We start from the raw sequence: 55,463 nt of genomic DNA, 5'->3' as shown, positions 1-55,463 counted from the left end.
TGGCCTGGGTTTCCCGGTACAGGCGCTGGATGAGTTGCTGGCAAGCCTGGGCGCGCACGCTGTCGCCAAGGATTTCAAATTGGTTGCCACGGTTGCGGATCTGCAGCGCCATGCGCTGTTCGATCAGCCGCAGATGCTCATCCAGCTGGCCGCAGAGGTTGGCGAAGCGCTGGGCTTCGAAGGGTTCCAGGGTAAAGCGCAGAGGTTCGGTCGAGGCGTTCAAGGTCTTCGGCTGGCCGCCAGTCGGCAGGAAAGGTGGCATGCAGGATAACCGCGCCAGCCGGTGGACGAAAGCACCGGCTGGCACAGGATAGGTTTCAGGCGGTTAGCAGGGTGCCACGCAGCGAGTGGGGCAGGGCGTCGTCGATGCGTACCTCGACGAACTGGCCAATCAGTGCCGGGTTGTTGCAGGGGAAGTTAACGATGCGGTTGTTTTCCGTACGCCCCTGCAGCTTGCCCGGGTCTTTCTTCGAGTAGTCGCTGACCAGGATGCGTTGCACACTGCCGACCATGCGCCGGCTGTTCTCGAAGCCCAGCTGGGCAATGCGCGTCTGCAGAATCGACAGGCGCTGCTTCTTCACGTCTTCCGGAGTGTCGTCGGCCAGGTCGGCGGCCGGGGTGCCGGGGCGCGCGCTGTAGATGAAGGAGTAGGAGAAGTCGAAGCCGACGTCCTCGATCAGCTTCATGGTCTGCTCGAAGTCCTTGTCGGTCTCGCCGGGGAAACCGACGATGAAGTCGGTGCTGAGCAGGATGTCCGGCACCGCGGCCTTGAGCTTGCGGATGCGCGACTTGTATTCCAGCGCGGTGTGGTTGCGCTTCATGGCCGCGAGGATGCGGTCCGAGCCGGACTGCACCGGCAGGTGCAGGTACTTCACCAGCTTGGGGATGTCGGCATGCGCCTGGATGATCGCGTCGGAGAACTCCAGCGGGTGGCTGGTGGTGTAGCGGATGCGCTCTATGCCGTCGATCTCGGCCACCGCGTAGAGCAGCTCGGCGAAGTCGGCGATATGGCCGTCCGGAGTCGGGCCGCGGTAGCCGTTGACGTTCTGCCCGAGCAGGGTGACTTCCTTGACGCCCTTATCGGCCAGCTGGCTGATTTCCAGCAGCACGTCGGCCAGCGGCCGGCTGACTTCCTCGCCGCGGGTGTAGGGCACCACGCAGAAGGTGCAGTACTTGCTGCAGCCTTCCATGACCGAGACGAAGGCGCTGGGGCCGTCCACGCGGGCTTCGGGCAGGTGATCGAATTTCTCGATCTCGGGGAAGCTGATATCGACCTGTGCGGTTTTCGTGGTGCGCGCCGCGTCGATCATTTCCGGCAGGCGGTGCAAGGTCTGCGGGCCGAACACCACGTCGACATAGGGCGCGCGGTCGCGGATCGCCGCGCCTTCCTGGCTGGCCACGCAGCCACCGACACCGATCACCAGGTCGGGGTTTTCCAGTTTCAGCTCACGCCAGCGGCCCAGCTGAGAAAACACCTTGTCCTGAGCCTTTTCGCGGATCGAGCAGGTGTTGAGCAGGATAACGTCAGCCTCGGCGGGGTTTTCGGTGACCTCCATGGCCTGCTGATCGCCCAGCAGGTCGACCATGCGCGAGCTGTCGTACTCGTTCATCTGGCAGCCGTGGGTTTCGATGTAAAGCTTCTTGGCCATGGGACTACAGCACCGGGAAATGACGGGGCGCGCATTATAGAAGAGCCGGCCGGCAGGGGGTAGGGCACGGCTGTCGCATGGGCGCAGGCAGGCGGCGGGGCTGTGCTATTCTGCGCGCCCTTCGAAACCTGCGTATTCCAGTCTGACCATGAGCAAGCGTGAGAACCCCATCTTCAAAGTGATCTTCCTCAATCAGGGCCAGGTCTACGAGATGTATGCCAAGCAGATCTATCAGAGCGATCTGTGGGGCTTCCTGGAAGTGGAGGAGTTTGTCTTCGGCGAGCGGACCCAGGTGGTCGTCGACCCCAGCGAGGAGAAACTCAAGGCCCAGTTCGACGGCGTGGTGCGCAGCTTCATCCCCATGCACGCGATCATCCGCATCGATGAAGTGGAACGTCTGGGCACGCCAAAGATCAGCGAGGCGCGTGGTGGCGGCAATGTCATGCCGTTCCCCATGCCGATGCCGGACAAGTGATTGCTTATCTATTTTTAAGATAATTTATAAGCATATAATCAAATTTAACTGATAAAGCTTGCGCATTACCCTGTGCTCCTGAGGTTTCAGGAGTGCGGCACATGTCTTGGCGAGTTTCTCTGCGTGGTTATGCCCCCGGCTTGGCGCTCTGTGCCGTGCTGGCGAGCTTGGCGCACTGGCTGGCGGGGCAACCCTGGGCCCGCGAGGCGGGATTGGGGCTGCTGGCACTGGCCATGCTGCTGGGGCTGTTGCTGGGCAATACCCTCTACCCGCGCTGTGCTGCCCGCGCTGATCCGGGTGTGGCACTGGCCCGCCAGTCGCTGCTGCGCCTGGGCATCGTCCTTTATGGTGTACGCCTGAGCTTGAGCCAGTTACTCGACCTGGGTCCGGCGGTCTGGCTGATCGACCTGTTGGTGGTGCTGTCGACCTTCACCCTGGCCTTGTGGCTGGGCCGGCGCTGGCTGGGCCTGGATCGCCAGACCTGCTTGTTGATCGGTGCCGGTAGCAGCATTTGCGGTGCCGCGGCGATTGTCGCCAGCGAGTCCCTGGTGCGCGGCGGGCAGCAGCGCGTAGCGGTGGCCGTGGCCACGGTGGTGGCGTTTGGCAGCCTGGCCATGCTGCTCTATCCACAGTTGTTCGCCTGGCTGGGCGGCGATAGCCAGGCCTTCGGCATCTATATTGGCTCGACCCTGCACGAGGTGGCCCAGGTGGTGGCGGCGGGCAGTGCCATCGATGCGCCGGCGGCGCAACTGGCGGTGCTCAGCAAGATGCTCCGGGTGTTACTGCTGGTGCCCTTCCTGCTGCTGCTGGCCGCCTGGTTGCGGCGTGAGCAGTGCCCTGGCGAAGGCACGGCACGCCTGCCGATTCCCTGGTTTGCCCTGGGTTTTCTGCTGGTGCTGCTGATCCAGGCGCAGTGGCCGTTGGCCCGTGACTGGCAGGCACACCTGGTGGCCCTCGATGACGCCTTGCTGGCCCTGGCCATGGCCGGACTGGGCCTGGCCACACCACTGCGCGCGGTGCTGCAGGCCGGCTGGCGCCCGCTGTGGCTGGGCGGCCTGCTGTTCGTCTGGCTGGTGCTGGGTGGTGCCGCGATCAATGCCTTGCTCCTGCCCTTGTGGCGCTGAGCAGGTATTTACAGGGCCGGGGGGCAGGCGCAGAATCGCCCGCCTTCCCGGTCCCAGGGCATGTTGTCCATGGCAACCTCGACCTTGCGTCTCATTGTGTATTTGCTTGGGCTTTTCTTGCTGGCATTGGCGGCCAGCATGTTGGTGCCGATTCTGGCCATGCTCGGCGAGAGCCAACGGTTGTCGGGGGATCGCCTGGGAGACTATCTCTGGCCCGCGGTGATTACCCTGGTGGCAGGGTTGCTGATGAGTTTGCCCGGGCGTCCGCAACATGTGCAGCTGCGGCCTCGCGACATGTACTTGCTGACCGCCTCCAGCTGGCTGGTCGTGTGTCTGTTTGCCGCGTTGCCGATGGTGTTCATTCAGCATATCAGCTACACGGATGCCTTCTTCGAAACCATGTCCGGGATCACCACTACCGGCGCCACGGTGCTGTCCGGCCTGGATGGCGCTTCGCCGGCGCTGCTGATTTGGCGTTCCATGCTGCACTGGCTGGGTGGCATTGGCTTCATCGGTATGGCGGTGGCGATCCTGCCCTTGTTGCGGGTCGGGGGTATGAAGCTGTTCCGTACCGAGTCGTCCGACTGGTCGGAAAAGGTCATGCCACGCTCACATATGGTTGCCAAGTACATCCTCGCGGTTTACCTGGCCTTTACCTTGCTGGGGTTCCTGGCGTTCTGGTGGGCTGGTATGACGCCCTTCGAGGCGATCAACCACGCCATGGCAGCGATTTCCACGGGCGGTTTCTCTACCTCGGACAGCTCGCTGGCACACTGGCCGCAACCGGCTGTGCACTGGGTAGCTGTGGTGTTGATGTTGCTCGGTAGCCTGCCGTTTACCCTGTATGTGGCGTTCCTGCGTGGTAATCGTCGGGCGCTTTGGCGTGACCAGCAGGTACGCGGCCTGCTCGGCTTTCTGTTGTTTACCTGCCTGTTGTTTAGCCTCTGGCTGTGGCAGAACAGCGAGCATGCCTGGTTGGATGCTTTGCGTATCGTCACGGTCAATGTGGTTTCGGTGGTGACTACCACGGGGTTTGCCCTGGGTGACTACACCCTGTGGGGCGACTTTGCCGTACTGATGTTCTTCTACTTGACCTTTGTCGGCGGCTGTTCCGGCTCTACTACCGGTGGCTTGAAAATTTTCCGTTTCCAGGTGGCCTATGTGATGCTCAAGGCCAACCTGCGGCAGATCATTCATCCGCGCGCGGTATTACGTCAGCAGTACAACGGCCACCCGATCGATGAAGAGATCGTCCGTGCGCTGATTACCCTGTCGTTCTTCTTTACCATCACCATTGGGCTGCTGGCTGTGGGACTGACCCTGACGGGCCTGGACTGGGTGACTGCTCTGACTGGCGCTGCCACGGCAGTATGCAACGTGGGGCCCGGGCTGGGGCCGGTGATCGGACCTGCCGGCAACTTTGCCAGCTTGCCGGATAGTGCAAAGTGGATGTTGTCAGCCGGCATGCTATTGGGGCGTTTGGAAATCATCACCATCCTGGTGGTGCTGACTCCGGGATTCTGGCGCGACTGACTGCCGTCATGACAGCGCCATGCGTCTCGCGCAAGATAGGCGCGTTGCTATCGCTGAGGAGTGCGGCATGAGCGGGGATATGGCGCGTGAGTTTTTGCGCATGGAAGATGCCGAGGCGGCCGTCGAGCGCCTGGCGCAGTTGCATGAGCGGGCCTGCACGGCGCTGCGCCAGGCGTTGAGTGGTTACCTGCAGGAGCGCCGGCTGCCCAGCGCCGCGCAGCGCGCCTGGTTTTACTACCCGGAGCTGCGCCTGACCTATCAGTGCCAGGGCGAGGTACCGAGCACCACGCGGGCCTATGCCAAGGTGCAGGTGCCGGGGATCTACCGGGCCAGCGTGACCCAGCCGCTGGCCATGCGTAACTACCTGCTGGCGCAGTTGCGCCCGCTGCTGGCGGATTTTGCTGTGCAGTTGGAGGTGGGGCTGAGCGACCAGGCCATTCCCTATCCCTATGTCATCGAACAGGGCGATGAGTTGGCCGGCAGCGGGGTGACCGCCGCCGAGCTGGCACGGGTATTCCCCAGTACCGACCTGTCGGCGGCTTCGGATTCGGTGGCCGATGGCCTGTATGACTGGCAGAGCGCCGAGCACCTGCCGCTGATGCTGTTCGATGCGGCGCGTACCGACTTTTCCCTCAAGCGCATCCAGCACTACACCGGCAGCGACTGGCGGCATGTGCAGCCGTGGATTCTGCTGACCAACTACCACCGCTACGTCGATCAGTTCATTCGCCATGGCCTGGCGCAATTGCGTGACGATCCGCGCTTTGTACGCATGGTGCTGCCGGGCAATGTGATCATCGAGCGCGGCACTTCGCAGGAAGATGCCCAGGCGGTGGCTGACGCGGTGGTCTGGCACCGCTACCAGATGCCGGCCTACCACCTGATTGCCAGCGATGGGCATGGCATCACCCTGGTCAACATCGGCGTGGGGCCGTCCAACGCCAAGAACATCACCGACCACCTGGCCGTGCTGCGTCCGCATTGCTGGCTGATGATCGGCCACTGCGGCGGCCTGCGTCAGTCGCAGACCATTGGCGACTATGTGTTGGCGCACGCCTATATGCGCCGCGACGGTATCCTCGACCGCGTGCTGCCGCCGCACATTCCCCTGCCGGCGCTGGCCGAAGTGCAACAGGCCTTGCAGGAGGCGGCGGCGGCAGTCACCGGCGAACAGGGCGACGCCCTCAAGCGCCGTCTGCGTACCGGCACCGTGCTGACCTACGATGACCGCAACTGGGAGCTGCACTGGGCTCATGAGCGGGCGCTGATCAATCTGTCGCGCGCCGTGGCGGTGGATATGGAGAGCGGCACCATTGCCGCCCAGGGGTATCGCCTGCGGGTGCCCTACGGCACCCTGCTGTGCGTATCGGACAAACCGCTGCACAGCGAATTGAAGCTGCCCGGGGCTGCCGGTGCGTTCTACGAGCGTGCGGTCAGCCAGCACCTGCATATCGCCATTGCCGCGCTGGAGCGCTTGCGTGGCCAGCTGCCGGCACTGCATTCACGCAAGCTGCGCAGTTTCGACGAGCCGCCGTTCCGCTGACTACCAGCCCCAGAACTGCAGGTACCAGCCGTAGCCGACCAGCGCCACGCCGGCGGCCAGCGCGCCGAACAGGGGCAGGCGCTGTGCCGCTGCACGGGCCTGGCAAACGCGCCAGCCCAACCACAGGCACCAGGCCATGGCGGCGCCGAGCAGGGCCATGCGCGTCGGATTGACCCAGAGCAGGGTCAGTCCTTCGTAGCGCAGCAGCTTGACGGTGGTAGCCGACAGGCCGAGGAACAGCCCGGCGCCGCCCAGTGGCAGCAGGCACAGCGCCAGTTGCCGGAAAACCGCCTGGCCGGCGCCGCTGAGCCGGCAGGTAATCTGCAGTAGCAGGTACAGGCCGCCACCGAGCAGGGCGCTGGCGGCGAGGATGTACAGGCTGATGGCCAGACCGTCGAGCCAGGTGAACGCATCGTTGAGCTGTGGGTAGTGAGTGAGCAGCCACCAGGGGGCATTGGCCTCCAGAGGCCAGAAGATATCCCGCTCGACCAGCCATTCGGCCATGCCCTGCTTGAGGCTGATGAACCAGGGGCTTACCGTCCACTGGAAGGCGCCCATGGCCAGGCCGATCACGCCGAACAGCAACAGACGGACGCTCCAGGCATTGTCCGCCTCGCCGCCATAGTGGATGACTTCGTCGTTGCACGAGCGGGCAATCAGCCGTACCGCATCGCGCTGGCCGCTGCAGCGTCCGCAGGCATGGCAATCGGAGGCACTGTGCAGGCGACGGATGTCCAGCAGCGGTGCGCAGTTTGGTGGCGGCAGATGGGGCGGCGGGTTATCCAGCCAGCGTGCTTCGTTGGTGCGGAACTGCACGGGGGCGAGTTTGGCAAGCAGGGCAAACACGCCACTGACCGGACACAGGTAGCGACACCAGACGCGCTTGCCGCGCCCGTACAGAAAGCCCACCAGCATGGCCGCCACGGTGGAGCCGCCGAGGATCAGCAGCGCCGCCTGGGCATAGTCGTAGACGCTGATCAGCTGACCGTAGAGGGTGGTCAGGGCAAACCCCACGCTGGGCCAGCCGCCCCAGCGTAGCCAGCGCGGTGTGCCGCGTCCCAGGCCGCGTTCGCTGGCCCACTCGCTGAGCGAGCCTTCCGGGCACAGAGTGCCGCACCACAGACGGCCGAACAGCACCATCGACAGCAATACGAACGGCCACCAGATACCCCAGAACACGAACTGGGCGAATACAGTCAGATTGTCCAGCAGGCGTGCCTGGCCATCCGGCAGCGGCAGCAGGGCGGGGATGACCAGTAATACGGCGTAGAACAGCACGACCAGCCATTGCAGGCGGCGGATCAGCCGGGCGTGCTGGCGCATGGCATCGCCGAGGGCCGCCAGGCGGTCTTGCAGTAGGGCGTTCATCCGCGTGCTTCCTGGTACAGCGGGTGCGGCTTGGGGCGCCGCAGCAAGCGCACGGCCAGCGCCCAGTAGGCGGCCAGGCCGAGCACGGCGAACAGCGACGGCATGGCCCGGTAGCCGGTCAGGCTGGCGATCAGCATGCCGCCCCGCGAGCCGTCGTCGAGCAGCGCCGAGCTATCCCATAGCGCATCACCCAGCAGCCCATAGGCATACTCGGGGAGCTCCATGCCCATCAGCTGGCCGCTGATGCGATCAAGGCTGGCCATCAGCATGGCGCAGCCGAGTAGCAGCAACAGCACTTCACTGACCCGGAAGAACACCTGCCAGCCAATCACCTTGCTGCTTTGTTGCAGCAGGTAGAAGCACAGCAGGCCGAGCAGCAGGCCGAGCAGGCCACCCGTGATGAAACCGGCCAGTTCGGTGCCCGGCTGGCTGCCGACCCCGTAGAGGAATATCACCGTTTCGCTGCCTTCCCGGGCAATGGCCAGCATGACCAGTAGCATCAGGCTCAGGTAGCGGCCCTCCTGCAGAGCGCTGCCGGCCTGGCTTTCCAGCTCGCGGCGGAGTTGTCGGCCGTGCCGCGCCATCCAGGCCAGCATATGCAGGATCAGCAGGCTGGCGCACAAGGTCATGCCGGCCTGGAACCATTCGCCGGCACTGTCGTTGAGCCAGCTGCCGGCCAGCATCATGGTCGCGCCTAGCAGGCTGGCCAGGCCCAGGCCAAGGGCTACGCCACCCCACAGGTGACGTATGGCCAGGCGGTTATCCGGTTGTCGCTGCAACCAGGCATACAGAATACCGACGACCAGCAGTGCTTCGATGCTTTCACGCCAGACGATGAACAGGGCTTGGCCCATGGTTGGTCTCCTCGACTGCGGCGCACCGCGCGCCTCTGAGCAGGGGGTGAATCACTGGGCGATGATCTCGCCTTCGGGCAGGTCCATGCGGAACTCGTCGAAAAACGGGTAGCGCCCGGGTTTCAACGGGTGAATCACCACGAACGACTGGGCACCGGGAGACAGCACCTTTTCCACGCGCAGCGGGGTGCTTTCGAACTCGATGGGGCCTGTGCCGACGTTCTTGACGATGATCTTGAAGCGCTGGCCGGCAGGTACTTGCAGGCGCGGCGGGGTGAACTGGCCATCCCTGACGTGCAGTTCGTAGGTGGGCAGGCCGGCGGCCTGGCTGGTGCTGGCCAGGCCCAGGGTGGCCAGCAGGAAAATCACATGACGCATGTTCAGGCTCCACAAACGACAGCGGGCGCGACCTCTGCGGACGCGCCCCGGGGAAAGCAAGCAGCGGCAGGCAGCGCATGGCGTACCTGCCGGCGGCGATCAGTAGCCGCCTTTCTTGCCGATGCCGGCATAGGTGAACTCGTACTTCAGTTCGCACCGCTCGAACCAGGGCTGCACGCCGGTTTCCTTGTCGGTATGCCGGCCAAAGTCATGCCCGCCATGTGCATTCGCCTGGGCGCCGGGTGGGGTGATGATGTAGGTCAGCTGGTACTTGCCCGGCCCTTGCAGCTTGATGTTGTCGCCGTAGTGCGGGCCGTCATTGGCCACCATGGCGTGGAAGTCACCCTGCTGGGTCTGCCCGCCGACCTTGCTGAGGATGTAGCTGACATTCAGGTAGGGCACGAAACTGCCTTCCTGGAAGCCTTGCGGGTTGTTTTCCAGCGCGCTGATATCGGCTTCCATGTGCACGTCGGATTCCGCAGCGGCGCGCATGACGCCGGGTGGGTCCATTTCGATAGGCTGCAGGTACACCGCGCCGATTTCCAGGCCGCCACATTGCTGCGGCTCACCAATCGGGTATTCCTTGGCGTGCAGGCTGCCGGCTGCCAGCAGGGCAGCCAGGGGAAGCAGGGCAAGACGAGACATGGAGCAACTCCGTTAGCGTGGTAATGAACAGGTGTCCATGCTAATGCGCTGCGCTTGCTGCTGATAATGATTCTCGTCAATTTTTACTGGATTTTTACAAAGTATTTCCGTGTGCCAGGCTGTGCAGGGCCTTTTCCAGGCAGCCCAGGGCCAGTTCCACTTCATGGGCCGTGACATTCAGGGCTGGGGAAAAACGCAGCACGTCCGGCTGTGCCGCATTGACCAGCAAGCCATGCTGCTGGGCCTGGTGGGCCAGCTCGGCGGCGTTGCCGGCGGGCAAGGGCAGCGCCTGCAACAGGCCCAGGCCGCGCGGCTGGCCCAGGGCAAAACGCTCGGCCAGCTGAGCCAGGCCTTCCTGCAGTTGCGCGGCGCGCTCGCGCACCTGGGCGAGGAAACCATCACTCAGCAGCTGCTCCAGTACCGCCAGACCGACGGCACACATCAGCGGGTTGCCATGGTAGGTGCCTCCCTGCTCGCCGGGGGCGAAGCAGCAGGCGGCGTTGCGCGCCAGCAGTGCGGCCAGTGGCACGCCGCCACCCAGGCCTTTGCCAAGGGTGAGGATGTCGGCCTGTATCCCGTAGTGCTGGGCGGCGAGCAGTGCGCCGCAGCGTCCCATGCCGGTTTGTACCTCGTCGAGAATCAACAGGGCCTGGCGTTCACGGCACAGGCGTGCCACGCCTTGCAGATAGTGCGGGTCGGCTAGCCGTACGCCGGCTTCACCCTGCACGGGTTCGAGCAGCACCGCCACGTGCTCGTGGCCCAGGCAGGCGGCCAGGGCGGGCAGGTCGTTTAGCGGCACCTTGTCGAAGCCGTCCGGCTTGGGCTCGAACAGCGTGGCGAAGGCCGGCTTGCCGGAGGCGGCCATGGTGGCCAGGGTGCGTCCGTGGAAACTGTGCTGCAGGGTGACAATCCGCCAGGCGCCTGGCTTGTGCAGCTGCCCCCACTTGCGCGCCAGCTTGATCGCCCCTTCGTTGGCTTCGGCGCCGCTGTTGAGGAAATACGCCTGGTCGAACCCCGTGGCCTGGCAGAGTCGCGCGGCGAGGGCCAGCGCCGGGGCGTTGTACAGGCCGGGGCCGGGGTTGATCAGTTGGGCGGCCTGCGTGCAGAGCGCCTGGACCACTGCCTGCGGGCTGTGCCCCAGGCTGTTGACTGCCCAGCCCTGGGTGAAGTCGAGCAGGCGGCGCCCCTGCTGATCTTCCAGCCAGGAGCCCTGGCCGGCGACGAAGCACTGTGGCGGGCGCTGGCAGGTCTGCATCAGGTAGTGGTGTGGCTCAGGGCTGTTCATCGGTAACTGTCTCCAGGTGATAGTCCACGCCGAGCAGGCGAATGCCAGCCGGCCCCTGCTCGATCAGTCGGCGTACTTCGTGGCGGCGCTGTACCTGCAGGGTAAAGCCCTGCTGTTCGCTAAAGCGCTGGCGCAGCAGGGCCAGCAGCGTCGGGTAGTGGCGGGCGCTGACCGGCATGCAGGTCAGCAGCACGTCCTGGGCATACAGGCTGATCTGGTAGTCGCTCATTGCCTCGCCTCGCTGGCTACGCCGGTGAGGCGCCGCTGCCAGTCTTCGACGCAGCCGCTGCGCAGGCGCTCGGCGGCGGTCTGGCGCCAGCGCGGGGTCAGTGTTGCGCAGTCGGCCAGGCGCTGCAGGCCGTCGCGCTGCAACGGAGCCTGCAAGTAGTGATGCAGGGCTTCGGCCACGCTCAGGCGCTGGCCATCGCCCTGCAGCCGCTGCCAGCGCGCCGTGGCACTGACCCGTCCCGGCTGCAGCACGCGGTACAGCCAGCCGCACCGGCCGTTGTCCTGCATGAGCTGGGGCAGCTCGGCGAGGTTCCAGCGCCGCCACAGGCGGTAGCAGGGCGAGCGGGGCTGGCTGACCTGCAGCACGGCTTCGCCCCAGCTGAAAATGTCGCCGATACACACCTGGCTTTCCACAAGGCCCAGGCTGGAAAGGTTTTCCCCAAAGGCCGGCGCCTGCCAGGCCTGTGCGGGGAAGTGCTGCTGCCAATACGCGTAGTGCTCGGCCGGGTAGTGATGCAGTGCACGCTCGCTGCCGCCATGCACGCGACTGTCGGCCTGCTCGTCGCCACGCAGGCCGAGGTTGTCCAGCCAGAGCTCGCCGAGAGCCGGCTGCTTGTCGATGGCGCTGAGCAGGTCTGGGTAAATTTCTTTGGTTTTTCCTAAGTAAACGCCGCAAATCTGCATGATGACCCCGCGTGTGGTTCGCTGGATGGCTACTGGATAGCTGGTTTTTAAGGCAGTCTAAAAGTCGGCTCGCTCAGCTACTATTTGGAAATAGCAGTTTTTTTCATAAGGAATGCTTATGGATTTGCGCCAGTTGCGCTATTTCGTCGCGCTCTACGAGGAAGCCCATGTCGGGCGCGCCGCCGAACGGTTGTGTTTGTCGCAACCGGCGCTCTCGCAGCAGATGCGGCATCTGCAGGAGGACCTGCAGGTGGAGCTGTTTCAGCGCCAGGGGCGTGGGCTCAGCCCCACGCTGGCGGCGCACAGCCTGTATGGCCATGCCCGGGAACTGCTGCGCGCTGCCGAACGTACCCGCGAGGCGCTGCAGGTGTTTCGCGGGCAGGCCAGCCAGACCCTGGCCCTGGGGGTTTTGCAAACGGTCAATGCCAGCCTGGTGCCAGCTTTGCTGGAACGTTTACAGCAGCGTCAGCCGCATTGGCTGGTGCAGATCCATGAGCTGTCGGCGGCGGAGATCGAACGACGCCTGCTGGCCGGCAGCCTGGACATCGGCATCAGCTACCTGCCGCCGCGCCAGTCCGCCCTGCATGGGCAGCTGCTCTACGAGGACGAGCTGCAGCTGGTGGTGGCGCCCGGGCATGCGCTGCAGGCATTTCGCAAGGTGTCGCTGGCGCAGGCCGCCGAGCAGCCGATGCTGTTGCTGGGCGAGGAGTTCCGGGTGCGCCAGGTCTGGCAGGAACAGCTGGCCCGCGAAGGGCGGCGGCCGCGGCTGCGTGCCGAGCTCAACCATATTGCCGGGATTCTCGACAGCCTGGCGCACACCGGCCTGGCCAGCGTACTGCCGGCCCGTGCCCAGCGCCTGCATGCCAATCAGCAGCTGTTGTGGAAGCCGATCAGCGAGCCGCCGATCGCCTTGCAGGTAGGCCTGCTCTACCGCGACAGCCAGCGCCAGCAGGCCAGTCTGGCGCTGTTGCGGGCCTTACTGGAGGATTGAGCCTGGCTGCCAGGCCGTTGCCCAGCGCCGCTGTCCAGGTAATGGCCGGCTAAGGCTTGCAGGGCAGCTGGAAGTCGATGTGGTAGTGCTCGTCATGGCGCACCCAGGGCTTGTTGGGTGAGAAGTACATGACCTTGTCCAGGCCGCGGCCTTCCTTGCTGGCCAGTAGTTGGGCGAGCAGCACTGGGTCGAAGATCACTCGCTGGATGGCGATACCCTGCTGGCGCGCGGCGGCGTGCAGGGCCCAGAGGTGCCGGGCCATGGCCGGGTAGTCGATGTGCAGGGCGGCATAACGGCCCTGCTGGTCGAACTCGATGTCGTAGCCCAGGCGATTGTCCAGGCCGATGGGCAGCAGCGCGCTGTCGCCCTGGGCATTGCGCACGGGGACAAAAAAGTCGACGGACAGGCCGTTCTGGTGGGTTTTGTGCGGGGCAAAGGGACCGCCTTGCCGCCAACCCGTCTCGCCGTAGACGTAGCGTACCTCGGGCGCGCTCTGCTGCAGGCGGGCGTAGGCATCGACCACCACGGCATGCACCTGGCTGTGTACGTAGGTGCGTCCGGCGAGTGCCGCCAACTGGCTATAGGCCTGGAAATTGGGTCCTTCGCCGGGCAATGCCCAGCCGTTCTCCAGGCGCCCGACGGCGGTGCTGCCGAAGCACTGGCTAGCCGGTTCGCCGGCGTGGCTCAGAGCGCTGCCCAGCAGGAGCAGGGCGGCCAGTAGCGAAGCGGCGGGGAAGACAGGGTGCATGGATCATCCTTGATGGGGCGCGCTGCGCCGGGGGCGATTTTATACCCCGCGGCGCGGCGCCGGTCGAGCCGCTTGCCGTGGCGGAGGGCTACAGACCGAGCAGATTGGCGACGTAGTCGGCATCCTTGTCGCCACGCCCGGACAGGTTGACCAGGATGTGCTGGTCGGCTGGCAGGCTGGGCGCTACGCGCATGGCCCAGGCCACGGCATGCGCACTTTCCAGGGCGGGGATGATGCCTTCCACGCGCGACAGAGTCATGAAGGCCTCCAGGCATTCCTGGTCGGTGGCGGTCTGGTAGCTGACCCGGCCAATATCCTTCAGGTAGCTGTGCTGCGGGCCGACCCCGGGGTAATCCAGCCCGGAGGCGATCGAGTGCACGGCGGCCGGCTGGCCCTGGGCATCTTCCAGCACGTAGCAGGCCATGCCATGCAGCTGGCCTGGCTTACCTTTGCTCAGCGTGGCCGAATGTCGGCCTTCGCGCTCCAGCCCTTCGCCGGCAGGTTCCACGCCGACCAGGTTGACAGCCTCATCGGCGAGGAACGCGGTGAACATGCCCATGGCGTTGGAGCCACCGCCCACACAGGCGCTCACATAGTCAGGCAGGCGGCCATGCCGGCTGAGAAACTGCTCGCGTGCCTCATTGCCGATGATGGCCTGGAAATCGCGGACCATCTTCGGGAACGGATGCGGGCCGACCACCGAGCCGATGGCGTAGATGTAGTTGTGCGGGTCCTTGAGGTATTCCTCGAAGGCACTGTCCACCGCTTCCTTGAGGGTTGCCGCACCGCGAGTCACTGGCACCAGCTTGCAGCCGAGGATCTTCATCTTGGTGACGTTGGGGTGTTCCTTCTCGATATCCACCTGGCCCATGTGGATCTCGCAGGGAATGCCGACTAATGCGCAAGCGGTGGCCAGCGCCACGCCATGCTGTCCGGCGCCAGTTTCGGCGATGACTTTCTGCTTGCCCATGAACTTGGCCAGCAGGGCCTCGCCCAGGCAGTGATTGATCTTGTGGGCGCCGGTGTGATTGAGGTCTTCGCGCTTCAGATGGATCTGCGCACCACCTAGCTGACTGGACAGACGGCGGGCGTGGAAGATCGGGCTGGGGCGGCCGACATAGTCGGCGAACAGGCTGGCCAGTTCTTCCTGGAAATCGGCGCGCTGGCGGATTTCCTCATAGGCGCGGTTGATGTCGTCCATGGCCTGTTTTAGTTCGGGCGGAACGTACTGGCCACCATAGGGGCCGAAGAAGCCCTGGGCATCCGGCATGGCGGCAAATTCGCGGGTATTGCTCATGGTGTCGATTCCATTGGGTCGGCGAACGATGGCGCATCTTACCGATTGGCGCCTCGGTCAGGAATCGTGCGACCGTCGGTCGCAGGGCTAGAAGCGCTCGCGTTCGCCCAGGTAGCGCCATTGCCCGGCCGGCAGTTTGCCCATGCTGACGCCGCCGACGCGGATGCGTTTCAGCGTGGCGACATGCAGGCCTACGCTCGCGCACAGTTGCTGCAGGCAATGCTCGCCGGGCTGCTTGAGGACTAGACGCAGATGGCTTTCGTTCTGCCAGCTGGCCTTGCAGCGTGGCAGCGGGCGGCCTTGCCACGAGATACCCTGGCGCAGGCGCTCCAGTCCGCCGGGAGCCAGCTCGCCACGCACCGCGATAATGAACTCTTGCTCCAGGCGGGCAGCGTCTTCGCGCAGCTTGCGCAGGGTACGCCAGTCCTGACTGAACAGCACCAGGCCGGAGGCCCCGGCGGGCAGCGGCAGGGCCTGCTGCTGACGCTTGAGATGTGCCTTGAGGGGCCGCAGCGGGCTGGGATCATCCGCCCAGTGCTGGTCATCGCGCAGCTCGCTCTGGCTGTCAGGTAGGGCGGGCTGGTGCCACAACAGGCTCACTTCCGGCAGGGCTTCGGCGCGTGCTCCCGGCAGCAGGCTGACCTGCTGGTTGCCGACGGCAAATTGCGGCTGGTCGACCACGATGCCGTCGACCGTGACCCAGCCACCCTCGATGTACAACTCGGCTTCGCGGCGCGAACAGCCGATCAGGGCGATCAGGCGCTTGGACAGGCGTTGGGTCTCAGACATGCAGGGTCTCGGTGCCGGGGAGAGTCACCCGGCTGGCAATGGAACAGGGCCGACACGGCCGGCCCTCAGGTTCAGCGGTGAGGCTTCAGACCAGCTCGGCCCACAGGTCGTATTCGTCGGCATCGACGATGCGCACGCGTACCTTGTCACCTGGTTGCAGCTGGGGCGCGTCGATGAACACGCTACCGTCGATTTCCGGCGCATCCGCCCAGGAGCGCGCCACGGCGCCTTCCTCGTCCACTTCATCGACCAGCACTTCGATCTCGCGGCCAATCTTGGCTTGCAGGCGCTGTGCGCTGATGGCCTGCTGATGGGCCATGAAGCGCTCCCAACGGGCCTGCTTGATCTCGTCGGCTACCGGCTCCAGGCCCAGCTCGTTGGCCGGGGCACCGTCTACCGGGCTGTACTGGAAACAGCCGACACGATCCAGCTGCGCTTCGCTCAGCCAGTCGAGCAGGTACTGGAAGTCTTCCTCGGTTTCGCCGGGGAAGCCAACGATGAAGGTGGAGCGGATGGTCAACTCGGGGCAAATCTCTCGCCAGCGCTTGATACGCTGCAGAGTCTGATCCTCGAAGGCCGGGCGCTTCATAGCCTTGAGCACCTTGGGACTGGCGTGCTGGAAGGGGATGTCCAGGTAAGGAAGGATCTTCCCGGCGGCCATCAGCGGAATCAGGTCGTCGACATTCGGGTAGGGGTAGACATAGTGCAGGCGTACCCACACACCCATCTTGCCAAGGGCTTCGCAGAGTTCGAGCAGGCGGCTCTTGATCGGCTGGCCGTCCCAGAAGTCCATCTTGTACTTGAGGTCGACGCCATAGGCGCTGGTGTCCTGGCTGATCACCAGGATTTCCTTGACGCCGGCCTTGACCAGGCGTTCGGCTTCGGAGAGCACCTCGCCGACCGGGCGGCTGACCAGCTTGCCGCGCATCGAGGGGATGATGCAGAAGCTGCAGCTGTGGTTGCAGCCTTCGGAAATCTTCAGATAGGCATAGTGGCGCGGGGTCAGCTTGATGCCCTGCGGTGGAACCAGGTCGACAAACGGATCGTGGTCGATCTTCGGCGGTACCACTTCATGCACCGCCTGTACCACCTGCTCGTACTGCTGCGGGCCGGTAACCGCGAGTACGCTGGGATGCACATTGCGGATGGCGTCCTCGGCCACGCCCATGCAGCCGGTGACGATGACCTTGCCATTCTCGGCGATGGCCTCGCCGATGGTGTCCAGTGACTCGGCCTTGGCGCTGTCGATGAAGCCACAGGTGTTGACCACCACCACATCGGCGTCCTCGTAGGTGGGCACGATCTGGTAACCCTCCTGGCGCAGCTGGGTGAGGATGCGCTCGGAGTCGACCGTGGCCTTGGGGCAGCCAAGGGAAACAAAGCCGACTTTCGGCGAGGAGGTGCTGGTCATGGATACCTCTGGCGGACGTGGCAGGCGCCAACGGCGCCGCTGATCAAAAAACGCGCAATTCTAGCGGCGTCGGCCGCGCTTGGCCAGCGTCGTCTGCCGACGCGCTTCAGTGGCTGCGGCGGGTGGGGAGCATGCGGGTCAAGGTGTTGTCGCGCTGCAGGTAGTGATGCACCAGCGCGGCTAGGGCATGTCCGCCAATCAGCAGGTAGCCGAACTGGCCAAACAGCTCGTGGGCTTCCTTGATCTGCCCGGCCAGTTGTTGGTCGGGGGCGATCAGGGCGGGCAGTTGCAGGCCGTAGAAGGGGATCGGTTTGTCGGCGGCGCTGAGGATCATCCAGCCGGCTAGCGGCGCGCCGATCATCAGGCCATACAACGCCAGGTGCATCAGGTTGGCGACACGGGCCTGCCAGCGCGGCAGTGGTGGGACGATGGCCGGCGTCGGCGCAATCAGGCGCGCCGTCAGGCGCAGCCAGACCAGGGCAAAAATGCTCAGTCCCAGCATGAAGTGCCACTGTTTGAGCAATTCGCGGGGTTCGCTGCCCTTGGGAAAGTTGCCTTTCAATTCGATGCAGGCGTAGACGCCGATGAATAACAGTAGCATCAGCCAGTGCAGGGCAATGGACAGGTGACCGTAGCGTGCGGGGGTATTTTTCCAGCTCATGGGACAATCCTCGGGAGGGGTGTTCCCAGCTTAGTCGAGCTGGCTTAACTGAGGCTTAACGGATGCTCAGGCGCGCAGCGACTGGCGGGTCCGTTCAATCACTGCCTGCAGACGTTGCTGGTCGGCAAAGTGCTCGGGGTAGAGGCGCTCGCTGCGGCGGGCCACGCCCTGGGCGTCGAGCAGTGTGAAGCTGAAGCTGCCCTTGCGGCTTTGTGCGGCGATCAGGCACTGCATGGGGGCGAAGGCCTGGTGCAGGGTATGGATGGCACGTTGTGCTTGTTGTTGGATAGACATGCGGTATTCCTTTAAGAGTGCAAGGCGACTTGTGGTCGCGATTGTTCCGTCCGAACCGGCGAGGTGAGCCGGATAGTCCTTGTCGGAGCGGTGGGTGGCGGAAAAGTTCCCGGATGGAGCCTTTCCGGCGGGTCCCTGTGTGGCACGTCGGGCCTGGGCCTGTGTTGTGCGTGAGAGGAACGCTAGCAGCGCGATGCGTCAGTTGCGTGACAGGCTGGCCGCGACCAGGCAAGGTCCTGGCTGGCGGCTGCGGATTCGTCCAGCGCTGTGCAAGCAACTGGCTGGGCGAAGATCGCGCATCGGCGAAGTGAGATGAACCAGGCGGGCAGTGCACGCTTTTCAAGGTTCAATAAAAAACCAGGCCCTGACTGGGTTGCAGTCAGGGCCTGGCACTAAACTGGTTGCGGGAGCAGGATTTGAACCTACGACCTTCGGGTTATGAGCCCGACGAGCTACCAGACTGCTCCATCCCGCGGCGGCCATTCTATCGATTGCTTGTACTTTGTCAATCGATATTTGCGAATTGATAAATTGATTGAATCAAGAGCGCGAAAACGAAAAAGCCACTCCGAAGAGTGGCTTTCCGAGAAAACTGGTTGCGGGAGCAGGATTTGAACCTACGACCTTCGGGTTATGAGCCCGACGAGCTACCAGACTGCTCCATCCCGCGCCGGCCATTCTACGTACAAGCGGCGCTCTGTCAACCTATTCCTGTGGAAAAAGCTATTTTGTTCAGAGGCTTAGCTGCTGCCAGTGATACACTGAGCTTCCGCCAGGCCGCGCCATGCCTGGCCTGTGGCGTTTTGCCGGAGGCGCTGTGCGCAAGATCATTCACGTTGACTGCGACTGTTTTTACGCTGCCATCGAGATGCGCGACGATCCTGTCTTGCGTGGTCGGCCGCTGGCCGTAGGTGGTCCTGCGGAGCGTCGTGGGGTGATTGCTACCTGCAATTACGAGGCGCGCGCCTGGGGGGTGCGCTCGGCCATGTCCAGCGCGCAGGCACTCAAGCTGTGCCCGGACCTGCGGATCGTCAAGCCGCGTATGGACGTCTACAAGGCTGTGTCGCAGGAAATACACACCATCCTGCGTGATTACAGCGAACTGATCGAGCCGCTGTCGCTGGATGAGGCCTATCTGGACGTTAGTGACAGTCCGCATTGTGCCGGCAGTGCCACGCGCATGGCCGAGGAGATGCGTCAGCGCATTCGCAGCCAGTTGCAGATCACCGTGTCGGCGGGCGTGGCGCCGAACAAGTTCCTGGCCAAGATTGCCAGCGACTGGCGCAAGCCCGACGGACTGTTCGTGATTACTCCAGAGCAGGTGGCCGACTTTGTCGCGACCTTGCCGGTGGCCAAACTGCATGGCGTGGGCAAGGTCACCGCGGAGCGTATGGCGCGCCTTGGCTTGCAAACTTGTGCCGACCTGCAGGAGTGGTCGCGTTTGGATTTGCTGCGCGAGTTCGGGCGTTTTGGCGAGCGTCTCTACCAATTGGCGCGTGGCCGCGACGAGCGACCGGTGCAGGCGGACAGCGCGCGTCAGTCGGTGAGTGTCGAACATACCTTTGACAAGGATCTGCCCGACCTTAGCAGTTGCCTGGCGCAGCTGCCGGCACTGCTGGAAAGCTTGCAGCGACGCATGGCCCGGCTGGACAGCCGCTATCTGGCCGGCAAGCCGTTCGTCAAAGTGAAGTTTCACGACTTTACCCTGACTACTCTGGAGCAGGCCGGGGCCGGACACGATGCGCAGAGCTATGCGCTGCTCCTCAACGCGGCCTTTGCCCGGGGCAACAAGCCGGTGCGGCTGCTGGGCCTGGGTGTGCGCCTGGTTGACCGGAGCACACGTTTGCAGCAGCTGGAGCTGTTCTAGGCGGGTTGTGCTTTCAGGGGCGTTCGGGCCATAGGCGGATCGGCTTGCCGTTGGCCGGCCACAGGCGGATTTGCTCGATCGGCGAGATATCCCAGCGTTCGACTTGGCTCAGGGCTTCCAGAAAGCGCTGTTCCTGTTCCATCAATGCCGGCGCGCAGAGCTTGCGCGTGCTTCCGGGCTGCGCAAAACGCAGGTGCTGACCGTGCAGCTGGTAGCTGGCGAACCAGTGGTTGCAGCCTGCGGTGCCATAGGCGCGGCCATCGGCACCCAGGGTAATGGTCAGATGGCTGCGATCAATCAGTGGTCGCTCGCCGATCCATTCCACGCGCAGGGCGCGCTCTTCGGGCAGGCCATCGGGTTGACTGGCGCAACCGCCGAGCAGGGCGACGGCCAGTAGGCAGGCGAAATGACGGCTCATGCGTGGTTCTCCGTGTGGCAGGCAGGGCACAGGTGCTGTTGTTGCTGGCTGTGCCAGCCCAGTTCGGCCAGGCGTGCGTTGGCGGCGGTGGGGCGGACCGCTTCGCCAAGGCTGGCATCCACGGCAAATTCGAAATCGAGGACGCGCTGGCAGCTGTCGCAATGCACCTGCCAGTTGAGGATAGCCAACTCGCGGAAGGACGGCCCGCGGGTTACCGCCAGCCACTGTCCGGGCGGGTTGATCAGGTGGCGTACTTTTTCCACCTGCAGGCGCATGAACAGCTCACGACTGCCCTTGAGCGTGACCAACAGGGTATCGCCGGCCTGGATCGAGCCGCCGTTGCCGGTGACCTGGTAGTGCCCAGGGGACAGGGCACGGCACTCGGTCAGGGTGTGCTGGGGAGAAAGCAGGCTGTAGCGAAAATCGTGTTCGGCCATGGCGCAGGTGGGTCCGGGCGGCGGGAAAGACACAGATGCTAGTGGCCTGTCCGCGCCCTGCCAAGCGACAAATAGGCTTTCAGGCCTGCACCTGGTTGCGCGGCTGGCCGGCCTGCCAGTGGCGGATGTTGTCCAGCGTGGTACGGGCAATGGCTGCCAAGGCTTCGTGGGTGAGAAAAGCCTGGTGTGCCGTGATGATCACGTTGGGGAACGTCAGCAGGCGTGCCAGCACGTCGTCCTGCAGTGGCAGATCGGAGCGGTCGGCGAAGAACAGCTGGGCTTCCTCCTCGTAGACATCCAGGCCCAGATAGCCGAGTTGGCCACTTTTCAGGGCGCCGATCAGGGCCGGGGTATCGATCAGCGCGCCGCGTCCGGTGTTGATCAGCATGGCGCCGCGCTTCATGCGCGCCAGGCGTGCAGCGTCGACCAGGTGATGGCTGTGCGTGTTGAGCGGGCAGTGCAGGCTGATAATGTCGCTGTCGGCAAATAGCTCATCAAGTGCCACATAGCGCCCGCCCAGCACGGTGAAGGCTGGGTCGGGCTGGGGGTCGAAAGCCAGCAGCTGGCAGCCGAAGCCCTGCATCAAACGGGCAAATACCAGACCGATCTGTCCGCAGCCGACGATGCCCACAGTCTTGCCGGCGATGTCGAAGCCAATCAGCCCATGCAGGCTGAAGTCGCCCTCGCGGGTGCGGTTGTAGGCGCGGTGGACATGCCGGTTGAGTGCCAGGATCAGGGCCAGGGCATGCTCGGCCACGGCGTGTGGCGAATAGGCCGGCACGCGCACCACGCAGAGCCCCAGGCGCTGCGCTGCGGCCAGGTCGACATGGTTGTAGCCTGCCGAGCGCAGGGCGATCAGTCGTGTGCCCCCGGCGTGCAGCTGGGTAAGCACCGTGGCGTCGAGCTGGTCGTTGATGAATGGGCAGACCACCTCGTAGCCTTGGGCCAGGGCCGCGGTGCTGGCATCCAGGCGGCTGCTGTGAAAGTGCAGTTGCAGTCCACTGTCCGCTTCGGCGGCGGTAAAGCTGGCCTGGTCGTAAGCCTGGCTGCTGAACAGAATGACGCGCATGGTGGTTGCCTCATGCAGGGTGTGGTGAGCTCAGTTGGCCGGCGTTGTCCAGCAGGGCCGCAATGGCCTGGTCGAGGGTATCCAGGGCGGCGCCGCTTTCCGGGGCATTCTGCTTGAGCAGGGTTTCGCAGTGCTGGCAGGCTTGGCGTAACTGCGGCACGCCACAATAGCGGGTTGCGCCGTGCAGGCGATGCACGCGCTCCAGCAGCAGCTCGCGGGCATTGTCCTCACGCGCCTGGCGGATCGCTGTGCGATCGTCGGCCAGGCCGCCGAGCAGCATGTCGAGCATGTCAGCGGCCAGCATGGTCTTGCCGGCGGCCAGGAGCAGGCCTTCCTCGGCATCGAACAGGGGCAACGCGCTGAGGTCCGGCAGTGGCTGGTCGGTGGGTACCACGCTGTGCGTAAGGTGTTGGCTGCTCCACTTGAGCAGGGTCTGGCTAAGTTGTCGGGTACTGATGGGTTTGCTCAGGTAATCGTCCATGCCGCTTTGCAGCAGCTGACGCTTTTCATCATGCAGGGCGTGCGCGGTCAGCGCGACGATGGGGGTCGTGCTGCGTCCGCTGTGCTGTTCCTGCTGGCGAATCAGTTGCGTGGCCTGCCGACCATCCATGCCGGGCATCTGCACGTCCATGAAGATCAGGTCGAAGTGTTGCTGGGCGCAGGCGTCCACGGCCTGCTGGCCGCCCTCTACCGCGCAGACGCGTACGCCGAGATCTTCCAGCAGGGTTTTCACCAGGCGCAGGTTGGCTGGATTGTCATCGACACACAGTACATCGAGGGTGATGCCGGGTAGCAGCGGGCCGTGCTGGGGGCCCGGGGTATGTCCGGTAAGCAGCGCGGTCAGGGTTTTCTGTAATTTGCTGGTGCACAGTGGTTTGCCCAGCACCGGCAGTTGCTCATCCACCTGCTGCTGGTAGCTGGCCTGTTCGTTGGTAGGGCACAGGACCAGTGTCTGGCAGTTGAGCTGGCGCAGTTGCTGGACATGCCGGGCCAACTGGTTGGCCGGCAGTTCGGCCAGGCGGGCGGCGATGACGGCGCAGGCGATGGGCTCGGCGCTGCTGGCGGCGCGGCCGACCTGTTCGAGCAGGTCCGCCAGGCTGCTGGCCAGCTGTACCTGCAGGCCACAATCTTCCAGTTGGTGTTGCAGCGCCTGGGCGGCCAATGGATGGGCTTCCAGCATGATGCTGCGGCGTCCAGCCAGTTGTCCGGCAAGGTCTTCGGCGTCGGCACGGGCCAGCGGCAGGCTGAGGCTGATCCAGAACTCCGCACCTTGGCCAGGAACACTTTCCAGGCCAATTTCACCGCCCATCAGCTCGATCAGTTGCTTGGAAATGGCCAGGCCCAGACCGCTGCCGCCAGCCTGGCGAGTCAGCGAGTTGTCGGCCTGGCTGAAGGCGCGGAACAACTGCTGTTGGTCCTGTTCAGTCACCCCGATACCGCTGTCCTGCACGCTGATGCGCAATTGCGCACGGTCGTCATGCAGGTCTTCGAGCATGGCGCGAACCACGATGTCACCGTGCTCGGTGAACTTGATGGCATTGCTGATCAGGTTGCTGAGTACCTGGCGCAGGCGCAGCGAGTCGCCGAGCAAGTGCAGCGGAGTGTCGCGGTAGACCAGGCAGATCAGTTCCAGATGCTTGGCATGCGCGTTGGGGGCAAATACGGTGAGACAGTCCTGGATCAGATCGCGCAGGTTGAACGGGCTGTTATCGAGGATCAGCCGTCCGGCTTCGATCTTCGAGATGTCGAGGATGCCGTTGATGATCGCTAGCAGGTTGTTGGTCGACTCCTCGATGGTATCCAGGTAGTCGCGCTGTCGTGCCGTCAGGCTGCTCTTTTGCAGGAGCTGGGTGAAGCCGAGCATGGCGTTGAGCGGAGTGCGTATCTCATGGCTCATGTTGGCGAGGAATTCGGATTTGATGCGACTGGTTTCCAGGGCTTCCTTGCGCGCCAGGTCCAGTTCGATGTTCTGGATCTCGATGGTTTCCAGATTCTGCCGGACGTCCTCGGTGGCCTGCTCGATGCTGTTGTACAGCTCTTCCTGGGCGTCCTGCAGGCTTTCCGCCATACGGTTGATGCCGCTGGCCAAGGCATCCAGGTCATGGCTGCCCAGGTGGGGCAGGCGGGTATCCAGATGGCCCTCGCTAAGGCGTGCCACGCCTTGCTGGATATGTTGCAGCGGCTGCTCGATGGCGCGGCCCAGGCGCAAGGCCAGCAGGGTGCCGCCGAGCAGGGCGGCGAGGCTGAACAGCAAGGCACCGAGCAGATGGCGATAGCCAAGCAGCAGGGCGTGCTCCTGGGACAGTTCCAGTTCCAGCCAGCCCAGCAACTGCTCCTCACCCCGTGTCGGAGTAGTGCTCAGGTGCTGATCGAGGATCGGTAGTAACAGACGCCAGGCTTCGCCGTTACCGGTGGCAACCCTGTGCCAGCCCTGGGTCGGCGCCTGGCTGGGCAGCAGGCGTGGGCCAGCTTGCAGCAAGGGTATGCGCTGCGGGTCGCTGAGGCGCAAGGCGCGGACATCGTCCTGTTGCAAGGCCTGCTGGATGATTTCCTGCAGGCGTGGCAAATCCTGGCGCTGCAGGGGGCGCGCAGTGTCGCGGGCGATCTGCTCGGCGAGCAGGTTGCCGCGTTGCTGCAGTTGCGCATGCAGCTGCTGGAAGTGCAGCCAGGAGAAATATCCCCCCAGCAGCAATGCCAGCAGACAACTGGGCAGCAGGGTCAGCATGACTACCCGGCCCTTGATGCCAAGATCCTTGAACACGTTAGCTACTCCCTGAGGTCTGGGTGCAGTTTAGCCAGTCCGTGCATAGGAATCTGCAGCGGTTTTTGGCATAGTAAATAATTTGAAAGTATTTGCATTTAGGTTTGCATATGAATCTGTCTCCTACTGCGCGCATTCTGGCGGTTGAGGATGACCCGCTGTTGGCTGGTCCGTTGTGTGATGACCTGCGTCGTCGGGGATTTACCGTCGAGCATTGCGCGGACACCCAGAGTGCGCGCCAGCGTCTTGCCGCACAGCCGTTCGACCTGCTGCTGCTGGATATCCTGCTGCCGGGGCAGGACGGCCTGGCATTCCTTGCCAGCCTGCGGCAGAGCAGTGCGGTGCCGGTGATCATGATGTCGGCGCTGGGCGCTGAGCAGCAGCGTATTGCTGGCTTCAGCCAGGGCGCCGACGACTACCTGGCCAAGCCATTCAGCCTCGAGGAAATGGCCGTGCGCATTGCCGCGGTGTTGCGGCGGGTCGCCTACGAGCGCCAGACCCGGCAAGTACGCAGCGAGTACGCCGGCCTGTGTCTCGACGAACAGCGTGGCGATGTGCGCTACCAGGGGCAGTGGGCGGGTTTGACGGCCAGTGAGTACCGTGTGCTGGAGGTGTTGCTGGCACATGCCGACGAGGTCCTGAGCAAGGCCTTCCTCTACCAACAGGTCTTGCAGCGCAGCTATTCGCAGCATGACCGCAGCCTGGACATGCATGTCAGTCATGTGCGTCGCAAGCTGGCACGCCTTGACTACCCCGTCGAGCGCTTGCAAACGGTATGGGGACGCGGCTACCTGTTCAGCAGCCAGGTGCATTGAGGTGCTTCCCGGTCGACATTCATTGTTCTGGCGACTGGCCCTGCTACTGGCCAGCTTCTGTCTGCTGGTGGTGTGGCTGAGCTGGATCTGGGGTGGGCGCCTGGCGCAGCAGTCCTTTCACCTAAGCGAGGAGGCACAGGCGCAGCTGCGCCAGTACGCCGTTGAGGCCGAACAGGCCTGGCAACAGTCTGGCCCGGCCGGTGTGGATGCCTGGCTGGCTCGGCTGGCCGAGCGGGAGGCCGGCTGGGCCAGTGTGCTGGGCGCGAATCTACAGCCATTGGGCAGCCAGGCGTTGAGCCCACTGCAGTACCAGCAGCTGACCTTCCTGCGTGGCGTCGACTGGCCGATGAGTCCGCGTCAACGCGGCTTGCCCTATCTCAGCCTGCCCTTTGCCGAGCAGCCTGAGCAGGGAAGGTTGGTCATGCAGTTGCCGCTACGCTTTTTGCCCGAAGGGTTCAACCCCTGGTTGCAGTGGCTGATCCATGGCTTGTTACCCCTGTTGCTCAGCCTGCTGCTGTGCGTGGCGCTGTATCGTCTGCTGCTGGCGCCGCTGCGCCAGTTGCAGGCCCAGGCCAATGCCCTGCGCGGTGACCGTCTGGATTGGCGGGGAACGCGGGCGTTGAGTCGTCGCCAGGACGAGCTGGGCGAGTTGGCGCGCGCCTTCGATCATATGACGGCACGCCTGCAGGGCAGCCTGAACTTCCAGCGCCAGTTGCTGCGTGATCTGTCTCACGAGCTGCGTACGCCGCTCAGCCGCCTGCGTGTGGCCGGCGAGGCTGCCGGCGAGCTGGATGCGTTGCGCCAGCGGCTGGAACGCGAAGTACAGGGCATGCAGCAGTTGGTGGATGCCACCCTGGAGCTGGTCTGGCTGGACAGCGAGCGCCCGCAGTTGCCGCTGCAGACCGTGTCGCTCCGTGAGTTGTGGCAAGTGCTGGTCGAGGATGCCTGTTTTGAAAGTGGTTGGCAGGCCGCACGCCTGCCTTGTCGGTTGCCCGAGGGCTGCCAGGTGCTGGGGCATCTCAACAGCCTGGCCCAGGCGCTGGAGAACATCCTGCGCAACGCCATCCGCCATTCCCCGGATAACGGGCAGGTTACCCTGAGTGGTGAGCGGCAGGCTGACGACTGGCTGCTGTGTATCGAGGATCAGGGCGGTGGCGTGGCGGTGGATGCCCTGGAAAGCATCTTCCGACCTTTCACCCGGCTCCAGGCCGAGCGCCCGGGAGGCGAGGGCTATGGCCTGGGCCTGGCGATTGCCCGACGCAATATCGAGTTGCAGGGTGGTGCGCTGTGGGCGGAAAACGGCTGCGCGGGCCTGCGCCTGATGCTGCGCCTGCCGGCGGCCGACTAGCACTGAATTGGCGGGCAGTCATATGGCCGGCTCACGTTTGCCGCTATCATGTGCGCCTTTCTCCGCCGGATTGCGAAGCTGTCATGACCCTGCATTTCCCCACCATTGCCGACTGCATCGGCAATACGCCGCTGGTGCGCCTGCAGCGCCTCGGTGGCCATCCGAGCAATACCCTGCTGGTCAAGCTGGAGGGCAACAACCCGGCCGGTTCGGTCAAGGATCGTCCGGCCCTGTCGATGATCAGCCGTGCCGAACTGCGTGGCGACATTCGCCCCGGTGACACGCTGATCGAGGCTACGTCCGGCAATACCGGGATCGCCCTGGCCATGGCAGCGGCGATCAAGGGCTATCGGATGATTCTGATCATGCCCAGCAACTCCACCGCCGAGCGCAAGGCGGCGATGAGCGCCTACGGGGCCGAGCTGATTCTGGTCGATGGCATGGAAACCGCGCGTGACCTGGCGTTGGCCATGCAGGCCGAGGGTAAGGGCAAGGTGCTCGACCAGTTCGCCAATGGCGACAATCCCGAGGCGCACTACCTGACCACCGGCCCGGAAATCTGGCGGCAGAGCCACGGCGAAATCACCCATTTCATCAGTTCGATGGGCACCACCGGAACCATCATGGGCGTTTCGCGCTTCCTCAAGGAGCAGAATCCGGCGGTACAGATCATCGGCCTGCAACCGCAGGAAGGCGCGGCCATTCCCGGTATCCGTCGTTGGCCGGAGGCTTATCTGCCGAGCATCTTCGAGGCCAGCCGGGTCGACCGGGTCATCGACATGGGCCAGGCGGAAGCCGAGCAGGTCATGCGTCGTCTGGCACGCGAGGAAGGCATCTTCTGTGGCGTCTCTTCGGGCGGTGCGGTGGCAGCCATGTTGCGTCTGGCCCAGGAAGTGCGCGATGCGGTAATGGTCGCGATCATTTGCGACCGGGGTGATCGTTACCTGTCCAGTGGCATTTATGACGCGCCTTGACGTAGCGGCGGGTGCCGCGGGGAGCCTGCATGGCCAAGCGTAGTTCCGGGCTGCGCCTGCAACCGGCGGGTGGCTCGCGGGGCAGCAGCCTGCCGGTGGGCAAGAAGCAGATACTCAGCATTGAACGACTGGCCCATGATGGCCGGGGCATTGCCCATGCCGAGGGACGCACCTGGTTCGTCAGTGGCGCGCTGCCCGGCGAGCAGGTACAGGCGCGCGTGCTGGCGGCACGCAGTCAGCAGGTGGAAGCACGCGTGGAGCAAGTGCTGCAGGCCAGCGACCTGCGCCGCCCGGCACCCTGTGCGTTGGCCGGGCAGTGTGGTGGTTGCACCCTGCAACATCTGCCGCATGCCCAACAGGTAGCCCTCAAGCAACGCACCCTGGCCGAGCAGTTGCAGCGCCAGGCGGGCCTGCAGCCTGAACAGTGGGCGGCACCGCTGGTCGGCGAGGAATTCGCCTACCGTCGGCGCGCGCGCCTGGCCGTGCGCTGGGACCCGGCGCAGCGTCACCTGGCCGTGGGCTTCCGGGCTGCGGCCAGTCAGGCGATTGTCGATGTCGAACAGTGCCCGGTGCTGGTGCCGGCCCTGCAACGCCTGCTGGATGGCCTGCCGGCGTTGCTGCGTAGCCTGGACAAGCCGCGCGCGCTGGGACATGTCGAGCTGTTTCATGGCAGTCAGACGGCCCTGTTGCTGCGCCATACGGCAGCGCTCAGCGAAGCCGACCTGCAGCGTTTGCGCCAGTTTTGTGCAGCGCAGCAGGCGCAGCTGTGGCTGCACGGCGAGGGGCAGCCCGTGGCCGACCAACCGGCACCGCTCGGCTACCGGGTGCAGCCGGGTGATCTAGAGTTGCGTTATCAGCCCGGTGATTTCGTGCAGGTCAATGCGCCACTCAACCAGGCAATGATCGAACAGGCGCTGGACTGGCTGGCGCCCCAGCCTGATGAGCGGGTACTGGATCTGTTCTGTGGCCTGGGCAACTTCGCTTTGCCGCTGGCCCGCCGGGCGGCGAGTGTCGTGGCGGTTGAAGGGGTGGCCAGCATGGTCGAGCGGGCGCGACAAAATGCCTGTGACAACCAACTGAACAACCTGGCGTTTTACCAGTCTGATCTGGCCGCTAAGCTGGCCAGCCAGCCCTGGGCGGCGCACGGTTTTGCCGCCGTGCTGCTCGACCCACCGCGCGATGGCGCGTTGGCCTGTGTGCAGCACATGGCGGCCCTGCGGGCGCAGCGCGTGCTGTATGTATCGTGCAATCCGGCCACCTTGGCACGCGATGCGCAAGTATTGGCCGGGCAGGGCTATCGACTGCAGCGTGCCGGGATGATCGACATGTTTCCGCAGACCGCGCATGTCGAAGCCATGGCCCTGTTTGTCAGACAGCCCTAGCGCACGTCACACCCTATTGGTTTTTGGCAGAAGCCTGCCTGCTGTAGAGAAGGAACACCCATGGTACAGGTCAGGGCACAGCAGCCGGTCAATCAGGACGGCAGCATCAATCTGGAGGCATGGCTCGACTACGTGCAGAGCCTCGATCCGGCACTGCAGCGCGAGGGCTTGCGCCAGGCCTGCGAGTTTGCCCGTGACACCGAGGCGGCGGCCCGGGCGGCGCAGAATATCTGGAAGGATGGTGTGTCCAGTTACCGCACCGGGTTGCAGATCGCCGAGATTCTCGCCGACCTCAAGCTCGATCAGGACAGCCTGGTGGCGGCGATCATCTACCGTGCGGTGCGCGAGGGCAAAACCAGCCTGGTCGAGGTGGAGAAACGCTTCGGTGCGGTGGTCAGCAAGCTGATCGATGGCGTGCAGCGCATGGCGGCGATCAGTGCCAGCCTCAATCCGCGCCAGTCGCTGGTGCTGGGCACCCAGACGCAGGTCGATAACCTGCGCAAGATGCTGGTGGCCATGGTCGATGACGTGCGCGTGGCGCTGATCAAGCTGGCCGAACGTACCTGTGCCATCCGCGAGGTCAAGGACGCCGACGAGGACAAGCGTTACCGCGTGGCCCGCGAAGTGTTCGACATTTACGCGCCGCTGGCGCACCGGCTGGGCATCGGGCATATCAAGTGGGAGCTGGAAGACCTCTCGTTCCGCTACCTGGAGCCGCAGCAGTACAAGCAGATCGCCGCGCTGCTGCATGAGCGCCGTCTCGACCGCGAGCAATACATCAACGATGTCATGAGCCAGTTGCGTGGCGAGCTGGACAGTGCCGGTATCCAGGCCGACATCAGTGGGCGGGCCAAGCACATTTATTCGATCTGGCGGAAGATGCAGAAGAAGGGCCTGCAGTTCAGTCAGATCTACGACGTGCGTGCGGTGCGCGTGCTGGTTCCGGAGGTGCGTGATTGCTACACCACCCTGGGTATCGTGCACAGCCTGTGGCGGCATATTCCCAAGGAGTTCGATGACTACATCGCCAACCCCAAGGAAAACGGCTACCGCTCCCTGCATACCGCGGTAATCGGTCCGGAAGGCAAGGTGCTGGAAGTCCAGATTCGGACCCACGCGATGCACGAGGAAGCCGAGCTGGGGGTCTGCGCGCATTGGCGCTACAAGGGCACCGATGTCAAATCTGGCTCCGATCATTACGAAGAAAAGATCGCCTGGCTGCGCCAGGTGCTCGAGTGGCACGAGGAGCTGGGCGACATCGGCGGCCTGGCCGAGCAGTTGCGCGTGGATATTGAACCCGACCGGGTCTATGTGTTCACCCCTGACGGGCATGCCATTGACCTGCCCAAGGGCGCGACACCGCTGGACTTCGCCTATCGGGTACACACGCAGATTGGCCACAACTGCCGGGGTGCCAAGGTCAACGGGCGCATCGTGCCGCTCAACTACAGCCTGCAGACCGGCGAGCAGGTGGAGATCATCACCAGCAAGAACGGCGCACCGAGCCGTGACTGGTTGAACGCCAACCTCGGCTATGTCACCACCAGCCGGGCACGGGCGAAAATTGTCCACTGGTTCAAGCTGCAGGCGCGCGACCAGAACATCATTGCCGGCAAGGCCCTGCTGGAGCGCGAGATCGCGCGTCTCGACCTGCCGCCGGTGGACATGGAGAAGCTCGCCGAGAAGTGCAACCTGAAGACCAGCGAGGACCTGTTCGCCGCGCTGGGCGCCACCGACTTGCGCCTGGCGCAGGTGATGAACCATGCCCAGCAACTGGCCGAGCCCGAGCGGGGCAGCCCGCAGCTGGAGCTGATTCCGCGGCGTCCCAGCGTGCCCAGCCGGCATGCCAAGCGCGACGAGGTGCAGATCCAGGGTGTCGGCAACCTGCTCACGCAGATGGCCGGTTGTTGCCAGCCGCTGCCGGGGGACGCCATCGTCGGCTACATTACCGTTGGTCGTGGGGTGACCATCCATCGCCAGGACTGCCCGACCGCTTTGCAGCAGGCGGCCCGCGAGCCAGAGCGAATGATCCAGGTCAGCTGGGGGCCGGTGCCGGTGCAGACCTATCCGGTCGATGTAGTGATCCGTGCCTTCGACCGTTCAGGGCTGCTGCGCGATGTGTCCCAGGTACTGCTCAACGAGCGCATCAACGTGCTGGCGGTGAACACCCGCAGCAACAAGGAAGACAATACCGCATCCATGCTGCTGACCATCGAGATCCCCGATCTCGACGCCCTGGGCCGTTTGCTCGGGCGCATCAGCCAGCTGCCCAACATCATCGAGGCGCGGCGCAATCGCAGTAGCTGATGCGCCCGCCGCTGCATCGAGGAATTGTCATGTACCAGCTGGATGACCTGTTGCACCTCATGGCCCGCCTGCGTGATCCGCAGCATGGCTGCCCATGGGATCTGCAGCAGGACTTCGCGAGCATCGTCCCGCATACCCTGGAAGAAGCCTATGAGGTGGCCGATGCCATCGAACAGGGTGATTTTGCCCACCTGCCCGGTGAGTTGGGTGACCTGCTGTTCCAGGTGGTCTATTACAGCCAGCTGGGCCGCGAGCAGGCGTTGTTCGACTTTGCCCAGGTCGTGCATGGCATTACCGCCAAGCTGATTCGCCGGCATCCGCATGTCTTCCCGGATGGCGATTTGTATGGCTCGCCGGATGTGCCGCGCCTCGGCGAAGCGGCCATCAAGAAGCGCTGGGAGCAGATCAAGGCCGAGGAGCGCGCCGAGCGGGCGGCTGAACCGCAGCAGTTGTCGTTGCTCGATGATGTGCCGCAGGCCTTGCCGGCGCTGAACCGTGCCGGCAAGCTGCAGAAGCGCGCGGCCCAGGTCGGCTTCGACTGGCCCGATGCGCTGCCGGTGGTGGACAAGGTGCGTGAAGAGCTCGACGAAGTGCTCGAAGCCATGGCCAGTGGTGACGCGGCTGCACAGGGCGAGGAACTCGGCGACCTGCTGTTTGCCGTGTGCAACCTGGCGCGGCATCTCAAGGTTGACCCGGAGCAGGCGCTACGGGCGGCCAATCACAAGTTCGAACGGCGTTTCCGTCATATCGAACAGGCGCTGCGTGACGCCCAGCAAGATTTTGCGGCATGCAGCCTGGAACAACTGGATGCCCTGTGGGGCGAAGCCAAACAGCGCGAGAAGCAGTCGGCCGGCTGCTGAACAGATAAGCGAGTACCCATGAGTCTTTCCCTACGCGATCAGCTGCTCAAGGCAGGCCTGGTCAATGAAAAGCAGGCCAAGCAGGCCGGCAAACAGAAGCAAAAGGAACAGCGTCTGGCCCACAAGGGCCAGGCGGAACTGGATGACAGCGCCCGTCGGGCCGCGTTGGCGGCCCAGGCGGAAAAGGCCGCGCGCGACCAGGAGCTCAATCGCCAGCAGCAGGAGAAGGCCGAGCAGAAGGCCCGCGCCGCACAGATCAAGCAGTTGATCGAGCGTTCACGTCTGCCCAAGCTGAACAGCGATGACTACTACAACTTCGTCGATGACAAGAAGGTCAAGCGCCTGGCGGTCAATGCGCTGATGCGCGACAAGCTCAGCCGTGGCTCGCTGGCCATCGTGCGGCATGCCGGTGGCTACGAGGTGATTCCGCGTGAAGCGGCGCTGCGTATCCAGGAACGCGATCCGTCGCGCATCGTGCTGTTGAATGTCCAGGTGGACAAACCGGATGACGATGATCCCTACGCGGCCTACCAGATTCCCGACGACCTGATGTGGTAGGGGCGTGCTGGCAGGTGGTTGTTCAACCGCCTGCTAGTCCAGAACGGTGCTCAGTCTCGTGCGGCTGGCCTGGCGCTGGGCCAGGTAATCACGCAGTGCGGCCTGTTCGCTGGCGCTGAGCAGCAGGCCGAGCTTGCTGCGCCGCCAGAGGATGTCCTCGGCCTGCTGGGCCCATTCCTCGTCGCACAGGTAATCCACCTCGCGTTGGTACAGGCCGGCGCCAAAGTGCCGGCCCAGTGCCTGGCTGTCGTGGATGCCCTGCAGCAGGCGCCAGACCCGCACGCCATAGCTGTCGGTCCAGCGTTGGGCGAGGCTGGCCGGCAGCCAGACAAAACGTCGACGTAACTGCTCGACCAGTGTTGCGTGACCCGGCCATTGCTCGCCGCCCGGTAGCGCGGCGTTGGCCGTCCATGCCGGCCCCATGTGCGGCAGGCTGGGTGCCAGCAGCTGCAGGGCCGCCTCGGCAAGGCGCCGGTAGGTGGTCAGCTTGCCGCCAAACACGCTGAGCAAGGGTGCTTCGCCAGGATTCCCGGCCAGTGCCAGGGTGTAGTCGCGGCTCACTGCCGAAGGACTGGCGCTGTGGTCGTCGTACAGCGGGCGCACCCCGGAGAAACTGTGCACGATCTGCGCGCGGCTGACCGGCTGGCGAAAGTGCCGGTTGAGTACGGCCAGCAGGTAGTCGATCTCTACGTCGCTGATGCGTACCTGTGCAGGGTCGCCCTGGTACTCACGATCCGTGGTGCCAACCAGGCTGAAATGTTCCTGGAAAGGCAGTACGAAGACGACACGCCCGTCCTCGTTCTGCAGGATGTAGGCGTGCTCGCTCGGGTACAGGCGCGGCAGCACGATATGGCTGCCCTGCACCAGACGCAGCGCGCGGCCATCCGGTTGCTTGAACAGTTGCAGCAGCTGCGCCGCCCAGGGGCCGGCGGCATTCACCAGTGTGCGCGCGCGCAACGACAGGCGACTGCCATCGCGCCGCTCCAGTTGCAGGTGCCACAGGCCTTTGCTGCGCCGCGCGCCGATGCAGCGGGTGCGGCAGTGCACGTGGGCACCGCGTTCCCGCGCGGCCTGGGCATTGGCCACCACCAGGCGTGCGTCATCGACCCAGCAGTCGGCATACTCGAAGGCCTGGCGAATATCCGCCTGCAGTGGACTGTCTGCGGCCAGACGCAGGTAACGCGAAGCCGCCAGGTGCTGGCGCGGGCCGAGGTGATCGTAGAGGAACAGGCCGGCGCGGATCAGCCAGGCAGGCCTCAGGTGGGCACGGTGCGGCAGGATAAAACGCAGCGGGCGGACCAGGTGGGGGGCCTTGCCCAGCAACACCTCGCGCTCGCCCAGCGCTTCACGGACCAGGCGGAACTGGTAGTGCTCCAGGTAGCGCAAGCCGCCATGGATCAGCTTGCTGCTGGCCGAGGAGGTGTGTGCGGCCAGGTCATCCTGCTCGCAGAGCAACACGCTGAGGCCGCGTCCTGCCGCATCGGCGGCAATGCCGACACCATTGATGCCGCCGCCGATCACGGCCAGATCATAGACTTCGCCAAGCGGGGGATGGACTGGCTGCATGCACGACTCCCGGGCAGGCGTGTCGTACGCCCGCTATCTTGCGTTAAGGTAAGCACATTCTGTGTCAGTTCAGGGACGCGCCACGTTTTCCTGACTGGTTTATCCCGCCTACAGGTCGCTGCCGTGACGCCCGCTATCGATGTGCTGAAAAAAGCTGCTGTCGCCCACCAGGTGCTCAGCTACAAACATGACCCGAAGAGTGCTTCCTACGGCCTGGAAGCGGCCGATAAGCTGGGACTTGACCCTGCCCAGGTGTTCAAGACCCTGCTGGCGAGCAGTGAGCGCGACGAACTGCTGGTGGCTGTGGTGCCGGTGGCCGGCAGCCTGGACCTCAAGGCGCTGGCCCTGGCCGCTGGCGTCAAGCGCGTGGAGATGGCCGATCCGCAAGCCGCGCAGCGGGCTACCGGCTACCTGTTGGGGGGGATCAGTCCGCTGGGGCAGAAGAAGCGCCTGCGTACCTTCATTGACCAGAGTGCGCGCCAGTATGCGCAGATCCATGTCAGCGCCGGGCGACGTGGCCTGGAAGTCGCGCTGACAGCCGACAGCCTGGCGGCACTGACCCAGGCGGTATTTGCCGATATCGGCCGCTGAACGGAGTTCGCCCATGCGTCTGCCTCCCCCCCTCTTGATGGTACTGGTCGGCCTGTTGATGGCGCTGCTGGCAGCGTTTTCGCCGAGCTTGGCCTGGCCGTTGACCCTGCGTGTCGCGTTGGGCGTGCTGTTGGCGTTACTTGGCCTGGCTCTGGCACTGGCGGGGCTGCTGCATTTTCGCCGCGCGCGTACCACCTTCGATCCGCTGCACCCGGAGCGCGCCTCGCGCCTGGTCAGCTGGGGCATCTACCGGTTTACGCGCAACCCCATGTACCTGGGCATGCTCTGCCTGTTGTTTGGCTGGGCGCTGTACCTGGCAGCGCCTCTGGCCTGGCCAGGGCCGCTGGTATTTGTCTGGCTGATGAACCGCTGGCAGATCGCTGCCGAGGAGCGTGCCCTGCAGCAGCTGTTCGGCGAGGATTTTCTGCGCTACCAGGCCCGCGTGCGGCGCTGGCTGTAACCCCATCGTCGAGGAACGCACATGTCCCAGTATCTATTGGCTATCGATCAGGGTACGACGAGCAGCCGGGCCATCCTGTTCAGCGCCCAGGGGTTGCCTGTGGCCAGTGCGCAGCAGGAGTTCAAACAGTATTTTCCCTGCGATGGCTGGGTCGAGCATGACGGCGAGGAGCTCTGGCTGAGCACCCTCAAGGTCTGTCGCCAGGCGTTGGCCGACAGTGGACTGTGCGCCAGCCAGGTGGCAGCCATCGGTATCACCAATCAGCGCGAAACGACCCTGGTGTGGGATGCGCAGACAGGGGTGCCGATCCACCCGGCGATCGTCTGGCAGGACCGGCGTACCGCCGACTATTGCGCGCAGCTCAAGGCCGACGGACACGAGGCCTGGGTCAGTGAGCGTACCGGCTTGCTGATCGATCCTTATTTCTCCGCGAGCAAACTGCGCTGGCTGCTCGATCAGGTGCCCGGTGCCCGCCAGCGTGCGGCGCGTGGCGAGTTGCGCTTCGGTACCGTGGACAGCTTCCTGTTGTGGCGCCTGACCGGTGGCCAGGTTCACCGTACCGATGCCAGTAATGCTTCGCGCACCCTGTTGTTCAACATCCATAGCCAGCAATGGGATGAGCAACTGCTCGAATTGTTCGACATCCCGCGCAGCCTGTTGCCGGAGGTCTGCGATTGCGCCAGTCACTTCGGGGTCAGTGAAGCTCACTGGCTGGGTGCGGCCATACCGGTCATGGGTATGGCTGGCGACCAGCAGGCCGCGCTGATCGGTCAGGCCTGCTTCCAGCCTGGCATGGTCAAAAGCACCTATGGCACCGGCTGCTTCATGGTGCAGAACACCGGGACGCAGGCCGTGCGCTCGCACAACCGCCTGCTGACCACGGTGGCCTACCGTCTGAATGGCCAGGTCACCTACGCGGTGGAGGGCAGCATCTTTGTTGCCGGTGCGGCGCTGCAGTGGCTGCGTGATGGCATCAAGCTGATCAGCCATGCCCGTGACAGCGAGGCGTTGGCCGAACAGACCGGCGATGCCTGCGGGGTCTATCTGGTACCGGCCTTTACCGGCCTGGGCGCCCCATACTGGGACCCGCGGGCGCGGGGAGCGATCTTCGGCCTGACCCGCGACACCGGCATCAAGGAAATCGTCACTGCCGGTTTGCAGTCGGTGTGCTACCAGACCCGCGACCTGCTTGAAGCCATGCAGCAGGACGGCGCCAGTGCTCCCCAGGCGCTGCGTGTGGACGGCGGCATGGTGGAAAACAACTGGCTGATGCAGTTCCTTGCCGACCTGTTGGGTGTGTCGGTGGAGCGCCCCGAGGTGACCGAGACCACGGCCCTTGGCGTGGCCTACCTGGCGGGCCTGCAGCTCGGCTGGTATCCCAGCTTGCAGGCGATTGCCAGCCACTGGCACGTGCAGCGACGTTTTCAGCCACGTATGCAGGAGGCGCATCGTCAGCGTCTGTATGCCGGTTGGCTGGATGCCGTGCAGCGCGTGCGCAGCGAGGGCTGAACCTGTGCTGCCTGGGCAAGGGCAGGCGGCCGGCTATACTGCGCCTGATCCGTTGCACGCGTGCTACGGCAGGCGCGCTGCGCTGTGCCTGCTCGATGTCAGGTGGTCTGCCTTGACCTGTTGGCTAGCGCGCTCGCCTTGACTGTTCAATAACCCGCTCACCGTCATATAACGAGGTGCCGATGCAGCCCTCCCGTCACCAACGCCTGCGCTTGCGGCGCATCCTGCTGGCGAGCATTGCCTCGCTGCTGCACCTGCTGTTGTGCTGGCTGGCCTATGCCAGCGGGCATATGCGTCTGGATCTGCTGGGCATGCTGGCGCTCAACCTGCTGGTGATAGGCAGCTTTGCCGGTTTCCTGCTATTCACCTGGTTCAACCTCAACCTGCACTTTCGTGACCCCAGCCTGACCCTGCCGCAGATGGCCTGGGCGATCGTGCTGATCTTCATCTCCGCCTACTATGCCGAGGGCCTGCGCAGCCTGTTCCTGATGATGGTTCTGGTGGTGCTGATGTTCGGCGCGTTCCGCCTGCAACTGGGCGGCTTTGTGCGCGTCGGCGTATTTACCCTGCTCTGTTATGCGGTACTGCTCTGGCTGATGCTGCGCAGTGGCCAGACGATCAACTGGCAGGATGAGCTGATGCATGGCCTGGAGTTCTTCGTGCTGCTGTTTGGCGTGAGCCTGCTGGGGCTGGAGATGAGTGGCCTGCGCCAGGTATTGCAGACGCGCAATCATGACCTGCGTCTGGCCATGGAGCGCATCCAGCAGTTGGCGATTACCGATGAGTTGACCGGGCTGTACAACCGCCGCTTCGTCAAGGAACTGGTGGCCCAGCAGAAAGCCCTGGCTGACCGAGGCAACTACCAGTTCGTGCTGTGCCTGGTCGATCTGGATTACTTCAAGGCGGTCAACGACCAATACGGCCATGCCGGTGGCGATGCGGTGCTGCGCCAGCTGGGCGCCCTGCTCAAGAGCCTGGTGCGTGATGTCGACTTTGCCGCACGGATGGGCGGCGAGGAGTTCCTGCTGGTGCTGTCGCGTACCGATACCGCCGGTGCCAGACAGATGTTGCAACGTTTGCGCCTGGCCATGGCGCAGCAGGAGTGGGCGCAGTGCCCGGGCCTGCGTTTGACCCTGTCACTGGGCATGAGTGCTTATCGTCCCGAAGAGGACTGGCAGGATTGCCTGCAGCGTGCCGATGACGCGTTGTACCGCGCCAAGCACGCCGGGCGTGATCAACTGGTCGAGCTGTAGCGGCGTACGCCGGAGTCGCTCAGCGGTGCCTGGGCCGCCACGCTGCCAGGTACGGCAAAGGCTACCAGGTGGTCGGCGGCAACACTGATGCCGACGGTCTGCCCGGGCAGGTGGTCGACATGGCTGGGAAAAATCGCCTCCAGATGGCTGCCGGTGGGCAATTGCAGGCGGTACAGGGTGGCGGCGCCAAGGAAGGTCTTGCCGATGATGCGCGCCTGCAAGGGGCTGTCAGGGGCGTAGACGATATCGTCAGGGCGCAGTAGCACATCCACCGAACTGCCGTTTGGCCACTGGTAGGCGCGGTTGCCGCGGATGACCCCCAGCTCGGTGTGTACGCTGTCCGGGGTAAGCATCTGTCCGCGGATGAAGTAGCCCTGGCCGATGAAGCTGGCGACGAAAGGCGTCAGCGGTTCATGGTAGAGGTTGAACGGGGTATCCCACTGTTCCAGACCGCCCTTGTTGAACACGCCGATATGGTCGCTGACGGCGAAGGCTTCTTCCTGGTCGTGGGTAACCAGAATGGCGCTGGTGCCGCGCAGCTTGAGGATTTCGCGGACCTCCTGGCTGAGGCGCCGGCGCAGCTCGCCATCCAGGTTGGAGAAGGGCTCGTCGAGCAGCAGCAACTGTGGTTCGGGAGCCAGCGCGCGAGCCAGCGCCACGCGTTGCTGCTGACCGCCGGACAGTTCATGCGGGTAGCGCTGGCCGAGCCCGGAGAGCTTGACTAGCTCTAGGAGTTCGGCGCAGATGCGTGCGCAGTCGGGGTGCTGGCGAATACCAAAGGCCACGTTCTGCGCCACACTCAGGTGCGGGAACAGCGCGTAGTCCTGGAACACCATGCCGATGCGGCGCTTTTCCGGGGCCAGGGTAAACCCCTTGCGCGAGATGAGCTGGTCGGCCAGGCGGATTTCCCCGCTGGCCAGCGGCTCGAAACCGGCGATCGCGCGCAATGTGGTGGTCTTGCCGCAGCCGGAGGGGCCGAGCAGACAGCCGATGTCGCCGGCATTCAGATGCAGGTTGAGGTTCTCGACCACCGTCTGACCCGCGTAGGCGCAGGCCATTTGGCTGAGCGACAGGAGCAGCTGGCTCATGCCTGCTGGGCATGCATGACGAGGAACTCGAGCAGTGCCTTCTGCACGTGCATGCGGTTCTCGGCCTGGTCCCAGGCCAGGGAACGTGGGTCATCGAGCAGGTCGTGGCTGATCTCCTCGCCACGATGGGCCGGCAGGCAATGCAGGAAAATTACGTCATGGGCGGCCTGGTCGAGTAGCGCACGGCTTACCTGATAGGGCCGGAACAGTTCGGCACGCTGTTGAGCTTCCTCTTCCTGGCCCATGGAAGCCCAGACATCGGTGCTTACCAGATGGGCGCCGGCTACTGCTTCACGGGGATCGCGAACGATCTGCAGGCGGTCGCCAGCCTGGGCGATGAACTCGGCCTTGGGCTCGAAGCCGGCCGGGCAGGCCACACGAATCTGGAAGTCGAACTGTACGGCGGCCTCCAGGTAGCTGTTGCACATGTTGTTGCCGTCGCCGATCCACGCCACGGTCTTGCCGGCGATGCTGCCGCGCGCCTCCTGGAAGGTCTGCATGTCGGCCATCAACTGGCAGGGGTGCAGGTCATCGGACAGGCCATTGATCACCGGCACGCTGGAATACGCGGCAAACTCGGTCAGGGTGCTGTGGGCGAAGGTGCGGATCATCACCGCATCGAGCATGCGCGACATGACGATGGCGCTGTCGCTCAGCGGTTCGCCACGGCCCAGTTGGGTATCGCGGGGCGAGAGGAAGATCGCCTGGCCGCCCAGTTGGATCATCCCGGCCTCGAAGGACAGGCGGGTACGGGTCGAGGCTTTCTCGAAGATCATCCCGAGGATGCGGCCTTTCAGCGGTTCGTAGAGGACGCCCTGGCGGCGCAGGTCCTTCAGCTCGATAGCGCGGCGTACCAGGCCGTGCAGTTCGGCGGGGGTACAGTCCATCAGGGAGAGAAAGTGCCTGGCACTCATGGCTTACTACCTTTTATTACACCGGGCCGCGGCTTCGCGTTATTGCAGCAACAACAAAGGAGGAAACCGCGGCGAAGGCCGCGCTAGGGCGACGAAACAAGGGAAAGGCCCGGATGGTATAAGGAAATGGCGCATGCAGGCAAATGCCGCCACCGGCCACCATGGGCCTGGCTAATGGCGGCCAATTCAGCGCGAGGCAGTGGCTGGCGCGGCGCGGCAGGCCCGGCCATAGTGAGGCTTGCACCTTTATAACAAGAGAGCGGCCCATGACCACCTCCGTGCATTACCGTGCCTGCCACCTGTGCGAAGCCATTTGTGGCCTGCGTATCGAAGTGACCCGCGACAGCACCGGGCAGCAGGCTATTCAGTCGATCAAGGGCGATGCCGAGGATACGTTCAGCCGTGGGCATATCTGCCCCAAGGCGGTAGCCCTGCAGGATATCCAGAACGACCCTGACCGCTTGCGCCAGCCGATGCGCCGGGTGGGTGAACACTGGCAGCCGATCGGCTGGGACGAGGCCTTTGCCCTGGCCGCCGAGCGCCTGACGGCGATCCAGGCGGCGCATGGCCAGCAGTCCGTGGCGGTCTACCAGGGTAATCCCAGCGTGCATAACTATGGGCTGATGACCCATAGCAACTACTTCCTGGGCCTGCTGAAGACGCGCAATCGTTTCTCGGCGACCTCGGTCGATCAGCTGCCGCATCACCTGGTCAGCCAGCAGATGTATGGGCACGGCATGCTCTTGCCAATCCCGGATATCGATCACACACAGTTCATGTTGATCCTCGGCGGCAACCCGCTGGCCTCCAATGGCAGCCTAATGACGGTGCCGGATGTCGAGCGGCGCCTGCGCGACTTGCAGGCACGCGGCGGGCGTCTGGTGGTGGTTGATCCACGGCGCAGCGAGACCGCCGCGATGGCCAACCAGCACCTGTTCATTCGCCCGGGTGCCGATGCGGCGCTGCTGCTCGGCATGCTGCTGACGCTCTTCGAGGAACGCCTGACGCGCCCCAGCCATTTGCCGCTGCACGGCCTTGAGACCCTGCAGGAGGCGCTGAGCGAACTGCGCGTGGCCCAACTAGCGGAGCGCTGCGGGATTGCCGAAAGCACTCTGCGCCAGCTGGCGCGCGACTTCGCCGCGGCTGAGCGGGCGGTGTGCTACGGCCGCATGGGTGTTTCCACCCAGGCTTTCGGCAGCCTGTGTCAGTGGCTGATCCAGTTGCTCAACCTGCTCACCGGCAACCTCGATCAGGTCGGTGGCGCCCTGTGTACCCAGCCGGCACTCGATCTGGTAGGGATGACCTCGGGCGGGCATTTCAATCGCTGGCAGAGCCGGGTGTCCGGGTTGCCCGAATACGCGGGCGAGCTGCCGGTGGCGGCGTTGGCCGAGGAGATTCTCAGCCCAGGTGACGGCCAGGTGCGGGCGCTGGTTTGCGTGGCCGGCAACCCGGTACTCTCCACGCCCAACGGGCGGCAGCTGCAGAAGGCTCTGCAGGGGCTGGACTTCATGCTGGCGGTGGACCTGTATATCAATGAAACCACCTGCCATGCCGACCTGATCCTGCCGCCCACCGCACCGCTGGAGCATGACCATTACGACACCACCTTCAATGCCCTGGCGGTGCGCAATGTCACGCGCTTCAACGAAGCCGTGCTGGATAAGCCGGCTGGCGCGCTGCACGACTGGGAGATCTTCATTGGCCTGGCCCAGGCGTTTGCCGCGCGTAACGGGTTGACCCTCAAGCCGACCCTGGCCCCCGAGCTGATGATCGACATGGGCCTGCGTAACGGCCCGTATGGCGCCCGCTCGCCCTGGCAGCTCAGCCTGGCCCGTCTGCGCGAACAGCCGCATGGCATCGATCTGGGGGCGTTGCAGGCGAACCTGGCGGCACGCCTGAAAACGCCGCATGGCCAGGTACAGCTGGCGCCGCCCTTGCTGTTGGCCGAGCTGCGGCGTTTTCTGCTTGAGCCGCGTCTGCCCGCGGAACAGTTGCTGCTGATTGGCCGTCGCCATGTGCGCAGCAACAACTCCTGGATGCATAACTACCGGCGTCTGGTGAAGGGTAAGCCCCGTCATCAACTGCACATGCACCCGCAGGACCTGGCCCGTCGTGGCCTGCAGGATGGCCAGCAGGTACGTGTGCGTTCGCGGGTCGGCGCGCTAGAGGTGGAGGTGCAGGCCAGCGAGGCACTGATGCCGGGGGTGGTCAGTCTGCCGCATGGCTGGGGGCACGCGCGGCGTGGTGGGCAGCTGGCGATCGCCGGTGCTCAGCCCGGGGTGAGTGCCAATGACCTGACCGATGAGTGTTTGCGCGACGGGCTATCCGGCAATGCCGCGCTTAACGGTGTACCGGTGGAGGTGGAGGGCTTATGAATCGTCAATCCAGGCGTAGGCTGGCGGGTTTGCTGGGCGTGTGCAGCCTACTGGGTGTACCCGTGCAAGCCGAAGTGCCGGTAACGGTAGAGGCGCAACACTTCGGCTGCATTCGCGAGATGACGCCGGTGCGGCATTTTTATCTGACTAACCTGCTGGGCAACCTGCCCGCTAGCCTGGCGGCGGCGAATGCTCCTGAAGGGGCGATCTATCCGCCCGGCACGCTGATCCAGCTGGTGCCGGGCGAGGCCATGGTCAAGCGTGAGGCCGGTTTCAGCCCGGCGACCGGCGACTGGGAATTCTTCGAACTGGAGGTCAGCGCACAGGGTACGCAGATTCGTGCGCGTGGCTTTGCCGAGGTCAACAACCGCTTCGGCGGCAACTGTTTTGCCTGCCACGCCCCGGCACGCCAACCCTGGGACTTTGTTTGCGAAGATAACCATGGCTGCGAAAGCATCCCGGTGACCCGGCAGATGATTGGTGCGCTACAACGCTCCGACCCTCGCTGTGGCGAAGCGGAGCTGCAGGACGGTGATCGCTGGGCGCTGTTCAAGCTGCAGACGCTGGTCTGGCTGGGCGAAGCCCGCGCCAGCCTGGCCCGCTGGTGGTGAGGTGGCATCAGGCCTTGGGCCGGAACGCCTTGATCACCGCCTCGTTGCACTGCAGGTAGGGGCCGTCCATCAGGTCGATACAGTAGGGCACGGCAGGAAAAACCGCATCCAGGCACTGGCGAATCGCCTTGGGCTTGCCGGGCAGGTTGATGATCAGGCACTGGCCGCGCAGCCCGGCGGTTTGCCGGGAGAGGATGGCGGTGGGCACATACTTCAGTGACTCGCTGCGCATCAGTTCGCCAAAGCCCGGCATCATGCGCTGGCAGACGGCCTCGGTGGCCTCCGGGGTGACGTCGCGTGCGGCCGGACCGGTGCCGCCGGTGGTGACGATCAGGCAGCAGCCGTGCTGGTCGGCCAGTTCGATGAGGGTGCTCTCGATCAGCGGCTGTTCGTCGGGAATTACCCGGTAAACGGCTTCCCAGGCGCTGTCGAGGTAGTCGTTGAGGGTGTCGATGATGCTCTGTCCGGAGAGGTCTTCGTACACCCCGGCACTGGCACGGTCGCTGACGGTGAGTACGCCGATGCGGGCGGCCTGGGTCATGGGTAGGGTTCCTTGTGGGTCGTCGAGAGTCGGGGGATCTTAGCAAAAGCCTGGCTGCTGCAGTCCTGGCGGTGCCTTGCCGGCGATCAGGAATGTCGCCATTAAAGCCCGAGCCTTGCGCTCGGCTTTGCGCTAGAATCGCCGCGATCGTGCCCGGGTCGAGCCGGGAAAGCCAATATGAGGTGCTCCGTGGATATCATCGAAACCATCAAAGACCAGATCGCCAGCAACACCGTCCTGCTCTACATGAAGGGCTCGCCAAACGCCCCGCAGTGCGGGTTTTCCTCGCGTGCCGCACAGGCCGTGATGGGCTGTGGTGAGAAGTTCGCCTATGTGGACATCCTGCAGAACCCGGAGATTCGCGCCAATCTGCCCAAGTACGCCAACTGGCCGACCTTCCCGCAGCTGTGGGTGGCCGGTGAGCTGGTGGGCGGTAGCGATATCATCACCGAGATGTTCGAGAAGGGTGAGCTGCAGACCCTGATCAAGGACGCTGTGGCCAAAGCCGCCGAGTAAGCGTTCCGCCGCGCATGGCAAACCCGCAGCATGCTGCGGGTTTTTTGTTTCAGCGTTGCCAGTCGATCTGGTAATCGTGCAGGTAGGCATCCACGGCAGCGGCCACCGTAGGCTGGAAACGCGTTTCGTCAGCGGGACCCAGTAGGCCGAAACGGCGCAGCTTGTCCTTGACCGGTCCCTTGACCTCGGCAAAGTGCAGCTCGATGCCCGTGTTGTGCAGGTAGTCTTGCAGCTCAGCCAGCATGTCGGCACTGGTGACATCCACGCTGGTGACCGGCTCCGCAGCCACCACCAGGCGCCGTACGGGGGTTGGGGATTCGCCCAGCACCTTGAGTACGCTCTGCTGAAACAGCTCGGCGTTGGCGAAAAACAGCGGGGCATCCCAGCGTAGCAACACCAAGCCGGGGATCAGCCGGGCATTCGGATGGCGGCTGATATCGTGGAAGCCGCGAATACCTTCCACCCTGCCGAGCACCGCATAGTACGGGCGCCAGCCATCCCAGAGAAATTCCAGTACGGCCAGGACGATGGCCAGGCCAATGCCGGGTATCACGCCAAACGCCAGTACCCCGGCGAAGCAGGCCATGGATAGCCAGAACTCCCATTGCTGGATGCGATAGATGCGCTGCAGGTCGCGTATTTCGAACAGGCCGATCACCGCAGCAATGACCACGGCGGCCAGCGCGCTGTGTGGTAACAACGCCAGCAGGTCGGGAGCGGCCAGCAGCAGCGTGGCGACACCCAGTGCGGCGACAACCCCGGCTAGTTGGCTGCGTGCGCCGGCCGCCTCAGCAACCGGTGTGCGCGAGGCGCTGCTACTGACCGGGAAACTCTGGAATAGCCCGCCGAGCAGATTGGCGGCCCCCAGCGCGAGCATTTCCTGATTGGGGTCGACCTGTTGTCGGGTGCGCGCGGCATAGCTGCGCGACAACACGCTGGTATCGGCAAAGGCCACCAGTGCGGTGGTTATGCCGCCGATGACTACGGCCAGCAGGTCAGTATCGCTGAGCCACGGCCAGCTGAAACTGGGCAAGCCGCGGGGCAGGCTGCCAAGGACACCAACACCCTGTTGCTCAAGGTCGAACACGCCCACTGCCAGGGTAGCCAGTGTCACCGCGATAAGGATGCCTGGCACCCGACGATAGCGCTTGAGCGCCAGGATCAGCAGCAGGGTGCCGAGACCGACGGCCAGGTTGTAGGGGTTGAACTGATTGGCGGCTGCGGCACGGGTCAGTTGCAGCAGGTCCTGCAGCGGCCCTTGGCTGTCGATGCTGAAACCGCCCAGCTTGGGTAACTGGCTGATCAGTACGGTCAGCGCGATACCGTTCATGTAGCCATAGCGGATGGGCTTGGAGAGCAGCTCGGTGACGAAACCCAGACGCAGCAGACCGGCCAGTATGCAGGTGGCTCCGGCGACCAGCGCCATCATGCTGGCCAGGCTGACCGCACGCAGTGGATCGCCAGCGGACAACGGTAGCACCACGGCGAGAATCAACGCCGCGAGCGCTGAATCCGGGCCCAGCACGAGAATCCGGCTGGGGCCGAACAGCGCATAGGCCAGCAGCGGCACGATGCTCGCGTACAGCCCATAGATGCCCGGCACACCGGACGCTTCGGCATAAGCGATGCCGACCGGCACCAGCATGCTGGTCAATACCAGTCCGGCCAGCAGATCGTGTCCCAGCCAGGCGCGCGGATAACTACGCAGCAGGGCCAGGCCAGGCAGCCAGCGTGAAGGCGGTTGGGGGGCGCGAGAGGCTTCTGCCACCTGAGTGTCTCGTTCTGGGCTGTATGCAGATCAGCTTGTTGACTGGTCTGCCGTATTCGACAGGCGTAGCGGGGCTGAAGGGTCCGTTCAAGTGGTACTGGGATGGCTCTTCAGGCACGGTCTGGGGGCTGGGGCCGGCTTTCAAAGAAGCGGGAGCCTTTGGGCTCCCGTTTTCATGCACGCTACTTATTCGTCCATTTGTGACTGCAGGTAGTTTTGCAGGCCGACCGCATCAATCAGGCTCAGCTGGGTTTCCAGCCAGTCGATGTGTTCTTCCTCGGATTCGAGAATGTCTTCCAGCAGTTCGCGGCTGCCATAGTCGCCAGCGCTTTCGCAGTAGGCAATGGCGTCACGCAGGTCGGCAATGCCCTTGATTTCCAGCTTGAGGTCGGAGGCGAGCATTTCCTGGGTGTTCTCGCCAATGTGCAGCTTGCCGAGATCCTGCAGGTTGGGCAGGCCTTCGAGGAACAGGATGCGCTTGATCAGCTTGTCGGCATGCTTCATCTCGTCGATGGACTCGTGATACTCATGCTCGCCCAGCTTTTTCAGACCCCAGTCCTCGAACATGCGGGCATGCAGGAAGTACTGGTTGATGGCCACCAGCTCGTTGCCGAGGATCTTGTTCAGGTGCTGGATGACTTTCTTGTCGCCTTTCATGTGCGGCTCCTGGGTGAGGGGGTCACGATCTCAGGAGTCTGGTCGGCGAACGTGCGGCTGTCAAATGCAAGTGCTTGAAATCAAATGCAAATACAGTGCACTTGATAATGACTGGGGGATGGCGGCGGGTCAGGCGTGATGGAAGGGCGCGCTGACGGCCATGGCCTGGGCATTGTGCAGGTCTGCCAGGCTGTCGCGGAAGACCTGCTTGGCCATGCAGGCGCATTTGCCGCACTGGGTGCCGACTTCGGTGGCCTGGCGGACTTCGGCATAGCTACTGCAGCCTTCCATGATGGCTTCACGGATATGGCCGTCGGTTACACCCATACAAAGACAGACGTACATGGCAGAAAACCGTATCTGGTTAAGGTGAAACAGATACTAATGTTAACGAGAATGATTGTCAAAGATTCTGTGGCTGCTGGGCATGCTGCTGAGACATCGAGCGTTCAGGCACAGCGGGCCAGGTAGGCCAGAGGGGAGAATAGGCGAGGGGGCGGCGTGGCGGGTTGGCTTGGATAATCGGTGCTTGTCGCTGAGGTATGCCTTGCGCCAGCAGCTTTGCCAGCGCAAGGCGCTGCCGGTCAGTGCTCGAAGTCGTCCCAGCCGCCGAGTTCCTTCCAGCGGTTGACGATGCCGCAGAACAGTTCGGCGGTCTTTTCCGTGTCATAGCGTGCCGAATGGGCTTCACGGCCGTCGAAGGCAATACCGGCCGCCTGGCAGGCTTTGGCCAGCACAGTCTGTCCGTAGGCCAACCCAGCCAGCGTCGCGGTGTCGAAGCTGGAAAAAGGATGGAAGGGGTTGCGCTTGATTTCGCAGCGCGCCACAGCGGCATTCAGGAAGCCAAGATCGAAGCTGCTGTTGTGGCCCACCAGAATGGCGCGTTTGCAGCCATTGGCTTTGATCGACTTGCGCAGGCCGCGGAAGATTTCGCTGAGCGCATGCTCTTCGCTGACCGCCTGGCGCAGCGGGTGATCCAGTTTGATGCCGGTGAACTCCAGGGCAGCCTGCTCGATATTGGCGCCCTCGAAGGGCTCGATACGGAAGAAGTAGGTGTGCTGCGGATAGAGGAAGCCGCCTTCGTCCATGCCGATGATGGTCGCGGCGATCTCCAGCAGCGCGTCAGTGGCGGCATTGAAACCGCCGGTCTCGACATCGACCACTACCGGCAGGTAACCGCGAAAGCGTGCCGCCATCGGGTGGCGCGGTCCGGGCGGCAGGCTGCCATCCAGTTCGTCGTCGTAATGTTCTTCACTCATACCGATTGCTCCAGCAGGCGCCAGCGCAGTTTTTCCCCGGCGCGCAGCGGGATGACACGCTGCTCACCCAGTGGCAGCTCGGTCGGGGCTACCCAGTCTTCACGGACCAGGGTGATGCGGTCGGTATTGCGCGGCAGGCCATAGAAGTCCGGGCCGTGCAGGCTGGCAAAGCCTTCCAGCTTGTCCAGCGCATGGCGTTGCTCGAAGGCTTCGGCATACAGCTCGATGGCGGCATAGGCGGTGTAGCAGCCGGCGCAGCCGCAGGCCGCTTCCTTGGCGTGCTGGGCGTGTGGCGCCGAATCGGTGCCGAGGAAGAACTTGGCGCTGCCGCTGGTTGCCGCGTCGAGCAGGGCTTCCTGATGCGTGTTGCGCTTGAGGATCGGCAGGCAGTAGAAGTGCGGGCGAATACCGCCAACCAGCATGTGGTTGCGGTTGTACAGCAGGTGATGGGCGGTGATGGTGGCGCCAACCTGGGTTGAGGCGCCCTGCACGAACTGCACGGCATCGCGTGTGGTGATGTGCTCGAAGACTACCTTGAGCGTCGGGAAGCGTTCGACCACGCGGGTCAGGTGTTCGTCGATAAAGGCTTTCTCGCGGTCGAACACGTCGATCTCGGCGCGGGTTACTTCACCGTGAACCAGCAGTGGCATGCCGACTTCGGCCATGGCTTCCAGTGTCGGGAAGATGGTGTCGATGCGGGTTACCCCCGAGTCGGAGTTTGTGGTGGCGCCGGCCGGGTAGAGTTTGGCTGCGTGAACGAAACCGCTGGCCTTGGCCGCGCGCACATCCTCGGGACTGGTATGGTCGGTGAGGTAGAGAACCATCAGCGGTTCGAACGAACTGCCTGCCGGGCGGGCCGCGAGGATGCGCTGGCGATAGGCGTCAGCCTGGACGGCATTACGTACCGGAGGGACCAGGTTGGGCATGATGATGGCGCGGGCGAAGCTGCGTGCGGCATCGCGGACGGTGTGCTGGAGCACGGCTCCATCACGCAGGTGGATGTGCCAGTCGTCGGGGCGCAGCAGGGTAATGCGGTCGGACATGCAGGATTCCAGGCGGGTCGAACGATGGCCGCATGCTACCGGAAAAGGGCTTTTGCGGCACGGCCTTCAAGTTTTTCCCCGGCTGACCGATAGCGCGGATGTATGCCGTGTCTTTCTGGAGTCTGTCGTGCTCAAGCCGCTGCCATCGCTGCTGCTCTCGCTGTCTGCCGTGCTGCTTTGCCAGCAGGCACAGGCATTGACGTTCCAGACTCGCCTGGAGCGTATCGAATGGCAGGTCGAGGGTGATCAGTTCGAGTGCCGTCTGAGTCAGCCGATTCATCAGTTCGGCACGGGTGAGTTCGTGCGTCGCGCAGGTGAGCAGGCGACCTTTCGTCTGCGCAGTCAGGAGCGCTGGTTTGCCCCGGGAGGCGCCACCCTGCTGGCCGCGGCCGCACCCTGGCAGGCACAGCGCGGTGACTTGAACCTGGGGACGTTGCAGGCCGGGGTCGGCGATGTGCCGGTCACGAGCAGTCAGGAACAGGCCGGGCGTCTGCTGGCTGGCTTGCTGCAGGGGCGCAGCCCGCTGGTACGCCACCGCACCCTGCACGGTGCTCAACCCCTTGAAGTGCGTCTGCTACCGGCACGTTTCGCTGAGGCTTATGCGCGCTACCAGGCCTGTACGGCCAAGCTGTTGCCGGTCAACTTCGACCAGTTGCGCAATACCCAGGTCGGCTTTCCCGGCGGCGGTATCGAGTTGGATGACCGGGCCAGGGGTGTGCTCGATGTGATTCTCGACTATATGCAGGCCGATCCCAGCGTGTTGCGCATCGAGTTGGACGGGCATTCCGACAACAGCGGCAATCGCCTGCTCAATCGCGACCTGTCGCGGCGTCGGGCCATGGCGGTGTTCGATTACTTCAAGTCCAAGGGCATTGCCGAAGAGCGTATGACCCTGCGCTTTCATGGCGAGCGTTATCCCCTGGTGCGCAATGACAGTGCCGGCAACCGGGCGAAAAACCGCCGGGTGACGGTCACCTTGTCGCGTGAGCCGTTGTTGAGCGCCGAGGCCCCCTGAACGTCGCTTGCCTGCCCGGTCGTGTCGCGCCCCTGTAAATCCCCCGGCAAGGCCAGTAGAATCCACGGTTTTCGTACAACCCCGTGGAGTGGATGGCATGGCGGACGTAAAGAAGGTAGTTCTGGCCTATTCCGGTGGCCTGGACACCTCGGTGATCCTCAAGTGGCTGCAAGACACCTATAACTGCGAAGTGGTGACCTTCACCGCCGACCTCGGCCAGGGCGAGGAGGTCGAGCCGGCCCGCGCCAAGGCCCAGGCCATGGGCGTCAAGGAAATCTACATCGACGACCTGCGCGAAGAGTTCGTGCGTGACTTCGTCTTCCCGATGTTCCGCGCCAACACCATCTACGAAGGTGAGTACCTGCTGGGTACTTCCATCGCCCGTCCGCTGATCGCCAAGCGCCTGATCGAAATCGCCAACGAGACCGGCGCCGACGCCATCTCGCACGGCGCCACCGGCAAGGGCAACGACCAGGTGCGCTTCGAGCTGGGCGCCTATGCGCTCAAGCCGGGCGTCAAGGTCATCGCCCCCTGGCGCGAGTGGGACCTGCTGTCGCGCGAGAAGCTGATGGACTACGCTGCCAAGCACAAGATCCCGGTGGATTTCGCCAAGGCCGGCAAGAAGTCGCCCTATTCCATGGACGCCAACCTGCTGCATATCTCTTACGAGGGCGGCGTGCTGGAAGACACCTGGACCGAGCACGAAGAAGACATGTGGCGCTGGACCAAGTCGCCGGAAGCCGCGCCGAACACCCCGACCTACATCGAGCTGACCTACCGCAACGGTGACATCGTCGCCATCGACGGCCAGGCCATGACCCCGGCGCAGGTCCTCACCGAGCTGAACCGCATCGGTGGCGAGAACGGCATCGGCCGCCTGGACATCGTCGAGAACCGCTACGTCGGCATGAAGTCGCGCGGCTGCTACGAGACCCCCGGCGGCACCATCATGCTGCGTGCCCACCGGGCCATCGAGTCGATCACCCTCGACCGTGAAGTGGCGCACCTGAAAGACGAGCTGATGCCCAAGTACGCCAGCCTGATCTACAACGGCTACTGGTGGAGCCCGGAGCGTCTGATGCTGCAGCAGATGATCGACGCCTCGCAGGCCAACGTGAACGGCGTGGTGCGCCTGAAGCTGTACAAGGGCAACGTCATCGTCACCGGGCGCAAGTCCGACGACTCGCTGTTCGACGCCAACATCGCGACCTTCGAGGAAGATGGCGGTGCCTACAACCAGGCCGACGCGGCTGGTTTCATCAAGCTGAACGCGCTGCGCATGCGCATCGCTGCCGGCAAGGGTCGCAGCCCGCTCAACTAAGCGGACTGCTCAGCCACAAAAAACCCCTGCCAGGTAACTGGCAGGGGTTTTTTGTGGGCGTTTTCCTTCAGAAATCGTAGTCGTAATCGGCCAGGTCTTTCTGCAGGCGTCGCTCTTCCAGCAGGTTGTCGATGATGCGACGCTTGGTCAGGTTGGTCTTGGCCACTTCGACCGGCGCATCATCCGTGTCATCGCTGTCATCTGCGACAAGGTCGTCTTCAAGCTCGATTTCTTCTTTGGCACTCATGCTTGACTCCGGGAGGCAGGGGGCAGGTTTCGCGCACCTTATAGCGGCAAACCCGGAGCGGGTAAAAAAGATTTTTTCAATCAGTAGCTTGGCTAAACATGATGATGCTCAATCGTCACTGGTCTTGCCCTTGAATTCGCACAGGTCTTCGATACGACAACTGCCGCAGCGAGGCTTGCGTGCCTGGCATACATAGCGACCATGCAGGATCAGCCAGTGGTGGGCGTCCAGCAGGTAATCCTTGGGAACGAACTTGAGGAGTTTTTTCTCGACCTCCAGCACATTCTTGCCGGGGGCGATGCCGGTGCGGTTGCTGACCCGGAAGATATGCGTGTCCACGGCCATGGCTGGCTGGCGGAAGGCGGTGTTGAGTACCACGTTGGCGGTCTTGCGGCCGACGCCGGGTAGCGCTTCCAGCTCTTCACGGGTTTGTGGCACCTCGCCGCCATGCCGCTCGACCAGCAGCCGGCAGGTCTCGAGGACATTGCGTGCCTTGGTTGGATACAGGCCGATGGTCTTGATGTGCTCGCACAGCCCCTCGTAGCCCAGCGCGTACATGGCCTGCGGCGTACGGGCCAGCGGAAACAGGCGCGCAGTGGCTTTGTTCACGCCCACGTCGGTGGCCTGTGCGGAGAGAATCACCGCAATCAGCAGCTCGAAAGGTGAGCTGTAGTTGAGCTCGGTCTTCGGCTCGGGATTGTCTTCATGCAGGCGGCGGAAGATTTCCAGGCGCTTGGCGGCATTCATGGGTGAGCTACAAGCCTTCAGTTAATGCGTCATGTCGAGCGCTAGTGTGGTAACAGGAGCGCAGGGCGGCAGCCGGTTGGCGCTCACTCGATGACTCCGGTGACGCGTACGCGCCGACTGACGGCTGGCGCAGCGACCTGGCGCGCCTTGGCCCGCTCGCTCAGGATCTCGTCACTACGGTTTTTCAGGGCAATCAGCAGTCCCATGACGATGAAGGCGCCCGGCGGCAGGATAGCCAGCAGGAAGCCGGGATAATTGCTGGGCAGGCTGAATGTCCAGTCGCTGGCCATGGGGCCGAACAGCAAATGCATGTTGGCGAACAGCGTGCCGCTGCCGAGCAGTTCGCGCAGTGCGCCGAGCAGAACCAGTACCAGGCCAAAGCCCAGTGACATCATCAGGCCGTCAAAGGCGGCACGTGCAGGATCATGCTTGGCGGCAAAACCATCGGCTCGGCCGAGAATCACGCAGTTGGTGGTGATCAGCGGGATGAAAATGCCCAGTATCTGGTACAGCTCGTAGGTGAAAGCCTGCATCAGCAGTTCGATACAGGTGGTCAGCGCGGCGATGATCATCACGAACACCGGCAGGCGCACGGCACTTTTGACCACACCGCGGGCCAGCGACACGGCGAGGTTGGAGCAGGTCAGTACCACGCAGGTTGCCAGCGCCAGCCCCAGTGCGTTGACTGCCGAGTTACTCACGCCGAGCAGGGGGCACAGACCGAGCAGTTGGACCAGCGCCGGGTTGTTGTGCCACAGGCCGTTGCTGGCAATGTCGCGATAGCTGGGTTTAGCCACGGGAAGCCTCCTCGGTAGCGAGCAGTTCGTTGCGGTGCGCGTCGAAGTAACGCAGGGCCTGGTGCACGGCCTTGACCACGGCGCGGGGGGTGATGGTGGCGCCGGCAAACTGGTCGAACTGGCCGCCGTCTTTCTTCACGGCCCAGCCGCTGCTCTGCGGGTCCTGTAGAGATTTGCCAGTGAAACCAAGGATCCAGGGGTGCTTGAGGTGCTCGATCTTGTCGCCCAGGCCGGGGGTCTCGCGGTGCTGCAAGGTGCGGACGCCGGCCAATCGGCCGTCGGCCTGGATGGCTACGAGCAGCTGAATGGCACCGCTGTAGCCGTCCGTCGCGGTAGTGCGCAGGATCACGGCGCTGGTCTGGCCCGCGCGCACGGCGCGATAGGCAGGCTGGGCGAGTTTGCTGCCGAGCAGTGGGTCGGTTAGCTGTAGTGGGCTATCGAGCAACAGCTGGTCGTAGCTACCTGTCGGTAGTATTTCCTCCAGGGCGCGTTGTTGCATGGCGCGTTCCGCAGCGACGATACGCTCGGCTGTGCCCTGCCGCAGCAGGCTGACACTGCCTACGGTGATTACCGCGAACACCCCCAACAGCAGGCTGTTCTTCAGCATGGAGCGGGAAACTTCCGGGAGCATGGGTTTATTCCCCGAGCTTGAAGCCGCGCTCGGCCTGGCGATGGCCGTAGGTGCGCGGACGGGTGTAGTAGTCGATGGTCGGTGCTGCCAGGTTCATCAGCAGAACGGCAAAGGCCATGGCGTCGGGGTAACCGCCCCAGGCCCGGATGACGTACAGGATAATGCCGACGCCCATGCCGAACACCAGGCGGCCACGCGGGCTGGTGGCACCGGAAACGGGGTCGGTGATGATGAAGAATGCGCCGAGCATGGTGGCACCACTGAGCAGGTGCAGCAGGGGCGAACCGTGCGAGGCCGACCCACTGCCATTCCAGAACAGCAGGCTCATTACCAGCAGAGCCAGCAGCATGCCCAGCGGGGCGTGCCAGCTGATGACCTTCTTGTAGAGCAGGAACAGGCCGCCGAGCAGGAAAGCCAGGTTGACCCATTCGCTGCCGGCACCGCCCAGCAGGCCGAAGGCAGCATGGCTGTCATAGAGTTCTTGCAGGGTCAGGCTGTGGTTGAGCTTGAGGGTGTCGAGCACGGTGGCCTGCACCCAGCCATCGGCGAGCGGGGCCAGGCCAAAGATGAGTTGCAGACCTTCGCCGGGGCTGACCTGAGCGATGCCGGGCCAACGGGTCATTTCCAACGGAAAGGAAATCAGCACCACCACATAGCCGAGCATGGCCGGGTTGAAGGGATTCTGCCCGAGGCCGCCATACAGGTGCTTGCCCAGCAGCAGGGCGCTGGCGCTGGCAATGACGGTCAACCACCAGGGGGCGTAGGGAGGCAGTGCCAGGGCCAGCAGCACGGCGCTCAATAGCGCGCTGCGGTCATTGAGGAAAAAAACCAGCGGGCGTTGGCGAATCTTCAGCACCAGCGCTTCGACCAGCAGCGCGGTGGCGCTGGCCAGTAGCAGGTTGACCAGGTTGCCGATGCCGTACAGCCAGGTGAGCACGCCGAGTCCCGGCAGGGTAGCCAGGATGACTAGGGTCATCAGCCGCTGGGTACGGTTGCTGCCTTTGGCATGGGGCGAGGTGATGCGGGGCAGGGCCATGGATGCTCCGGTTGGCTAAGGTGTCCGGTGCCTGGCGGCACCGGGCAGGTTAGTGCTGTGGCAGTTCGGCAAGGCGTTGCTCGGCACTGGCCAGGCGTTGGCGGGCCTGTGCCAGGGCATCTTCGCTGCTGGCCGGGTCTCGTTCCAGTTTGCGCAGGTCGGCACGGGCGAAGGCCAGCTCGGTCTTGCAGGCTTTGTAGGCGTCATCCACTCCGCTGGGCATCACGCGTTGGCGCGCGGTGGGCTCGCCACGTTGGGCTTCCACGTCGTGCAGAGCCTGTTCGGCAGCGTTCAGCGCATCCTGCAGGCTGTCCAGTTGTGCCTGGTCGGCACCGGCTTTCTGCGCTTTCTTGAGTTCGGCACGCTTCATCGCCAGCTCGATCTTGGCCTTTTTCAGGACGTCGTCCTGGGCGGCGGATGTGGTTGCGGGCGGTATGCTGGCCTGGGCGGCTTGCAGGGCCTGCTCGGCGCTGGCCAGTTGCTGTTGCAGCTGGGCGATTTCGGCCTGCTGCTCGCTGCTGGGGCTGTCGAGTTTTTCCAGCTTGCGCAGCTGGGCCTTGAGCATGGCGGCTTCGATCTTGGCTTTTTTCAGCGCCTCGTCCTGGCCGGCGGGAGCTGCGGCTGGCGGTGTGCTGGGCGTGCTGGCCTGGGCGGCCTGCAGGGCCTGTTCGGCGCTGGCCAGTTGCTGTTGCAGCTGGACGGTTTCGGCCTGTTGCTCGCTGCTGGGGTTGTCGAGTTTTTCCAGCTTGCGCAGCTGGGCCTTGA

55 protein-coding genes, 2 tRNA genes and 1 pseudogene (1 of these 58 only partly in view) are annotated in these 55,463 nt (G+C 64.1%); 22 read left to right on the top strand and 36 right to left on the bottom strand.

Annotated elements, in window-relative coordinates; genetic code table 11:
• Together CW360_RS04600 and miaB are read right to left on the bottom strand one after the other, a co-directional pair.
• Positions 1-223, bottom strand: the 5' portion of a protein-coding gene (locus CW360_RS04600; protein ID WP_093985222.1) for a PhoH family protein. The gene continues 770 nt to the left of window position 1, outside the view; the window shows 223 of its 993 coding nt (coding positions 1-223); its start codon is at positions 221-223; its stop codon lies off the left edge, out of view.
• A gap of 94 nt (positions 224-317) precedes the next feature.
• A complete protein-coding gene (gene miaB, locus CW360_RS04595; RefSeq protein ID WP_101192892.1) occupies positions 318-1,649 on the bottom strand; it encodes a tRNA (N6-isopentenyl adenosine(37)-C2)-methylthiotransferase MiaB in 1,332 nt (443 codons plus the stop codon).
• Positions 1,650-1,797: 148 nt separating this feature from the next.
• Here miaB and CW360_RS04590 point away from each other — a divergent pair, with 148 nt between their 5' ends.
• The 4 genes from CW360_RS04590 (at position 1,798) to amn (ending at position 6,324) form a co-directional block, all read left to right on the top strand.
• The gene (locus CW360_RS04590; RefSeq protein WP_093985028.1) at positions 1,798-2,124 is read left to right on the top strand and encodes a DUF1820 family protein; all 327 of its coding nucleotides are present in this window, start codon (positions 1,798-1,800) and stop codon (positions 2,122-2,124) included.
• A gap of 101 nt (positions 2,125-2,225) precedes the next feature.
• The gene (locus CW360_RS04585; protein WP_101192891.1) at positions 2,226-3,248 is read left to right on the top strand and encodes a YeiH family protein; all 1,023 of its coding nucleotides are present in this window, start codon (positions 2,226-2,228) and stop codon (positions 3,246-3,248) included.
• 69 nt (positions 3,249-3,317) lie between these two features.
• A complete protein-coding gene (locus CW360_RS04580; RefSeq protein ID WP_101192997.1) occupies positions 3,318-4,781 on the top strand; it encodes a TrkH family potassium uptake protein in 1,464 nt (487 codons plus the stop codon).
• Between the two features lie 67 nt (positions 4,782-4,848).
• Positions 4,849-6,324 carry an AMP nucleosidase gene (amn, locus tag CW360_RS04575; RefSeq protein WP_170307357.1) on the top strand — a complete coding sequence of 492 codons (1,476 nt, stop codon included), beginning with the start codon at positions 4,849-4,851 and terminating at the stop codon, positions 6,322-6,324.
• Here amn and CW360_RS04570 read toward each other — a convergent pair whose 3' ends face one another.
• The 7 genes from CW360_RS04570 to CW360_RS04540 all read right to left on the bottom strand — a co-directional run bounded on the left by CW360_RS04570 (position 6,325) and on the right by CW360_RS04540 (position 11,766).
• Positions 6,325-7,692 (bottom strand): 4Fe-4S binding protein, encoded by a 1,368-nt coding sequence (locus CW360_RS04570; RefSeq protein WP_101192890.1) that lies wholly within the window; start codon positions 7,690-7,692, stop codon positions 6,325-6,327.
• Positions 7,689-8,546 carry an FTR1 family iron permease gene (locus CW360_RS04565; RefSeq protein WP_101192889.1) on the bottom strand — a complete coding sequence of 286 codons (858 nt, stop codon included), beginning with the start codon at positions 8,544-8,546 and terminating at the stop codon, positions 7,689-7,691. Before CW360_RS04565 ends, CW360_RS04570 begins: the two co-directional genes overlap by 4 nt.
• A 51-nt stretch (positions 8,547-8,597) precedes the next feature.
• Positions 8,598-8,924: a cupredoxin domain-containing protein gene (locus CW360_RS04560; RefSeq protein ID WP_093985024.1), complete on the bottom strand. Its 327-nt coding sequence runs from the start codon at positions 8,922-8,924 to the stop codon at positions 8,598-8,600.
• A 99-nt stretch (positions 8,925-9,023) separates the two neighbouring features.
• Positions 9,024-9,569: an iron transporter gene (locus tag CW360_RS04555; RefSeq protein ID WP_101192888.1), complete on the bottom strand. Its 546-nt coding sequence runs from the start codon at positions 9,567-9,569 to the stop codon at positions 9,024-9,026.
• 94 nt (positions 9,570-9,663) lie between these two features.
• Positions 9,664-10,854, bottom strand: a complete 1,191-nt coding sequence (locus CW360_RS04550; RefSeq protein ID WP_101192887.1) for an aminotransferase class III-fold pyridoxal phosphate-dependent enzyme — start codon at positions 10,852-10,854, stop codon at positions 9,664-9,666.
• Entirely contained in the window at positions 10,841-11,083 is a 243-nt protein-coding gene (locus tag CW360_RS04545; protein ID WP_093985021.1) for a hypothetical protein, read from the bottom strand. The genes CW360_RS04550 and CW360_RS04545 overlap by 14 nt, the downstream gene beginning before the upstream one ends.
• Positions 11,080-11,766 (bottom strand): MOSC domain-containing protein, encoded by a 687-nt coding sequence (locus CW360_RS04540; RefSeq protein WP_101192886.1) that lies wholly within the window; start codon positions 11,764-11,766, stop codon positions 11,080-11,082. Before CW360_RS04540 ends, CW360_RS04545 begins: the two co-directional genes overlap by 4 nt.
• Before the next feature lie 118 nt (positions 11,767-11,884).
• Between CW360_RS04540 and CW360_RS04535 the strand changes: the two genes are divergently transcribed.
• On the top strand, positions 11,885-12,757 hold the full coding sequence (locus CW360_RS04535; protein ID WP_101192885.1) for a LysR family transcriptional regulator: 873 nt from the start codon (positions 11,885-11,887) through the stop codon (positions 12,755-12,757).
• Positions 12,758-12,806: 49 nt separating this feature from the next.
• Here CW360_RS04535 and CW360_RS04530 read toward each other — a convergent pair whose 3' ends face one another.
• The 8 genes from CW360_RS04530 to CW360_RS04495 form a co-directional block, all read right to left on the bottom strand.
• Positions 12,807-13,505 (bottom strand): penicillin-insensitive murein endopeptidase, encoded by a 699-nt coding sequence (locus CW360_RS04530; protein WP_101192884.1) that lies wholly within the window; start codon positions 13,503-13,505, stop codon positions 12,807-12,809.
• Between the two features lie 88 nt (positions 13,506-13,593).
• Positions 13,594-14,802: a tryptophan synthase subunit beta gene (trpB, locus tag CW360_RS04525; RefSeq protein WP_101192883.1), complete on the bottom strand. Its 1,209-nt coding sequence runs from the start codon at positions 14,800-14,802 to the stop codon at positions 13,594-13,596.
• Between the two features lie 87 nt (positions 14,803-14,889).
• Complete coding sequence (locus tag CW360_RS04520) at positions 14,890-15,591, bottom strand: RNA pseudouridine synthase (RefSeq protein WP_101192882.1); 702 nt, start codon at positions 15,589-15,591, stop codon at positions 14,890-14,892.
• Positions 15,592-15,676: 85 nt separating this feature from the next.
• The gene (rimO, locus tag CW360_RS04515) at positions 15,677-17,002 is read right to left on the bottom strand and encodes a 30S ribosomal protein S12 methylthiotransferase RimO (protein ID WP_093985015.1); all 1,326 of its coding nucleotides are present in this window, start codon (positions 17,000-17,002) and stop codon (positions 15,677-15,679) included.
• 106 nt (positions 17,003-17,108) lie between these two features.
• Positions 17,109-17,663, bottom strand: a complete 555-nt coding sequence (locus CW360_RS04510) for a cytochrome b (RefSeq protein ID WP_101192881.1) — start codon at positions 17,661-17,663, stop codon at positions 17,109-17,111.
• Positions 17,664-17,729: 66 nt separating this feature from the next.
• On the bottom strand, positions 17,730-17,957 hold the full coding sequence (locus tag CW360_RS04505; RefSeq protein WP_093985013.1) for a hypothetical protein: 228 nt from the start codon (positions 17,955-17,957) through the stop codon (positions 17,730-17,732).
• 398 nt (positions 17,958-18,355) lie between these two features.
• Positions 18,356-18,432 (bottom strand) — tRNA-Met (locus CW360_RS04500).
• A gap of 118 nt (positions 18,433-18,550) precedes the next feature.
• Positions 18,551-18,627 (bottom strand) — tRNA-Met (locus CW360_RS04495).
• A 114-nt stretch (positions 18,628-18,741) separates the two neighbouring features.
• Between CW360_RS04495 and dinB the strand changes: the two genes are divergently transcribed.
• Positions 18,742-19,824, top strand: a complete 1,083-nt coding sequence (dinB, locus tag CW360_RS04490; protein WP_101192880.1) for a DNA polymerase IV — start codon at positions 18,742-18,744, stop codon at positions 19,822-19,824.
• A 13-nt stretch (positions 19,825-19,837) separates the two neighbouring features.
• Here dinB and CW360_RS04485 read toward each other — a convergent pair whose 3' ends face one another.
• The 4 genes from CW360_RS04485 to CW360_RS04470 form a co-directional block, all read right to left on the bottom strand.
• Positions 19,838-20,242, bottom strand: a complete 405-nt coding sequence (locus CW360_RS04485) for an META domain-containing protein (RefSeq protein ID WP_101192879.1) — start codon at positions 20,240-20,242, stop codon at positions 19,838-19,840.
• Positions 20,239-20,679, bottom strand: coding sequence for a hypothetical protein (locus CW360_RS04480; RefSeq protein ID WP_101192878.1), 441 nt, complete (start codon positions 20,677-20,679; stop codon positions 20,239-20,241). The genes CW360_RS04485 and CW360_RS04480 overlap by 4 nt, the downstream gene beginning before the upstream one ends.
• Positions 20,680-20,758: 79 nt before the next feature.
• Positions 20,759-21,748: a 2-hydroxyacid dehydrogenase gene (locus CW360_RS04475; protein WP_101192877.1), complete on the bottom strand. Its 990-nt coding sequence runs from the start codon at positions 21,746-21,748 to the stop codon at positions 20,759-20,761.
• Positions 21,749-21,758: 10 nt separating this feature from the next.
• Positions 21,759-24,509 (bottom strand): response regulator, encoded by a 2,751-nt coding sequence (locus CW360_RS04470; protein ID WP_101192876.1) that lies wholly within the window; start codon positions 24,507-24,509, stop codon positions 21,759-21,761.
• 110 nt (positions 24,510-24,619) lie between these two features.
• Here CW360_RS04470 and CW360_RS04465 point away from each other — a divergent pair, with 110 nt between their 5' ends.
• The 7 genes from CW360_RS04465 (at position 24,620) to CW360_RS04435 (ending at position 32,753) form a co-directional block, all read left to right on the top strand.
• Positions 24,620-25,324: a response regulator transcription factor gene (locus tag CW360_RS04465; protein ID WP_101192875.1), complete on the top strand. Its 705-nt coding sequence runs from the start codon at positions 24,620-24,622 to the stop codon at positions 25,322-25,324.
• A complete protein-coding gene (locus tag CW360_RS04460) occupies positions 25,320-26,672 on the top strand; it encodes a HAMP domain-containing sensor histidine kinase (RefSeq protein WP_281255603.1) in 1,353 nt (450 codons plus the stop codon). The genes CW360_RS04465 and CW360_RS04460 overlap by 5 nt, the downstream gene beginning before the upstream one ends.
• 83 nt (positions 26,673-26,755) lie before the next feature.
• Entirely contained in the window at positions 26,756-27,646 is an 891-nt protein-coding gene (gene cysM, locus CW360_RS04455) for a cysteine synthase CysM (RefSeq protein ID WP_093985005.1), read from the top strand.
• A 29-nt stretch (positions 27,647-27,675) separates the two neighbouring features.
• On the top strand, positions 27,676-29,028 hold the full coding sequence (rlmD, locus tag CW360_RS04450; protein ID WP_101192873.1) for a 23S rRNA (uracil(1939)-C(5))-methyltransferase RlmD: 1,353 nt from the start codon (positions 27,676-27,678) through the stop codon (positions 29,026-29,028).
• A 60-nt stretch (positions 29,029-29,088) separates the two neighbouring features.
• Positions 29,089-31,335, top strand: coding sequence for a GTP diphosphokinase (relA, locus tag CW360_RS04445; RefSeq protein ID WP_093985003.1), 2,247 nt, complete (start codon positions 29,089-29,091; stop codon positions 31,333-31,335).
• Between the two features lie 29 nt (positions 31,336-31,364).
• Complete coding sequence (mazG, locus tag CW360_RS04440) at positions 31,365-32,195, top strand: nucleoside triphosphate pyrophosphohydrolase (protein WP_101192872.1); 831 nt, start codon at positions 31,365-31,367, stop codon at positions 32,193-32,195.
• Positions 32,196-32,213: 18 nt separating this feature from the next.
• Positions 32,214-32,753: a DUF2058 domain-containing protein gene (locus CW360_RS04435; protein ID WP_101192871.1), complete on the top strand. Its 540-nt coding sequence runs from the start codon at positions 32,214-32,216 to the stop codon at positions 32,751-32,753.
• A 33-nt stretch (positions 32,754-32,786) separates the two neighbouring features.
• On the opposite strand, the gene glpD is transcribed toward CW360_RS04435, so the two are convergent.
• Positions 32,787-34,319 carry a glycerol-3-phosphate dehydrogenase gene (gene glpD / locus CW360_RS04430; RefSeq protein WP_101192870.1) on the bottom strand — a complete coding sequence of 511 codons (1,533 nt, stop codon included), beginning with the start codon at positions 34,317-34,319 and terminating at the stop codon, positions 32,787-32,789.
• Between the two features lie 123 nt (positions 34,320-34,442).
• Here glpD and ybaK point away from each other — a divergent pair, with 123 nt between their 5' ends.
• The 4 genes from ybaK to CW360_RS04410 all read left to right on the top strand — a co-directional run bounded on the left by ybaK (position 34,443) and on the right by CW360_RS04410 (position 38,132).
• Positions 34,443-34,910, top strand: coding sequence for a Cys-tRNA(Pro) deacylase (gene ybaK / locus CW360_RS04425; protein WP_101192869.1), 468 nt, complete (start codon positions 34,443-34,445; stop codon positions 34,908-34,910).
• Positions 34,911-34,923: 13 nt separating this feature from the next.
• Positions 34,924-35,370 carry a methyltransferase family protein gene (locus CW360_RS04420; protein WP_101192868.1) on the top strand — a complete coding sequence of 149 codons (447 nt, stop codon included), beginning with the start codon at positions 34,924-34,926 and terminating at the stop codon, positions 35,368-35,370.
• Between the two features lie 21 nt (positions 35,371-35,391).
• Complete coding sequence (gene glpK, locus CW360_RS04415; RefSeq protein WP_093984997.1) at positions 35,392-36,879, top strand: glycerol kinase GlpK; 1,488 nt, start codon at positions 35,392-35,394, stop codon at positions 36,877-36,879.
• A gap of 182 nt (positions 36,880-37,061) precedes the next feature.
• Entirely contained in the window at positions 37,062-38,132 is a 1,071-nt protein-coding gene (locus CW360_RS04410) for a GGDEF domain-containing protein (RefSeq protein ID WP_101192867.1), read from the top strand.
• Here CW360_RS04410 and CW360_RS04405 read toward each other — a convergent pair.
• Positions 38,114-39,220, bottom strand: a complete 1,107-nt coding sequence (locus CW360_RS04405) for an ABC transporter ATP-binding protein (RefSeq protein WP_101192866.1) — start codon at positions 39,218-39,220, stop codon at positions 38,114-38,116. The genes CW360_RS04410 and CW360_RS04405 overlap by 19 nt on opposite strands.
• Positions 39,217-40,134, bottom strand: coding sequence for an ornithine carbamoyltransferase (gene argF, locus CW360_RS04400; RefSeq protein WP_101192865.1), 918 nt, complete (start codon positions 40,132-40,134; stop codon positions 39,217-39,219). The genes CW360_RS04405 and argF overlap by 4 nt, the downstream gene beginning before the upstream one ends.
• Positions 40,135-40,400: 266 nt before the next feature.
• On the opposite strand from argF, the gene CW360_RS04395 reads away from it, so the two are divergent.
• The gene (locus CW360_RS04395; protein WP_101192864.1) at positions 40,401-42,509 is read left to right on the top strand and encodes a molybdopterin oxidoreductase family protein; all 2,109 of its coding nucleotides are present in this window, start codon (positions 40,401-40,403) and stop codon (positions 42,507-42,509) included.
• Positions 42,506-43,120: a hypothetical protein gene (locus CW360_RS04390; protein ID WP_101192863.1), complete on the top strand. Its 615-nt coding sequence runs from the start codon at positions 42,506-42,508 to the stop codon at positions 43,118-43,120. Before CW360_RS04395 ends, CW360_RS04390 begins: the two co-directional genes overlap by 4 nt.
• Positions 43,121-43,127: 7 nt before the next feature.
• On the opposite strand, the gene mog is transcribed toward CW360_RS04390, so the two are convergent.
• Positions 43,128-43,661 carry a molybdopterin adenylyltransferase gene (gene mog, locus CW360_RS04385; protein ID WP_093984991.1) on the bottom strand — a complete coding sequence of 178 codons (534 nt, stop codon included), beginning with the start codon at positions 43,659-43,661 and terminating at the stop codon, positions 43,128-43,130.
• A gap of 189 nt (positions 43,662-43,850) precedes the next feature.
• On the opposite strand from mog, the gene grxD reads away from it, so the two are divergent.
• Entirely contained in the window at positions 43,851-44,177 is a 327-nt protein-coding gene (grxD, locus tag CW360_RS04380; RefSeq protein ID WP_093984990.1) for a Grx4 family monothiol glutaredoxin, read from the top strand.
• A gap of 49 nt (positions 44,178-44,226) precedes the next feature.
• On the opposite strand, the gene CW360_RS04375 is transcribed toward grxD, so the two are convergent.
• The 5 genes from CW360_RS04375 to pyrC form a co-directional block, all read right to left on the bottom strand.
• Positions 44,227-45,945, bottom strand: coding sequence for a SulP family inorganic anion transporter (locus CW360_RS04375; protein ID WP_101192862.1), 1,719 nt, complete (start codon positions 45,943-45,945; stop codon positions 44,227-44,229).
• A gap of 186 nt (positions 45,946-46,131) precedes the next feature.
• Entirely contained in the window at positions 46,132-46,602 is a 471-nt protein-coding gene (gene bfr / locus CW360_RS04370; protein WP_093984988.1) for a bacterioferritin, read from the bottom strand.
• A gap of 129 nt (positions 46,603-46,731) precedes the next feature.
• Positions 46,732-46,947 carry a bacterioferritin-associated ferredoxin gene (locus CW360_RS04365; protein WP_093984987.1) on the bottom strand — a complete coding sequence of 72 codons (216 nt, stop codon included), beginning with the start codon at positions 46,945-46,947 and terminating at the stop codon, positions 46,732-46,734.
• A gap of 239 nt (positions 46,948-47,186) precedes the next feature.
• A complete protein-coding gene (gene rnt / locus CW360_RS04360) occupies positions 47,187-47,861 on the bottom strand; it encodes a ribonuclease T (RefSeq protein WP_101192861.1) in 675 nt (224 codons plus the stop codon).
• Entirely contained in the window at positions 47,858-48,904 is a 1,047-nt protein-coding gene (gene pyrC, locus CW360_RS04355) for a dihydroorotase (protein ID WP_101192860.1), read from the bottom strand. The genes rnt and pyrC overlap by 4 nt, the downstream gene beginning before the upstream one ends.
• 127 nt (positions 48,905-49,031) lie before the next feature.
• Between pyrC and CW360_RS04350 the strand changes: the two genes are divergently transcribed.
• Together CW360_RS04350 and CW360_RS04345 are read left to right on the top strand one after the other, a co-directional pair.
• Positions 49,032-49,919 (top strand): flagellar protein MotY, encoded by an 888-nt coding sequence (locus tag CW360_RS04350; RefSeq protein WP_392529220.1) that lies wholly within the window; start codon positions 49,032-49,034, stop codon positions 49,917-49,919.
• Positions 49,920-50,016: 97 nt separating this feature from the next.
• A complete protein-coding gene (locus CW360_RS04345) occupies positions 50,017-51,240 on the top strand; it encodes an argininosuccinate synthase (protein WP_093984983.1) in 1,224 nt (407 codons plus the stop codon).
• Positions 51,241-51,307: 67 nt separating this feature from the next.
• Here the strand turns inward: CW360_RS04345 and CW360_RS04340 are convergent, their stop codons facing one another.
• The 6 genes and pseudogenes from CW360_RS04340 to CW360_RS17030 form a co-directional block, all read right to left on the bottom strand.
• Complete coding sequence (locus CW360_RS04340) at positions 51,308-51,487, bottom strand: PA3496 family putative envelope integrity protein (RefSeq protein ID WP_093984982.1); 180 nt, start codon at positions 51,485-51,487, stop codon at positions 51,308-51,310.
• A gap of 108 nt (positions 51,488-51,595) precedes the next feature.
• Positions 51,596-52,234, bottom strand: coding sequence for an endonuclease III (gene nth, locus CW360_RS04335; RefSeq protein ID WP_093984981.1), 639 nt, complete (start codon positions 52,232-52,234; stop codon positions 51,596-51,598).
• Positions 52,235-52,317: 83 nt separating this feature from the next.
• A complete protein-coding gene (locus tag CW360_RS04330; protein ID WP_093984980.1) occupies positions 52,318-53,031 on the bottom strand; it encodes an electron transport complex subunit E in 714 nt (237 codons plus the stop codon).
• Positions 53,024-53,662 carry an electron transport complex subunit RsxG gene (rsxG, locus tag CW360_RS04325; RefSeq protein WP_170307356.1) on the bottom strand — a complete coding sequence of 213 codons (639 nt, stop codon included), beginning with the start codon at positions 53,660-53,662 and terminating at the stop codon, positions 53,024-53,026. The genes CW360_RS04330 and rsxG overlap by 8 nt, the downstream gene beginning before the upstream one ends.
• Positions 53,663-53,666: 4 nt before the next feature.
• Positions 53,667-54,698 carry an RnfABCDGE type electron transport complex subunit D gene (locus CW360_RS04320; RefSeq protein ID WP_093984978.1) on the bottom strand — a complete coding sequence of 344 codons (1,032 nt, stop codon included), beginning with the start codon at positions 54,696-54,698 and terminating at the stop codon, positions 53,667-53,669.
• A gap of 49 nt (positions 54,699-54,747) precedes the next feature.
• A pseudogene (locus tag CW360_RS17030) lies at positions 54,748-55,463 on the bottom strand (electron transport complex subunit RsxC); the annotation flags it as partial.

This window comes from Pseudomonas fluvialis, assembly GCF_002835605.1.
GTDB classification, from domain to species: domain Bacteria; phylum Pseudomonadota; class Gammaproteobacteria; order Pseudomonadales; family Pseudomonadaceae; genus Aquipseudomonas; species Aquipseudomonas fluvialis.
The sequence above is the reverse complement of the archived record's forward strand: the minus strand, read 5'-3'. Positions and strand labels throughout refer to the sequence as shown.

Excerpts from the sequence above, each read along its gene's own strand:
- CW360_RS04475 (WP_101192877.1), bottom strand. The coding sequence starts at position 21,748 with ATGCGCGTCATTCTGTTCAGCAGCCAGGCTTACGACCAGGCCAGCTTT.
- CW360_RS04505 (WP_093985013.1), bottom strand. The coding sequence starts at position 17,957 with ATGTCTATCCAACAACAAGCACAACGTGCCATCCATACCCTGCACCAG.
- mazG (WP_101192872.1), top strand. The coding sequence starts at position 31,365 with ATGTACCAGCTGGATGACCTGTTGCACCTCATGGCCCGCCTGCGTGAT.
- glpD (WP_101192870.1), bottom strand. The coding sequence starts at position 34,319 with ATGCAGCCAGTCCATCCCCCGCTTGGCGAAGTCTATGATCTGGCCGTG.
- CW360_RS04565 (WP_101192889.1), bottom strand. The coding sequence starts at position 8,546 with ATGGGCCAAGCCCTGTTCATCGTCTGGCGTGAAAGCATCGAAGCACTG.
- rsxG (WP_170307356.1), bottom strand. The coding sequence starts at position 53,662 with ATGCTCCCGGAAGTTTCCCGCTCCATGCTGAAGAACAGCCTGCTGTTG.
- glpK (WP_093984997.1), top strand. The coding sequence starts at position 35,392 with ATGTCCCAGTATCTATTGGCTATCGATCAGGGTACGACGAGCAGCCGG.
- CW360_RS04520 (WP_101192882.1), bottom strand. The coding sequence starts at position 15,591 with ATGTCTGAGACCCAACGCCTGTCCAAGCGCCTGATCGCCCTGATCGGC.
- CW360_RS04555 (WP_101192888.1), bottom strand. The coding sequence starts at position 9,569 with ATGTCTCGTCTTGCCCTGCTTCCCCTGGCTGCCCTGCTGGCAGCCGGC.
- CW360_RS04465 (WP_101192875.1), top strand. The coding sequence starts at position 24,620 with ATGAATCTGTCTCCTACTGCGCGCATTCTGGCGGTTGAGGATGACCCG.
- argF (WP_101192865.1), bottom strand. The coding sequence starts at position 40,134 with ATGAGTGCCAGGCACTTTCTCTCCCTGATGGACTGTACCCCCGCCGAA.
- relA (WP_093985003.1), top strand. The coding sequence starts at position 29,089 with ATGGTACAGGTCAGGGCACAGCAGCCGGTCAATCAGGACGGCAGCATC.
- CW360_RS04365 (WP_093984987.1), bottom strand. The coding sequence starts at position 46,947 with ATGTACGTCTGTCTTTGTATGGGTGTAACCGACGGCCATATCCGTGAA.
- amn (WP_170307357.1), top strand. The coding sequence starts at position 4,849 with ATGAGCGGGGATATGGCGCGTGAGTTTTTGCGCATGGAAGATGCCGAG.
- bfr (WP_093984988.1), bottom strand. The coding sequence starts at position 46,602 with ATGAAAGGCGACAAGAAAGTCATCCAGCACCTGAACAAGATCCTCGGC.
- CW360_RS04510 (WP_101192881.1), bottom strand. The coding sequence starts at position 17,663 with ATGAGCTGGAAAAATACCCCCGCACGCTACGGTCACCTGTCCATTGCC.
- CW360_RS04480 (WP_101192878.1), bottom strand. The coding sequence starts at position 20,679 with ATGGCCGAACACGATTTTCGCTACAGCCTGCTTTCTCCCCAGCACACC.
- CW360_RS04345 (WP_093984983.1), top strand. The coding sequence starts at position 50,017 with ATGGCGGACGTAAAGAAGGTAGTTCTGGCCTATTCCGGTGGCCTGGAC.
- rnt (WP_101192861.1), bottom strand. The coding sequence starts at position 47,861 with ATGAGTGAAGAACATTACGACGACGAACTGGATGGCAGCCTGCCGCCC.
- dinB (WP_101192880.1), top strand. The coding sequence starts at position 18,742 with ATGCCTGGCCTGTGGCGTTTTGCCGGAGGCGCTGTGCGCAAGATCATT.
- CW360_RS04410 (WP_101192867.1), top strand. The coding sequence starts at position 37,062 with ATGCAGCCCTCCCGTCACCAACGCCTGCGCTTGCGGCGCATCCTGCTG.
- CW360_RS04585 (WP_101192891.1), top strand. The coding sequence starts at position 2,226 with ATGTCTTGGCGAGTTTCTCTGCGTGGTTATGCCCCCGGCTTGGCGCTC.
- cysM (WP_093985005.1), top strand. The coding sequence starts at position 26,756 with ATGACCCTGCATTTCCCCACCATTGCCGACTGCATCGGCAATACGCCG.
- CW360_RS04530 (WP_101192884.1), bottom strand. The coding sequence starts at position 13,505 with ATGCACCCTGTCTTCCCCGCCGCTTCGCTACTGGCCGCCCTGCTCCTG.
- CW360_RS04535 (WP_101192885.1), top strand. The coding sequence starts at position 11,885 with ATGGATTTGCGCCAGTTGCGCTATTTCGTCGCGCTCTACGAGGAAGCC.
- CW360_RS04545 (WP_093985021.1), bottom strand. The coding sequence starts at position 11,083 with ATGAGCGACTACCAGATCAGCCTGTATGCCCAGGACGTGCTGCTGACC.
- CW360_RS04320 (WP_093984978.1), bottom strand. The coding sequence starts at position 54,698 with ATGGCCCTGCCCCGCATCACCTCGCCCCATGCCAAAGGCAGCAACCGT.
- CW360_RS04560 (WP_093985024.1), bottom strand. The coding sequence starts at position 8,924 with ATGCGTCATGTGATTTTCCTGCTGGCCACCCTGGGCCTGGCCAGCACC.
- miaB (WP_101192892.1), bottom strand. The coding sequence starts at position 1,649 with ATGGCCAAGAAGCTTTACATCGAAACCCACGGCTGCCAGATGAACGAG.
- pyrC (WP_101192860.1), bottom strand. The coding sequence starts at position 48,904 with ATGTCCGACCGCATTACCCTGCTGCGCCCCGACGACTGGCACATCCAC.
- CW360_RS04485 (WP_101192879.1), bottom strand. The coding sequence starts at position 20,242 with ATGAGCCGTCATTTCGCCTGCCTACTGGCCGTCGCCCTGCTCGGCGGT.
- CW360_RS04580 (WP_101192997.1), top strand. The coding sequence starts at position 3,318 with ATGGCAACCTCGACCTTGCGTCTCATTGTGTATTTGCTTGGGCTTTTC.
- CW360_RS04550 (WP_101192887.1), bottom strand. The coding sequence starts at position 10,854 with ATGAACAGCCCTGAGCCACACCACTACCTGATGCAGACCTGCCAGCGC.
- mog (WP_093984991.1), bottom strand. The coding sequence starts at position 43,661 with ATGACCCAGGCCGCCCGCATCGGCGTACTCACCGTCAGCGACCGTGCC.
- CW360_RS04540 (WP_101192886.1), bottom strand. The coding sequence starts at position 11,766 with ATGCAGATTTGCGGCGTTTACTTAGGAAAAACCAAAGAAATTTACCCA.
- CW360_RS04340 (WP_093984982.1), bottom strand. The coding sequence starts at position 51,487 with ATGAGTGCCAAAGAAGAAATCGAGCTTGAAGACGACCTTGTCGCAGAT.
- nth (WP_093984981.1), bottom strand. The coding sequence starts at position 52,234 with ATGAATGCCGCCAAGCGCCTGGAAATCTTCCGCCGCCTGCATGAAGAC.
- CW360_RS04590 (WP_093985028.1), top strand. The coding sequence starts at position 1,798 with ATGAGCAAGCGTGAGAACCCCATCTTCAAAGTGATCTTCCTCAATCAG.
- CW360_RS04395 (WP_101192864.1), top strand. The coding sequence starts at position 40,401 with ATGACCACCTCCGTGCATTACCGTGCCTGCCACCTGTGCGAAGCCATT.
- CW360_RS04390 (WP_101192863.1), top strand. The coding sequence starts at position 42,506 with ATGAATCGTCAATCCAGGCGTAGGCTGGCGGGTTTGCTGGGCGTGTGC.
- CW360_RS04405 (WP_101192866.1), bottom strand. The coding sequence starts at position 39,220 with ATGAGCCAGCTGCTCCTGTCGCTCAGCCAAATGGCCTGCGCCTACGCG.
- trpB (WP_101192883.1), bottom strand. The coding sequence starts at position 14,802 with ATGAGCAATACCCGCGAATTTGCCGCCATGCCGGATGCCCAGGGCTTC.
- rlmD (WP_101192873.1), top strand. The coding sequence starts at position 27,676 with ATGGCCAAGCGTAGTTCCGGGCTGCGCCTGCAACCGGCGGGTGGCTCG.
- rimO (WP_093985015.1), bottom strand. The coding sequence starts at position 17,002 with ATGACCAGCACCTCCTCGCCGAAAGTCGGCTTTGTTTCCCTTGGCTGC.
- CW360_RS04420 (WP_101192868.1), top strand. The coding sequence starts at position 34,924 with ATGCGTCTGCCTCCCCCCCTCTTGATGGTACTGGTCGGCCTGTTGATG.
- CW360_RS04570 (WP_101192890.1), bottom strand. The coding sequence starts at position 7,692 with ATGAACGCCCTACTGCAAGACCGCCTGGCGGCCCTCGGCGATGCCATG.
- CW360_RS04435 (WP_101192871.1), top strand. The coding sequence starts at position 32,214 with ATGAGTCTTTCCCTACGCGATCAGCTGCTCAAGGCAGGCCTGGTCAAT.